Origin of the sequence: Variovorax cryoconiti (assembly GCF_051216395.1) — a bacterium.
Classification (GTDB): Bacteria; Pseudomonadota; Gammaproteobacteria; order Burkholderiales; family Burkholderiaceae_C; genus Variovorax.
On record NZ_JBPJZI010000008.1, the window covers coordinates 113493 to 169415 of the forward strand.

Here is a 55923-nt window from a genome sequence, read left to right on the forward strand (position 1 = left end):
CTGGGCAACGAGGTCAAGGCGGCGATGGCCCAGTGAGGGCCCAGTGACGGCGCAGTCACTCAGTCGAAACGGGTGCGGCCCTGCACCTTGACGGCCGCGTCGACCACCAGGCCTTCGCCCATTCCCGTTGACTCACCGGTGAGCGCGGTGATGTTGACCTGGTGCGTCACCCACACCTCGAAACGGCCCGCCGGGATCGCGGCCAGCGCGGTGCGCAGGGCCGCAGTGCCCTCGGCCGCCGACGCCGCACGGCGGGCGTCGTCGAAGGTCGAGTTGAGCGGTTCCCAGACGAGGTGCTGGCCGAAGGCGAGGTCGGCCGTGTCTTTGCAGCGGCACCAGGCGCTGGAACGCACCGCCTGGGGCGCCAGCCCGCGCTGCTTGAACCAGGCGCCGATGCGCTGTGCCTGCGCCCGTCCCTCGTCGCTCAGGTTGCGCTGCGTGCTGCACTGCGCCAGCTGAAAGCCCGGCGGGTCGCCGATGCCGGCGGTGGTGCTGGCATGTCGCAGCAGCAAGGCGCAGCGGCCGCGGCGGAGCGACTCGACGAGGTCCGCCGCCCGGGCTTGGGCAGCCGGGAAGGACCACAGGGGCAGCAAGGCCAGGCCAGCAATTCGGCGTCTCTGCATCGTGCAACTCCGTGACGGCCCGAGAGGTCCGCAAGACGGACCAGGGCGAAGGGCACAGGCTAGCAAAGCGGCATCGACCCCAAAACGACAAGGGCTGCTGCCCTTGCGGTGCAGCAGCCCTCAGTGGCTGGAAGCGAAGGCGCTCAGCTCAGCGCACCTTGCCGTCCTTCCAGGCCGTCAACAGCTTGTTGTAGTCGATGGTCTCGCCCTTCGGCTTTTCGTTGGCGAGCTTCTTCCAGGGTGCATTCTTGTCGCTCAGCCACTTGTTGGGGTCACCCTTGGCGTTGAGCTTGGGGGCGCAATGGGCCATGCCGGCGCGTTCGAGGCGCGCCATCACGTTGTCCATCTCGTCGGCCAGGTTGTCCATCGCCTTCTGCGGGGTCTTCTCGCCCGTGACGGCCTCGGCCACGTTCTTCCACCAGAGCTGTGCGAGCTTCGGATAGTCGGGCACGTTGGTGCCGGTGGGTGTCCAGGCCACGCGCGCCGGGCTGCGGTAGAACTCGACCAGGCCGCCGAGCTTGGGCGCCAGATCGGTCATGGCCTTGCTCTGGATGTCCGATTCGCGGATGGGCGTCAGGCCCACGATGGTCTTCTTGAGCGAGACACTCTTGGCGGTCACGAACTGGGCGTAGAGCCAGGCGGCGGCCGTCTTGTTGGCGTCGTGGCCGTTGAAGAAGGACCACGAACCCACGTCCTGGTAGCCGTTCTGCATGCCCTGCTTCCAATACGGTCCGTTCGGGCCGGGCGCCATGCGCCACTTGGGCGTGCCGTCCTCGTTCACCACCGGCAGGCCCTTCTTGGTCATGTCGGCGGTGAAGGCCGTGTACCAGAAGATCTGCTGGGCGATCTGTCCTTGTGCCGGCACCGGCCCGCTTTCGCCGAAGGTCATGCCCATCGCTTCCTTGGGCGCGTACTTCTTCATCCAGTCGATGTACTTGGTGAGCGCGTACACGGCGGCGGGTGAATTCGTCGCACCGCCGCGCGACACCGCAGCCCCCACGGGCGTGCACTTGTCGTCCGCCACGCGGATGCCCCATTCATCGATCGGCATGCCGTTCGGATTGCCGATGTCGGCGGTGCCGGCCATCGACAGCCAGGCATCGGTGAAGCGCCAGCCGAGCGACGGGTCCTTCTTGCCGTAGTCCATGTGGCCGTAGATCGGCTTGCCGTCGATGGTCTTGACGTCGACGCTGAAGAACTCGGCGATGTCTTCGTACGCACTCCAGTTGAGCGGCACGCCCAGGTCGTAACCGTACTTGGCCTTGAATTTGTCCTTCAGGTCGGGGCGGGCGAACAGGTCGGCACGGAACCAGTACAGGTTGGCGAACTGCTGGTCGGGCAGCTGGTACAGCTTGCCATCCGGCGCAGTGGTGAACTTGGTGCCGATGAAGTCCTTGAGGTCGAGGCCGGGGTTGGTGAACTCCTTGCCCGTGCCGGCCATGTAGTCGGTCAGGTTCATCATCTTGCCGTAGCGGTAGTGCGTACCGATCAGGTCGGAGTCGGAGATCCAGCCGTCGTAGATCGACTTGCCCGACTGCATCGAGGTCTGCAGCTTCTCGACCACGTCGCCTTCCTGGATCAGGTCGTGCTTGACCTTGATGCCGGTGATTTCCTCGAAAGCCTTGGCGAGCGTCTTCGATTCGTATTCATGCGTGGTGATGGTCTCCGACACCACCGAAATCTCCTTGACGCCCTTCGCCTGCAGTTTCTTGGCGGCGTCGATGAACCACTTCATCTCGGCCGTCTGCTGGTCCTTGTTCAGGGTCGACGGCTGGAATTCGCTGTCGATCCATTTCTTGGCTTCGGCTTCTCCCGCCGACGCACCCTGCGCGGCGGCCATCGCCGCTGCCAGTGCCAATGCCGTGTAGCGCATCTTCATGAGTTGTCTCCTCGGTTGTTGCCCCCCGGTGGTTCGGATCTCGGCTCCGGGGCGGCGGAGAGCCGGATGCCTTCGATCGTTCGCGTTCAACCCTTTCGCATCACCAACGCGAGCAAGCCCATCGACAGCACGAAGCTGATCCAGATCGACGGCTCGGCATCGAGGCCCATCCATTCCTGGAACTTGCCCGCGAGGCCGATGAAGACCAGGTTGAGGTAGGCCGCGGACAGCAGACCGATGAAGAGCCGGTCGCCACGGGTGGTTTCCATCGGCAGCCAGCCGCGCCGCAGCGTGGTGGGCGACTTGTATTCCCACACGGTCATGCCGACGAGCATGAGCGCGATGCAGGTGAAGAACACGGCCACCGGGGTGGTCCAGACCATCCAGTCGAACATGCTTGTCTCCTCAGACGCGGCCCATCGCAAAGCCTTTTGCGATGTAGTGCCGCACGAACCAGATCACGATCGCGCCGGGCACGATGGTCAGCACGCCGGCCGCGGCCAGCGTGGCCCAGTCCATGCCCGAGGCGCTGACCGTGCGCGTCATCGTCGCGACGATCGGCTTCGCATTCACGCTCGTGAGCGTGCGGGCCAGCAGCAGCTCGACCCAGCTGAACATGAAGCAGAAGAAGGCCGCCACGCCGACGCCCGCCTTGATGAGCGGCAGGAAGATCGTGAGGAAGAAGCGCGGGAACGAGTAGCCGTCGATGTAGGCCGTCTCGTCGATCTCGCGCGGAATGCCGCTCATGAAGCCTTCGAGGATCCACACCGCCAGCGGCACGTTGAACAGCAGGTGCGCGAGCGCCACGCCCAGGTGCGTGTCCATCAGCCCGACCGTGCTGTAGAGCTGGAAGAACGGCAGCAGAAACACGGCCGGCGGCGTCATGCGGTTGGTCAGCAGCCAGAAGAACACATGCTTGTCGCCGAGGAAGGAATAGCGCGAGAACGCATAGGCCGCCGGCAGCGCCACGGTCAGCGAGATCACCGTGTTGATGCCCACGTAGATCAGGCTGTTGATGTAGCCCGAGTACCACGACTCGTCGGTGAAGATGCGCGCGTAGTTGGCCCAGGTGAGCTGCTGTGGGAAGAACGAGAAGCTCGAGAGGATCTCTTCGTTCGTCTTGAAGCTCATGTTGATCATCCAGTAGATGGGCAACAAGGCGAAGACGATGTACAGCACCAGGAAGATGCTGCGCTTATGGAATCGTTTGTCGTTCATGTGGGCTGCTCCTGCTTCGGGTGGCGGGCTTCCGGGCGCGTCTGGCCGCGGCGCGTGCGTTCGGGGCGCGCGCGCAGGTCACCGGGTACTCCCCTCCGCGAATGTCCCCCGCCGTCGGCTCCTCCTTGATTTCGCTGCGGGGAGCACCCGATACCCTGCGCACGTGGACGCGCTGGTGCTATGCACCCGGTGATCGCTACCTGCGCGTACGGATCACGTCGATGGCGTGCTCTGCGCAGCGAAATCAAGGAGGAGCCGGCAACCGAAGGCTGACGGCGGAGGACATTCGCGGAGCAGAGTACGTCGTCGGCGTGATCCCGCCCCGAACCCAATAAACGTGTCATTGCTCGACCTCCACTTGCTGCGTGCCGACGCGCTGCATCCAGTTGTAGAGGATGAAGCACAGCAGCAGGATGATGAGGAAATAGATCAGCGAGAAGGCCGCGGCCGGCCCGAGGTCGAACTGGCCGACCGCCTTCTGGGTGAGGTACTGCGACAGGAAGGTCGTCGCATTGCCCGGCCCGCCGCCGGTGAGTACGAAGGGTTCGGTGTAGATCATGAAGCTGTCCATGAAGCGCAGCAGCACCGCGATCATCAACACGCCGCGCATCTTGGGCAGCTGGATGTAGCGGAACACCGCGAACTTGCTGGCGCCGTCGATGCGCGCGGCCTGGTAGTAGGCATCGGGAATCGAGCGCAGACCGGCGTAGCCGAGCAAGGCGACCAGCGGCGTCCAGTGCCAAACGTCCATCACCAGCACCGTGAGCCAGGCATCGGTCGCATTGCCGGTGTAGCTGTAGTCGACACCCATCTTCTGCAGCATGTAGCCGAGCAGGCCGATGTCGGCGCGGCCGTAGATCTGCCAGATGGTGCCGACCACGTTCCACGGAATCAGCAGCGACAGCGCGACGATCACCAGCACGGCCGATGCCTTCCACCCGGTCGCCGGCATCGACAGCGCCAGGCAGATGCCCAGCGGGATCTCCACCAGCAGCACCGACAGCGAGAAACCGAGCTGCCGGTAGAGCGCCGAATGCAGCTCGTCGTCGCGCATCACCGCCGCGAACCATTCGGTGCCGACGAACACGCGGCGTTCGGGCGAAATGATGTCCTGCACCGAATAGTTGACCACCGTCATCAGCGGCACGATGGCCGAGAACGCCACGCAGATCAGCACCGGCAGGATCAGGAACCAGGCCTTTTGGTTGATAGGTTTGTTCGTCGCGTTCATGCGATGAGCTCCTCGTCGCGGTAGTAGCAAGTGTGAGGGTCCAGCACCTTGAGCCACACGATGTCGCCTGCTGCCGGCATGCGCGCGTCGGACGACAGGCGCGCCTTCAGCTTCGTGCCGCCGACATCGGCGCTGAGCATGGCGTGGGTGCCGACATCCTGCACCTGCGTCACGGTCGCGGGAATCGCGCCAGGCGCCTGGGGATCGGCGACGCGGAGGTACTCGGGGCGGATGCCGAGCTTGAGCGCGCCGTCGGGCAGTTCGCGCAAGCCAGCCAGCCGAACACCGGCGACCTCGAGCGACCCGCCCTGGCTCTGCGCGGGGATGAAGTTCATGCCTGGCGAGCCGATGAAATGCCCGACGAAGGTGTGGGCCGGCCGCTCGAACAGTGCCTCGGCGCTGCCCACCTGCACCGCTTTGCCGCGCGTCATGACCACCACCTCTTCGGCGAAGGTCAGCGCCTCGACCTGGTCGTGCGTGACGTAGATCAGCGTGAGCTTGAGTTCGCGGTGGATCTGCTTGAGCTTGCGCCGCAGCTGCCACTTGAGGTGCGGGTCGATCACGGTGAGCGGCTCGTCGAACAGCACCGCCGACACGTCCGAGCGCACCAGGCCGCGGCCCAGCGAGATTTTCTGCTTGGCATCGGCCGCCAGGTTGGCGGCACGCTGGTCGAGCTGCCCGCTCATGTCGAGCATCTCGGCGATCTCGCCCACGCGCTTCCTGATCTGATCGGCCGGCACCTTGCGGTTGCGCAGCGGGAAGGCCAGGTTCTCGGCCACCGTCATGGTGTCGTAGATGACCGGGAACTGGAACACCTGCGCGATGTTGCGTTCTTGCGGCGTGGCGCGCGTCATGTCGCGGCCGTCGAAGGTCACTGTGCCCTGCGACGGCACCAGCAAGCCCGAGATGATGTTGAGCATGGTGGTCTTGCCGCAACCCGAGGGGCCGAGCAGCGCATAGGCGCCGCCGTCGCGGAAGCTCATCTTCAACGGCAGCAGCGCATAGTCGCTGTCTTGCGTGGGGTTGGCGCGGTAGGCATGCGCCAGGTCAAGGTCGATGCGGGCCATATTCAGTTTCCCTTGCGCCAAGCTGGCGCCACGAGCAGCTTCTCGCTGGCGTCGAAGACATAGGCCCGAGCCGCGTTGAAGTGCAGCGTGATGGCGGCGCCCAGCTCGAAGCGATGCACGCCCGTGAGCTGCGCCACCAGTTCGCCGACGGCGGTGTGCACATGCACGAAGGTGTCGGACCCGGATATCTCGGCCAGTTCGACCTTGCCGGGCAAGGCGATGCCGCCCGCCCCGGCCTGCACGTCGAGCGCGCTGGCACGCAGGCCGATGGTGACGGCACCGCCGCTGCCGGCCGGCAACGCCATCGGCAGCAAGGGACCACCGGCCAGTTGCACGCCCTCGGGCGTCGCGGTGCCGGGCAGCAGGTTCATCGGCGGGTCGCTGAAGGCACGCGCGACCCGCAGCGACTGCGGCGCGTGGAAGACTTCGGCCGTCGGCCCGTACTGGAGCAATTCACCGGCATCCAGCACCGCGGTGTAGCCGCCCAGCAGCAAGGCTTCGCCCGGCTCGGTGGTGGCATAGATGACGGTGGAGTCGCCGCTGGCGAACAGCTGCGCGAGCTCTTCGCGCAGCCCTTCGCGCAGCTTGTAGTCGAGGTTGACCAGCGGCTCGTCGAGCAGCATCAAGGGCGCGTTCTTGGCCAGCGCACGCGCCAGCGCTACGCGTTGCTGCTGGCCGCCCGACAGCTCGGCCGGCAGGCGGTCGAGGAACATGCCGATGTGCAGCTTGTCCGCGATCTCACGGACCCGGGCATCGATGCCCTTCTCGCCGCGCAGCTTGAGCGGCGACGCGATGTTGTCCGCCACCGTGAGCGACGGATAGTTGATGAACTGCTGGTACACCATCGCGACGTTGCGCTCGCGCACCGGCCGGCCAGTGACGTCTTCGGCGTCGACCAGGATACGGCCGCTGCTCGGCACGTCGAGGCCCGCCATGATGCGCATCAGGCTGGTCTTGCCGGCTTGCGTCGCGCCCAGCAGCACCGTGACGGCGCCGCTGCGCGGTGTCAGGCTCTGCTCATGGAGCCACGTCTGCGCGCCCACCTTCTTGGTGATGCGCTCGAGGGTCAATTGCATCGGTTTGTCTCTCGTCGTTGTTGTCGTCGAACCATTGCGCGACCGCGGCACGCTCTTCTGGCGTGTAGCGCAGGCCGAGCTTCGAGCGGCGCCACAAGGCGTCGTCCGCCGTGCGAACCCATTCCTGCGCATACAGGTAGCGCAGTTCGGCATCGTGCAGGCCGGGGGCCACTTCGACGCCCAGGTCGGCCAGCGCAGTCGCATCGCCCAGGACCTCGGCGATGCGCGCGCCATAGGCGTGGGCCAGCCGGCGCGCCAGCGGCGCGGGCAGCCAGGCATGGCGCTTCTGCACGGCGGCGACGAAGCGCTCGAAGTCCTCGTCGGGCCGCTTCGGGGCACCGATCCAGCCCGACAGGTCGCCGCCCGCGAGGAAGGCGCCGTCCGTCCAGGCCGGGCGCTTGTCGCCGAGCATGCGGCCGACCTCGTCCGCCGCGTCTTCCGCCAGCTTGCGGAAGGTGGTGATCTTGCCGCCCCACACCGACAGCAGCGGCGCGGCGGTGGTGTTGGCTTCGAGCAGGTAGTCGCGCGTGACGGCCGACGGGTCGCCCGACGCATCGTCCAGCAGCGGGCGCACACCGGAATAGGTCCACACCACATCGGCGGGAACGACCGGCTTGTCGAAATAGCGGCTGGCCTGGGCACAGAGGTAGTCGACCTCTTCGGGCGAGATGCGCGCCGCGCCCGGGTCGTCGGAACCGATCTCGACATCGGTGGTGCCGATCAGCGTGTAGTCGTCCTGGTACGGGATCGCGAAGATGATCCGCTTGTCAGGGTTCTGGAAGATGTAGGCATGGTCGTGTTCGAAGATGCGCTTGACCACGATGTGGCTGCCCTTCACCAGGCGCAGGCTCTTGGTCGCGAGCGCTTCGCCCTTCGCGGCCTTCGCCGTGTTGCGCAGGAAGCTCTCGGCCCATGGGCCGGCCGCGTTGACCACCGCGCGGGCACGAACGGTACGCACGCCGTCCGGGCCATCGAGCGTGGCGGTCCAGGCAGTGGCGTCGCGCTGCACCGCCGTGCAGCGGGTGCGCGTGAGAATCTGCGCGCCGCGCGCACGGGCGTCGACCGCGTTGAGCACCACCAGGCGCGCATCGTCGACCCAGCCGTCGGAATACACGAAGCCGCGCTTGTATTGCGGCTTGAGCGGCTGGCCGGCCTTGTGCTTGCGCAGATCGACCGTTCGCGAGCCGGGCAGCACTTCGCGCTTGGCGAGATGGTCGTACAGGAACAGGCCCATGCGCACCATCCAGGCCGGGCGCATCGATGCATCGTGCGGCATCACGAAGCGCAGCGGCCACATGATGTGCGGCGCGCTCTTGAGCAGCACCTCGCGCTCCTGCAGCGCCTTGCGCACCAGCGAGAACTCGTAGTACTCCAGGTAGCGCAGGCCCCCGTGGATCAGCTTGGTCGACGACGACGAGGTGTGGGCGGCCAGGTCGTCCTTCTCGCACAACACCACCCGGAAACCGCGGCCGGCCAGGTCGCGTGCGATACCGCAGCCGTTGATGCCGCCACCCACGACGAGCACGTCGCATTCGGCGGTTGAAACCGCAGCAGGGGAAGGCAGATCGTTCACGGGAGAAGGCCGCTCGGGGGTGGCAGGGTGTTCACTTGCAGAGAAAGGCGGACGTTCGCCTCGGTTCATTTTGGTTCCTTATGACGCGCATAAGATTGTAGTTTTCCCCTAGACGGTTCGTTTTCGTTCGATTTAAAGTGTTGCGTCCGTCCCACCCCATGCCACGCCTGAACCCCAACCCCCGCCAGCTCCGCCTGCTCGACACGGTGCGGGCGCGCGGCACGGTGATGGTGGAAGAGCTGGCCGAGATGCTCGGCGTCACCCTGCAGACGGTGCGGCGCGACGTCCAGCGGCTGGCGGACGAAGGGCTGCTCACGCGCTTCCACGGTGGCGTGCGGGTGCCCAGTTCGACCACCGAGAACATCGGCTACCCGCAGCGCGCGTCGCTGCACGCCGAAGGCAAGGCGCGCATCGCCCGCGCGGTGGCGGCGCGCGTGCCCAACGACTGCTCGCTGATCCTCAACGTCGGCACCACCACCGAAGCCATCGCGCAGCAACTGATGCACCACACCGGCCTGCGCGTGATCACCAACAACCTCAACGTGGCGACGATCCTCAGCGGCAACCCGGCGTGCGAAGTGATCGTCGCGGGCGGCTCCGTGCGCGCGCGCGACCGGGCGATCGTGGGCGAGGCGACCGTCGATTTCATCCGTCAGTTCAAGGTCGACATCGCGCTGATCGGCGTGTCCAGCATCGAGGCCGACGGCTCACTGCGCGACTTCGATCTGCGGGAGGTCAAGGTGGCGCAGACCATCATCGCGCAGGCACGCGAGGTGTGGCTCGCGGCGGACGCCAGCAAGTTCAACCGGCCGGCCATGATCCAGCTCGGCACGCTGTCGGACATCGACCGGCTGTTCACCGATGCCGAACCGCCCGCCCCCTTTCCCGCCTTGCTCGACAGCGCCCAGGTGCGCTGCGAGATCGCAGGCGACCACTGATTGCGAAGGCGCACCCATGACCCACATCCTCGCCCTCGACCAGGGCACCTCCAGCTCGCGCAGCATCGTGTTCGACCACGCAGGCCGCATCGTCGCCGTCGCGCAGCGCGAGCTGCCGCAGATCTACCCGCAGCCCGGCTGGGTCGAGCACGACCCGATGGAGATCTGGCGCGGCCAGCTCGCCACCGCGCGCGAGGTGCTCGCCAAGGCCAAGCTGCAGCCCACCGACATCCACGCCATCGGCATCACCAACCAGCGCGAGACCACGCTGCTGTGGAACCGCCAGACCGGCCAGCCGGTGCACCATGCCATCGTCTGGCAGGACCGCCGCGCCGAGCCGCTGTGCGCCCGGCTGCGCGATGAGGGCCTGACCGACACCATCCGAGACAAGACCGGCCTGGTGATCGACGCTTACTTCTCCGCCACCAAGCTGCGCTGGCTGCTCGACAACGTGCCCGGCGCGCGCGAACAGGCCGAGCGCGGCGAACTGGCCTTCGGCACGGTCGACAGCTGGCTCATGTGGCAGCTCACCGGCGGCAAGGTGCACGTCACCGACGTGAGCAACGCGTCGCGCACGATGCTCTTCAACGTGCACGACAACGCCTGGGATGCCGAGCTGCTCAAGGCACTCGACATCCCCGCCGCGCTGATGCCCGAGGTGAAGCCGTCGAGTGCGCACTTCTGCGACACCGACGCCGCGCTGCTCGGCCGCTCGCTGCCCGTCGGCGGCGTGGCCGGCGACCAGCAGGCCGCCCTCTTCGGCCAGGCCTGCTTCGGCCCCGGCATGGCCAAGAACACCTACGGCACCGGCTGCTTCCTGCTGATGCACACCGGCGACGCGTTCCAGCCGTCGTCCAACGGCCTGCTCGTCACCAGCGCCGCGCAGACCGGCGCGAAGCCGCAATACGCGATGGAAGGCAGCGTCTTCGTCGGCGGCGCCGTGGTGCAGTGGCTGCGCGACGGCCTGCAGGCCATCAAGGGCAGTGCCGAGGTGCAGGGCCTGGCCGAGAGCGTGCCCGACTCGGGCGGCGTGATGATGGTGCCGGCCTTCACCGGCCTCGGCGCGCCCTACTGGAACGCCGAAGCCCGCGGCACGATCACCGGCCTGACGCGCGGCACGACCGTCGCGCACATCGCGCGCGCCGCATTGGAAAGCATCGCCTACCAGAGCGCCGCCCTGCTCCAGGCGATGAGCCGCGATGCCGTGGCAGCTGGCGGCGCGCCCGTCGCCGAACTGCGCGTGGACGGCGGTGCGTGCGTCAACGACCTGCTGATGCAGTTCCAGGCCGACCTGCTCGGCATCCCGGTGCTGCGGCCCGAAGTCACCGAGACGACGGCGCTGGGCGCGGCCTATCTGGCAGGGCTGTCGACGGGGTTCTTCAAGGACCTCGAACAGCTGTCGACGCTGTGGCGCGTCGAGCGGCGCTTCATGCCGACGATGGGGCGGCCGCAGGCGGGCGAGGCGATGGCGCAGTGGGAGCACGCCGTCCGCCAGGCCACGGCCCTCTGAGGGGCCGCACCGCGCTCAATGCGCAGGCACCAGAAAGTCCTGGCTGATGCGCCCGCCGATCTCATTGACCCGGTCGAGAAACTGCGTCAGATACGCATGCAGCCCGGTCGCCAGGATCTCGTCGACGCGCGCGTACTGTAGGTCGGCCAGCAGCTTGCCGGCGCGGCGTTGGGTTTCGGCGCTCTGGTCGTTCTGCACCTTGGCGAGGTTGGCCACCACCTCAGCCAGGCTGGCATGCAGCGAACGCGGCATGTCGGGGCGCAGGATGAGCAGTTCGGCGACGCGCTCGGGCTTGATGACGTCGCGGTAGACCTTGCGGTACACCTCGAAGGCCGAGACGCTGCGCAGGATCGCGCTCCAGTGATAGAAGTCGTACTCCTGGTCTTCCTCGGTGGCGGCGCCGAAGAATTCGCTGTTGAGCGCATGGAACTTCACGTCGACCAGGCGCGCCGTGTTGTCGGCGCGTTCGAGGAAGGTGCCCAGGCGCGAGAAGTAGAAGGCCTCGTCCTGCAGCATGGTGCCGAGCGTGACGCCGCGCGACAGGTGCGAGCGGAACTTCACCCACTCGAAGAACTGCGCCGGGTCGCGCTCGAACTCGCCGGCACGCAGCATGCGGTTGACGTCGAGCCAGGTGGTGTTCTGCGTCTCCCACGCCTCGGTGGTGAGCGCGCCACGCACGGCGCGAGCGTTCTCGCGCGCGGCCTTCAGGCAGGAGATGATCGACGAGGGGTTCGACTCGTCCTTGACCATGAACTCCATCACCTCGTCGGGGACGATCTGGTCGTGCTTCTCGTTGTACGCCGGCAGCAGTTCGCTGATGGACAAGAGGCCCTGCCAGCCGTACTTGGCGACTTCGGCCGACTGCGGCAGCAGCGAGGTCTGGTAGTTGACGTCGAGCATGCGGGCCGTGTTCTCGGCCCGCTCGGTGTAGCGCGACATCCAGTAGAGGTGGTCGGCGGTGCGTGACAGCATGTGGTGGTTCTCCTCGTGCTTCTCGTGCTTTAGGCCGACTGGGTTTGTGTTTGGGTTTGCGACGGGGCCGCAGCCGGTGCGGCCGCCTTGGGGCGCCGGTCGGCTTCGAGGATCCAGGTGTCCTTGGTGCCACCGCCCTGCGACGAGTTGACGACCAGCGAACCTTCCTTGAGCGCCACACGGGTCAGCCCGCCCGGCACCATCTGCACTTCCTTGGCCGACAGCACGAAGGGCCGCAGGTCGATGTGGCGCGGCGCGATGCCGGCGTCGACGAAGGTCGGCGAGGTCGACAGGCTGAGCGTGGGCTGCGCGATGTAGCCGTCGGGCTTGGCGATCACGGCCTGCTTGAATTCCTCGATCTCCGCCTGCGTGGCGGCAGGGCCGATGAGCATGCCGTAGCCGCCCGCGCCGTGCACTTCCTTCACGACCAGGTCCTTCATGTTGTCGAGCGTGTACTGCAGTTCGTCCTTGTTGCGGCACATGTAGGTCGGCACGTTCTTCAGGATCGGCTTCTCGCCGAGGTAGAACTCGATCATCTTCGGCACGTAGGGGTAGATCGACTTGTCGTCGGCCACGCCGGTGCCCACCGCATTGCTGATGGCGACGTTGCCGGCGCGGTAGGCGCGCATCAGGCCGGCGCAACCCAGCGTGGAGGTCGGGCGGAACACCTCGGGGTCGAGGAAGTCGTCGTCGACGCGGCGGTAGATGACGTCGACCCGCTTCGGCCCGCGCGTGGTGCGCATGTAGACGAAGTCGTCCTTGACGAACAGGTCCTGTCCCTCGACCAGCTCGACGCCCATCTGTTGCGCCAGGAAGGCGTGCTCGAAGTAGGCGCTGTTGTACATGCCGGGCGTGAGCACGACGACCGTCGGCTCGGCGGTGGCCGGCGGCGCGCTGGCGCGCAGGGTCTCGAGCAGCAGGTCGGGGTAGTGGGCGACCGGCGCGATGCGGTTCTGGGCGAACAGGTCCGGGAAGAGCCGCATCATCATCTTGCGGTTTTCCAGCATGTAGCTCACGCCGCTGGGCACCCGCAGGTTGTCCTCGAGCACGTAGTACTCGCCGTTGCCGTCGGCGTCGGGCGCGCGGACGATGTCGATGCCCGAGATGTTCGAGTAGACGTTGTTCGGCACCGTCACGCCCATCATCTCCGGGCGGAACTGCGCGTTGTCGCGGATCTGCTCGATCGGCACGATGCTGGCCTTGATGATTTCCTGGTCGTGGTAGACGTCGTAGATGAAGCGGTTGAGCGCATTCACCCGTTGCACCAGACCCTTTTCCATCAACTCCCACTCGTGCGCGGGAATGATCCGCGGCAGCAGGTCGAAGGGGATCAGGCGCTCGGTGCCCGAACCGTCTTCGTCCTTGGCGCCGTACACCGCGAAGGTGATGCCGACACGGCGGAAGATCATCTCGGCTTCTTCCCGCCGGGATTTCATCAACGCGCCGGGCTGTTTGGACAGCCATTGGTCGTAGCGCTTGTAGTGACCCCGGATCGCAGCGCCCGCGTAGGGCAACTGCTCGTACATCTCATCGAATTTGTGCATGGAACGACCAATCTCCTTCGACATAGCTTAGCAAGTTCAAGGCCAAGCTTCGGGCGATCTTTGCACAAGCGCGACTCCGGCCGCTCAGCCGCCCCGCTCGATGAGGGCGTCCAGCACCACCGCGCCCTGCCCCCGGGCCGCGACCAGCACCGGGTTCACGTCGATCGACGCAATGGCCCCGCCGGCACCCACGATGAGCTGGCCGACGGCCACCGCCACCTCGGCCAGCGCGTCGATGTCCAGCGGCGGATCGCCCCGCACGCCCTCGAGCAGGGGCGCGATGCGCAGTGTGCGCAGCGCCGCCGTCACGTCGGCCGCGGCGAAGGGTGGCACCAGCACCGCCACATCCTGCAGCGCCTCGACATACTTGCCGCCGTCGCCCACCACCACCACCGGGCCGAACACCGGGTCGATGCGCGCGCCGACCATGAACTCGTGCTGCCCGCGGCGCATGGCCGCGACGATCACGCCTTCCTGCGCCGCGCCGAGTTCGGCCAGCTTGGCCCATTGGCGCTCGAACAGCGCGGCGGCGTCGGCCGCCGTGCCGACGTTCAGCGCCACCAGGCCATGCTCCGACTTGTGCGGCACATCGCCCGAGCAGGCCTTGACCACGGCCGGCGCCCCCACGGCCGCCAGCGCCTCGTCTGCCTCCTGCGCGCTGCGGCACAGCCGGTGCGCCACCACCGGCACGCCGGCTGCAGCCAGCACCGCCAGGCTCTGCGCCTCGTTCAGGAACTGCCCGGTACCGGGCGGCAGCTCGGGCGCCGTGGCGGTGGGCCACGGCACGATCGCCTTGCGCATCAGCGCGGTGTGCGACACCAGTTGCGCCAACGTGCCCAACGCATCGTTCTCGTTGGCATAGGTCGGAATGCCCTGCGCCTTGAACGGCGCGGCCACCGAGTCCTGCCAGGCCGCCACCACCACCGGCTTGCCCGTGCTGCGCTCGAAGGCAGCCGTGTCGCGCGCGAAGGCCTCGACGTCATAGCCCGCACCGGCCACCGGGATGTTGATGAAGAACAGGTCGGCGGCCGGGTCCTGCGCCACGGCCGGCAGCACGTCGCCGAACAGGCCGCTGTTCGACAGCAGCGCCGCGGTGATGTCGATCGGGTTCACCGCCGTCGCGAAGCCCGGCAGCCGGCTCGCCACCTCGGCGCGCGTGGCGGGCGCCAGCTCGGCCAGCGGCAGACCGAGTTCCTCCGAGGCGTCGGCGCCCATCACGCAGCTCGCGCCCGAGTTGCTGATGATCACCAGCCGCCGGCCCTCGGGACGCCAGCCCTTCAGGTAGGCCTCGGCGGCGAGCGCTTGCGCATGCGGGTCGCGCACCCGCCAGATGCCATGGTGGCGGAAGAAGGCGTCGACCGCGCGGTCCTCGTTGGCCAGCGAGCCGGTGTGCGAGGACGCGGCCTTCTGACCGCTCTCCGATCGCCCCGCCTTCACCGCGATGATCGGCAGGTCGCGCTCTCGCGCATAAGCCGCGGTACGCGCCAGCAGTTCGGGGTTGGCGATGTTCTCGAGGTACAGCAGCAGCAGCTTCACGTCGGGGTCGTGCGCCACCGCCCAGGCCAGGTCGGAGACGGTGATGTCGGCCTCGTTGCCGGTGGCGTGCACATGGCGCACACCCAGGCCGCGGCCGCGCAGCAGGCCGTAGGCCATGGCGCTCATGCCGCCGCTCTGGCTCACGATGCCGACCGGACCGTCGGCCGGCGGCACCTCCACGAACATGGTCGAAAAGCCCGCGAGCGCACCGGTACCGAAGTTCGCCAGCCCCTGCGTGTTGGGGCCGTAGAGGCGCATGCCGGCGGCGCGCGCCGTGTCGACCATGGCGCGCTGAACGGCGCGGCCCTCCTCGCCCGTCTCGCCGAAGCCCGACGCCACCACCACCACCGACTTCACGCCGCGTGCCGCGCACTGCGCCACGGCCTCGACCGCCTTGTCGCCGCCGACGACGACCATCGCCAAATCGGGCGCCTCGGGCAGCGCTGCGAGCGAGGCATAGCTCTTCAGCCCCTGCACTTCCTCGCGCGATGGATTGATCGGGTAGATGCGCCCGCCGAAGCCGTGCTTCTGCATGTAGTAGATCGGCCGACCACCGATCTTGTGGATGTTTTCCGAGGCGCCGATGACGGCGACGGATTGCGGGTTCAGGGCGGATTCGAGCAGGTCGGACATAGAGGACTTTGCAGAGAAGAAAAGAAGCGCCGCCTCAGCCGCGGCGCGCGTTCAGGAACGATGCGATGCCGTCACCGCAGGCCTCGCTGTAGAGGCTGTCGACGAAGGCATCACGCTCGGCATCGAGCTGGGCCCGGCGCGTACGGCCGCGGGCCGCGTGGACCAGTTGCTTGATGCGCGCCTGTGCGTCGACAGGGCCGGCGGCCAGCCGCTGCGCCCAGGCCATGGCCGTGGGGAAGGCCTCGCCATGCGGCACGACGCGGTTGACCACACCGAGCGCCTGCAGCCTGTCGGCCGTGCACACGCCGCCGTCGAGCAGCAGCTCCAGCGCCATCTGCGGCGGCAGTGCGCGCGCCAGCGAATCGGAACCGCCGCCGTCGGGCGTGAGCGCGAGCTTGACGTACGACATGACGAACTTGGCGTCCTCGGCCGCGACGATCAGGTCGCAGCCGAGGCACACCGAGAAGCCGCCGCCCGCGGCCGCGCCTTCGACCGCCGCGATGACCGGCTGCGGCGCGTCGTGCATCGCCATCACCCAGTCGTGCAACACGTTGAGGTGCGCGGCCTGCGTCTCGCGCGGCAGTGCGCGCTGGGCCGCCAGGCGCTTCAGGTCGCCGCCGCCGCAGAAGTGGTCGCCCTCGCCCGTCAGAACGACGGCGCGCACCGTGCGGTCGTCCGCCACGCGGCGCAATGTGTCGACCGCGGCGCGGTAGAGCGACGGATGCATCGCATTGCGTGCCGCCGGGTTGCTGATGGTCATCACCAGCACCGGGCCGTCCTGCCGGACGATCAGGCGGGCATTGGTTTCAGGGTCGGACGCCCGCATCAGTCGACCTTGATGTCCGCCGTGCGCACCACCTTCGTCCACTTGGCGATCTCGGTGTGCAGCATCTTCCCGAAGGCCTCGGGCGTGGTCGGCGCCGCTTCGGCGCCGGCGTCGTAGAGGCGCTGCTTGACCTGCGGGTCGCCCAGCGCCTTGCCGATGTCGGCGCTCAGGCGCTGCACCAGGTCCTTCGGCGTGCCGGCCGGCGCCAGGAAGGCAGCCCACGAATACGCCTCGTAGCCCGGCAGGCCGGACTCGGCCACGGTCGGCACGTCGGGCAGCAGGGCCGATCGCTGGGCGCTGGCCACGGCGATGGCACGCACCTTGCCGGCCTTGATCTGCGGCAGCGCGGTCGGCGCATCGCTGAACATGAACTGCACCTGGCCGCCGAGCAGGTCGGTCATGGCCGGCGCGCTGCCCTTGTACGGCACGTGCAGCAGCCTGGTGCCGGCCTGCATGTTGAACAGCTCGCCCGCCAGGTGCGTGCCGCCACCGCTGCCGGAGGAACCGAAGCTCAGCTTGCCGGGCGAGCGCTTGTCGAGCGCGATGATGTCGGCCACCGTCTTCACGGGCACGTCCGGATGCGCCACCAGCACCACCGGGAACATCGCGCCGAAGCTCACCGGCACGAAGTCGCGCTCGATGTCGTAGGTCAGCCGCGGCTTGAGGCTCGGCAACACCGAATGGTGGATGCTGCAGACGAACACGTTGTAGCCGTCGGCCGGCAGCTTGGCCGCGATCTCGGCGCCGACGATGCCGCCGGCCCCCGCACGGTTGTCGACGATGGCCTGCTGGCCCCATAGCTCCGACAGCTTCTGCGCCACCGCGCGGCCGGTGGTGTCGACCGGGCCGCCGGCCGGGAACGGCACGACGAACTTCACCGGTCGGTTGGGGTACGCGCTCTGCGCGAAGGCGGGCACGGCCAGCGTGCCGAGTGCGGCTGCGGCGCTGCCGAGCAGGGTTCGGCGGCCGATGATGGGTCCATGGGTCTCTGGGGTCTGCGTCGTCATGTTGTCTCCTCGTTGTGTAGGTCTTGAAATTCAGGCCGCGAACACGGCATGGCCGTGGTCGAGCACCACCTTGTCGCGCGCCGGCACGCGGACGCGAAAACGCACGTCGTTGCCCTGGCGGAACAGCTCGAGCCGCAGCGTCTCGCCCGGAAAGACCGGCGCCGAGAAGCGCGCGTACAGGCTGCGCAACCGCGTCGGGTCGCTGTCGGCACACTGCGCCAGCAGCACATGCGCCGCGATGGCCCAGGTGCACAGGCCATGCAGGATGGGGCGGTCGAAGCCCGCGGCCCGCGCGGTCGCGGGGTCGGAATGCAGCGGGTTGCGGTCGCCGCACAGGCGGTAGAGCAAGGCCTGCTGCGGCAGCGTCGGGATGTCGATGACCGCATCGGGCGCACCCGCGGGCACCGGCACGGGCGGCGGTGGCGCGGCATCACCGGGCACGTCGGCGGTCGCGAAGCCGCCGTTGCCGCGTGCGAAGGTGGTGTGCGTCACGGTCGCAAGCAGCGCGTCGCTGTCGGCGTCGTGCAGCGCCTTGTCGTAGCTGATGGTGGCGCCGCGGCCCGGCCCCTTGTCGACGATGCGGGTCACGCGGTGGCGCGCCCGCACGGCACCGGTCGCCGGCAAGGGCCGGTGCCACACGACCTGCTCTTCGCCGTGCACGATCTGCGCGAAGTCGATGCCGGTGGCCGGGTCCTGCATCCACGAGCCCGGGAAGCCCAGCACCACCGCCATCGTCGGCAGCGCGAGCGGCGCCGCGGGTACGTCGTTGACGAACTGCAGCTGCTTCGCATCGGTCGGATTGCTGCCCAGGCCGAGCGCGAGCGCATAGCGCATCGTGTCGTCGGCGCCGTAGCGCTGCACGAACTCGTCGAAGCGCCACGCCTTCAGTCGATGGAAGTCAATCATGTCAGTGATCCATTGCGCTGCGCTCCGCCCGCAGCCGAGAAACCGGCGCGGCCAGATGCCAGGGCACCCGAGGAACTGGCTTTGCCAGGCCGCTGGGTGCGCCCCCTTGAGGGGGAGGTGGCGACACGCAGTGCGCCGCATCGGAGGTGGTTTTCATCAGTCCACCTTCGCGCCCGAGACCTTCACCACCTTGGCCCACTTGTCGACCTCGGCGGTCAGGAAGCGGCCGAAGTCCTCCGGCGAGTTCCAGCTCGCGGCGAAGCCCTGCGCCTCGAACCTGTCCTTCACGTCCGGCGCAGCCAGCACCTTCTTCAACTCGGCACTCAGGCGCGCCAGCACCTCGGGCGGCGTGCCGGCCGGCGCGAGCAGCCCGTTCCACGCGATGGCTTCGTAGCCCGGCAGGCCAGACTCGGCGACCGTCGGCACCTCGGGGGCGACCGGCGAACGCGCAGCGCTCGTCACGGCCAGCGCTTTCAGCTTGCCGGCCTTCACGTGCGGCATGGCCGACAGCATGGTGTCGAACATCAGCTGCGTCTGGCCACCCATGGTGTCGGTGAGCGCGGGTGCGCTGCCCTTGTACGGGATGTGGTTCATCTTCACGCCGGCCATCGCGGCGAAGAGCTCGGCCGACAGGTGCGTCGACTGCCCGTTGCCCGAGGACGCGAAGTTGAGCTCGCCCGGCCTGGCCTTGGCCAGCGCGATCAGTTCGGCCACGTTCTTCGCCGGCAGCTGCGGGTTGGCGACGATGACCAGCGGCCCGCTGGTCAGCTGCGACACCGGTGCGAAGTCCTTCGACAGCGAGTAGCCGAGGTTCTTGAAGAGTGACGGGTTGATGGCGTGCGCCGTGGTGGCTACCACCAGCGTGTAGCCGTCGGCCGGGCTGCGCGCCACCAGCTCGGCGCCGGGGTTGCCGCCCGCGCCGGGGCGGTTGTCGATGATGAATTGCTGGCCCATCGCGTCGGACAGCTTCTGCGCGACCAGCCGCGCGACGATGTCGGTCGGCCCGCCGGGCGGGTACGGCACCACCAGCTTGACCGGCTTGGTCGGGTAGGCCTGCGCCTGCGCCAAGGCGGGCACGGCGAGGCACAGCGCGGCGCCCGCTGCGGCGAGCAGGTGGCGGCGCGAGAGGAAGCGGAAGCGGATCGCATGCATGTCGTTGTCTCCAGTCGTTGTGTTCTCGTTGACGGATGCCCCGATGCGCCTGGCGCTACCCGGTGGCGGGCGAAAAGCGGACCAGCGTGCGGCCGGCATGCGCGAAGAAGCCGGCCGCCACGCGGTCGCCGATGCGCACACCCGGCTCGGCATGCGCCATCAGGCGCGGGCCCTCATCGAGCTGCGCGAGGACCAGCGTGTACGGCGCGAGCGCGCGGAAGGCATCGGACGGCGCGCGCGACACCACGGTCACCGCATGCAGCGTGGCCGTGCCGCGTGCCGTTTCCCAGGCCAGCGATTGGCTGCCGCAGTGCGCGCAGGCGTAGCGCGCCAGCGTCTGCGCCGTGCCGCAGGCGGTGCAGCGCTGGAAGCGCAGTTCGTGCCGCGCCAGGCCGTCGACGAAGGGCGCTGCGAGCGCGCTGGAAGACGTGACGCTGGGCGCGTCGGTCAACGGTTCGGTCATGGCGAAGGCTCCTGCGACAGGATCAGGCTCACGTGCGAGGACATCACGCCGCCGTCGGCATGCACGAAGGCATGGCGCGGCTTCGCAACTTGCCGCTCGCCGGCCTGGCCGGTCATCTGCCGGAACACCTCAACCGCGTGTGCCATGCCGCCGGCGACGCCGCAGTGGCCGAAGGACAGCAGGCCGCCGTGCGTGTTGAGGGGCAACGGGCCGTAAGGCGCGAAGTCGCCGTTGCGCAGGCGCTGGGCCGCGCCACCACGCGGCGCGAAGCCGATCTCTTCAAGCAGCATGGTCAGCGTGATCGTGAAGGAGTCATAGATGCCCAGGTGGTCGATGTCGGCCACGCGCAGCCCGGCATCGGCAAAGGCGCGTTGCGCGGCGATGGCCGCGCCGCACTGCATCACGTCGGCCATCGCGCTCAGGTGCTGGTGGCGATGCGCCTGGCCGGCGCCGGCCAGGGCGACCCGAGGACCGTCGCCCGGCTCGGCCGAGACCACCAGCGCCATCGCGCCGTCGGAGATCGGGCAGCAGTCCATCAGCTTGAGTGGGGCGGCGATCGGCTTGGAGGCCAGCACGTCGGCCACCGTGATCGGCGCGGTCAGGTGCGCGCCAGGGTGGCGTCGCGCATTGGCGCGCATCAGCACCGCGAACTCGGCGAGGTCGGCTTCGGTCGTGCCGGTCTCGTGCAGGTAGCGCGAGGCCATCAGGCCGTAGTACGCCGGCACGGATGCGCCGTTGGGCACTTCGTAGTCGGGGTCGCCGACCTGCGCCAGCGTCTGGATGGCGCTGTCGCGCGACTGGCCGCTCAGGCGGTTCTCGCCGGCCACCACCAGCACGTGGCGACAGCGGCCGCTGCGCACCAGCTCGCGCGCCAGCATCAGCATCGCGGCGCCGGTCGCACCGCCCAGCTGCAGGCTGTGCGCGTAGGCCGGGTCGAGCGAGAAGCGCTCGCAGAAGAGCGTCGAGAGCATCAGGTGCGGCAGCGTGGTGGCGTAGCCGCACAGCACGCCGTCGATGTCCGCGCGCTGCAGGCCGGCACCTTGCAGCGCCTGCTGCGCGGCCTGCGCCATCAGGTCGAGCGCGCCCTGCCCGTCGTGGCGGCCGAAGGCGGTGCCGCCGACGCCGGTGATCCACGCGGTGGTGAGGCTCGTCGCCATCAATGCACCCGCCCGCGGCGCGTGACGGCCGCGGCGCCGCCGGTGTGGGCGGCGCGGCTCCACAGCACTTCGCAGGTCGCGGCTTCGCGCCGCAGCGCCTGCGCCAGCTCCGCTTCGCGCGACGTGATGCGGTCGTTGAGCGCCGCGATGCTGATAGCCGCCACCGGCCGGCCGTCGGCCCCGAGGATCGGCACCGCGATGCCGCCCATGCGCTCGATCACCACGTCGAGCAGCACGGCGTAGCCGCGCTCGCGTGCTTCGCGGGCATGGTCCTCCAGCAGCTGCGCGGTGATGCGCGGGTAGCGCTGCAGCTGCGGCGCGATCACCGCCAGCGCCGCCTGCCGCTCGGCCTCGGGCATCCAGGCCAGCAGCGCCAGGCTGCCGGCACCCACGCCCAGCGGCCGACGGCTGCCGATGGACAGGTAGTTCGCGCGGATCGGGTAGCGCCCCTCTTCCACGTCGACGCAGAGCGATTCGATGCCGCTCGGGATCGACAGGATCACGCTGTCCTCGAACTGGCCGGTGAGCCGCAGCAGCGCCGGTCGCACCAGCGGGCGCGGGTCGAAGCGGGCCAACGCGGCGGCGCCCAGCACCAGCAGCTCGGCCCCCAGGCTGTAGTGCTTGCTGTGCGGGTCGCGCACGACGAAGCCGTCGTGCATCAGCACCTCGAGCAGGCGCAGCACCGTGGTCTTGTCGAGGCCGGTGGCGATCGCGATGTCGGTCAGGCGTGTGACGCCGGGGTCGGACAGCGCACGCAGGATGCGGCAGGCGCGTTCGACCGACGAGGTAGGCTCCACGGCCCGCTGGGCCAGCATCGAGGCAGGGGTGCGCGTTCTTTCAGGCATGTTGTCTCTTGTTTCGTTCCGCGGAACACCGCGACGGCGTACTGCATTGAACGCGGTGCGACTTTCCCGCGTCAAGCAATCGGTAGAAAGTTGCTGCAGGCGAAACTTTTTGAGGGAAAACCCGGGACGCCGGGACGCTGGTCAGGGAACGCGGTGGTGCCAGTAGCGCTGCCGTGCCTCGCGTTCGCAGCGCACCACTTGCGGCGCGCGGCTCGACCACTGCGCCGCGCCGCAATGCGGGCTGTCGATGAGCGTCGTGCCGCGCGCTTCGTAGGCCTCGCGCACGGGCGTCGCCGGGTGGCCGAAGCGGTTGCGGTAGCCCGCCTGCACCAGCGCCAGCCGCTGCTGGACCGCATCGAGCAGCGGCGGGCTCGACGAGGTCTTGCTCCCGTGGTGCGGCACCAGCAGCACGTCGGCGTGCAGGGCGCCGTCGGCGCTGCGGGCGACCAGTGCGGCCTCCTGCGCGCGTTCGATGTCGCCGGCCAGCAGCGCGGTCGCGCGCCCGTTGCCGATGCGCAGCACGCAGGAGACGGTGTTGGGCTTGGCCGAGGGGTTGTCGTAGTCCGCCGCGACCGGGTGCAGCACCTCGAAGTCGACGCCGTCCCAGGTCCAGCGCTGGCCGGCGATGCAACGTTGCGCCGGCCGCAGCGCCTGCAACGGATGACTTGCCTCGATCGAACTCAGCAGCGCGGCCTGCGGCTGCATGGCGAGCACGGCCGGCGCGCCGCCGGTGTGGTCGCTGTCGCGGTGGCTCAACACGACGGTGTCGAGGCGCTCGCCCATCGCGCGCAGCAGCGGCACCAGCACGCGGTGGCCGGCGTCGCTTTCCAGGCTGTAGCGCGGGCCGGCGTCGTACAGCAGGCTGTGGTTGGCGGTACGCACCAACACCGCATTGCCCTGGCCGACGTCGGCGGCCAGCAATTCGAAGTCGCCCATCGGTGGGCGCGGCGTTTGCCACAGCAGTACAGGCAGCAGCAGGGGCAGCCCCAGCACGCGCATCGACCATGGCAGCCGCATCGCCAACAACACGCCGCCCGCGACGCCGCCGACCGCCGCCCACAGCGGCGGCGCCGCCATCGACACGGTTGCGAACGGCCACGCCGCGAGCCACTGCAGCCACCGCGACAGGCCCTGCACCGCCCAGGCCGCCGCATCCCATGCCCACGGCAGCAACACGCCGAGCATCGCCAGCGGCGTGACGAGCAGCGTGACCCACGGGATGGCCAGCGCATTCGCGATCAGCCCGACCACCGACACCTGCTGGAACAGCAGCAGCGTCAGCGGCGTGAGCGCCAGCGTGACGACGGCCTGCTCGCGCGCCAGGCGGCCGAGGCGGCGTCGCCAGGTGAGCGCCTGCCCGGCCTCGGCCATCGCGTCGGTCGCGAACAGCGCCGCCACCGCGACGAAGCTGAGCCAGAAGCCGGCCTGCATCAACGCCCACGGGTCGACCGTGACCACCACCGCGCAGGCCAGCAGCCACACGCAGGGCCACGGCCAGCGCCGCCCGGCGATGCGCAGCAGCGCAACGGTCGCGAGCATCCACACCGTTCGCTGCGAGGGCACACCCCAGCCGCTGAAAAGCGCGTACAGCGCGGCCAGCGCGACGCCACCGGCCAATGCGGCCTGCTGGGCGGGCCAGCACAGCATCAGGCGTGTGCTGCGCCGCCACAGCGCGCCGACGAGCAAGGCCGCGAGCCACGCGAACATGGTCACATGCAGACCGGATATCGCCATCAAATGGGCCACGCCTGTCGCGCGGTAGACGTCCCAGTCGGCACGGTCGATGGCGCCCTGGTCGCCGGTCACCAGCGCGGCGATCACCCCCGCGAGGCGCCGGTCGGTCACCCGCTCGAAGACCGCGTCGCGCACGGCTTCGCGGGCGCGCTCGACCGGGCGTTGCCAGGTGGTGGCGAGGCGTTCGGGCGGCGCATCGCGGGCGCCGGTGCGCACATAGCCGGTCGCCTGCACGCCCTGCTCCCACAGCTGCAGCTCCTGGTCGAAGCCGTGCGGGTTGAGGTTGCCGTGCGGGGCCTTGAGGCGCACGGTCAGCCGCCAGCGCTCGCCGGCGTGCAGCGCGTCAGGGCGCCGAAGCGGTTGCGGCGCGACCGCCGCTTCTTCGGCGCCCCGGCCCCACAGGCCGGTGCCCTCGGCGTACCAGCCCAGCGCGATGCGGCGCGGCACGCGCGGCGGGAGTGGCTCGCCGGCCGACCCGCCAGCCCACTGCGCCGACTCGACATCGAGCCGGAAGCGCGTGCCGCTGTCGTCGTGTTGCGGCATCTGGGCGATCACGCCAATGACCTGAAGGTCGCGGCCCTCGAGCGACGGGGCCAGTGCGTCGCCGGCATAGCGGGCCGCGCGCCACCCCGTGAGGCTGGCACTGGCGAGCGCCGCGACCACCAGCAACGCGGCCAGAGCGCCTCGACCGTGACGGCGCGTGCGCCCCATGGCGTACAGCACCAGGCTTGCCGCAGCCGCCAACACCCCATAGCGCCAAGCCGGCCACAAGGCCGCCTGCTGCAGTTGCAGGGCCGCGCCCACGATCGCCCCGGCCAGGGCCGCGAAGGGCGCCCAGCCGCGCAGGTCGTGCTGCACCCTCACGAAATCGCTCCCTGATCCATGCGACCGGCCCTCCCTCTACACGCTTTCCGTGGCGCGTTAATTGCTTTGCCGGTGGGCTAGTATGCGTCTCACCCGAGACCCGTCGCCGCTCCGAGAAAAACCGATGTCCATTCACGCCGCACTCCACCACGTCACCCACTACAAGTACGACCGTCCGGTGCAGCTCGGCCCGCAGGTGGTCCGCCTGCGTCCGGCGCCGCACTGCCGCAGCAACGTCATCTCCTATTCGCTGCGCATCGAGCCCGAGCAGCATTTCATCAACTGGCAGCAGGACCCGTTCGCCAACTACCAGGCCCGCCTGGTGTTTCCCGAGAAGACGCGCGAATTCAAGGTCACGGTCGACCTCGTGGTCGAGATGGCGGTCTACAACCCCTTCGACTTCTTCCTCGAGCCGCAGGCCGAGAACTTCCCCTTCAAGTACACGGCCGAGCAGGCCGACGAGCTCGCGCCCTACCTGGTGGTGGAGCCGCCCACGCCGCTGGTGCAGGCCTACCTCGACAAGATCGACCGCAAGGAACAGCGCACCATCGACTTCCTGGTCGGCATCAACCAGCAGGTGCAGTCGGACGTCAACTACCTGATCCGCATGGAGCCCGGCGTGCAGACGCCGGAAGAAACGCTCACCAACGGCAGCGGCTCCTGCCGCGACTCGGGCTGGCTGCTGGTGCAGCTGCTGCGCCACATGGGCCTGGCCGCGCGCTTCGTCTCGGGCTACCTGATCCAGCTGACGCCCGACGTGAAGGCGCTGGACGGCCCGAGCGGCACGACGGTCGACTTCACCGACCTGCACGCCTGGTGCGAGGTCTACCTGCCCGGCGCCGGCTGGGTCGGCCTGGACGCCACTTCGGGCCTGCTGGCCGGCGAAGGCCACATCCCGCTCGCTTGCACGCCCACGCCGTCGAGCGCCGCACCGATCGAAGGCGTGGTCGACGACGCCGAAGTCGAGTTCGGCCACGAGATGGTGGTCACCCGCATCCATGAATCGCCGCGCGTCACCAAGCCCTACACCGACGAACAGTGGACCGAAGTGCTGGCCCTGGGCGACGCCGTCGACAAGCGCCTGGCCGCCGGCGACGTGCGCCTGACGATGGGCGGCGAGCCGACCTACGTGGCCACCAGCGACCGCGACGCCGCCGAATGGAACACCGATGCGCTCGGCCCGACCAAGCGCGGCTACGCCACCGAGCTGGTGCAGAAGCTGCGCGCCGAATACGGCAACGGCGGCTTCCTGCACTTCGGCCAGGGCAAGTGGTACCCGGGCGAGCAACTGCCGCGCTGGGCGCTGTCGATCTTCTGGCGCGCCGACGGCCAGACCATCTGGCACAACCCCGAGCTCTTCGCCGACGAGCGGGTGCCCACGCACTACACCAGCGAAGACGCGCGCCGCTTCACCACCGTGCTGGCGCACCGCCTCGGCCTGACCGAGCGCTACATCCAGTCCGGCTACGAAGACACCTACTACTACCTCTGGCGCGAACGCCGCCTGCCGGTCAACGTCGACCCCTTCGATTCCAAGCTCGACGACGAGATGGAACGCGTGCGCCTGCGCCGCGTCTTCACGCAGAAGCTCGATGCCGTCATCGGCTACATGCTGCCGATCGAACCCGGCAACGCCGATGCCGACGCGCCGGCGCTGGCCGGCCCGGGCTGGAAGACCGGCCCCTGGTTCCTGCGCGACGACCGCATGTACCTGATCCCCGGCGACTCGCCCATGGGCTACCGCCTGCCGCTCGATTCGCAGCCGTGGGCCAGCAAGGGCGACTACCCCTACCTGGTCGACCGCGACCCGACCGCGCCGCTGGCCGACCTGCCGAACTACGTCGACTACCGCGCGCGCTACGCCGGCCTGCCGACCGGCCCGAAGGACGACCTGGGCGCCGTGCCCTATGCCTTCGGTGCGCCGCCGCAGACGCCAGCCGCACTGCGCATGCAGGGCCCGGGTACGGCCACTGCAACCAGCGCCGCGGCAGGCCCGGGCGCCGCTTCGGCGGACAGCACCGACCCCACCACGCCGCGCCAGCCGTGCCGCGGCGAGTCGGCCCACTGGATCACCCGCACCGCGCTGTGCGTCGAGGTGCGCGACCCGCGCCGCGCCAACGGGCCGGCGGCCGAGAAGGTCGGCGATTCATCGGGCGTGCTCTACGTCTTCATGCCGCCGCTGCGCCGCCTGGAAGACTATCTCGACCTGGTCGCCGCCATCGAGGCCACGGCGCAGCAGCTCGGCCTGCAGATCGTGATGGAAGGCTACCCGCCGCCGCGCGACCCGCGCCTGAAGATGCTGGCCGTCACGCCCGACCCGGGCGTGATCGAGGTCAACATCCACCCGGCCAACAACTGGAAGGAACTGGTGGCGCACACCGAGTTCCTGTACGACGCCGCGTTCGAAACGCGCCTGTCGGCCGAGAAGTTCATGACCGACGGCCGCCACACCGGCACCGGTGGCGGCAACCACTTCGTGATGGGCGGCGCCACCCCGGGCGACAGCCCCTTCCTGCGCCGGCCCGAGCTGCTGGCCAGCCTGCTGCTGTACTGGCACAACCACCCGTCGCTCAGCTACCTGTTCTCGGGCATGTTCATCGGCCCGACCAGCCAGGCGCCGCGCGTCGACGAGGCCCGCAACGACCAGGTCTACGAGCTGGAAATCGCGCTCCAGGAAATCGCCAAGAACCGCGAGATCTACGGCCAGAACATGCCCGCCTGGCTGGTCGACCGCACGCTGCGCAACATCCTGGTGGACGTCACCGGCAACACGCACCGCAGCGAGTTCTGCATCGACAAGCTGTATTCGCCCGACTCTTCCACCGGCCGCCTCGGCTTGCTGGAACTGCGCGCCTTCGAGATGCCGCCGCATGCGCGCATGAGCATCGCGCAGCAACTGCTGCTGCGCGCCTTCATCGCGCGCTTCTGGGACGAGCCGTACAAGGCGCCGGCGACCCGCTGGGGCACCGAGCTGCACGACCGCTTCCTGCTGCCGACCTTCGTGAAGATGGACTTCGAGGACGTCATCAGCGAGATGCGTCAGGCCGGCTTCCCCTTCGACCCGAACTGGTTCGCGCCGCACCTCGAGTTCCGCTTCCCGCTGGTCGGCCAGGTGCAGGCCATGGGCGTCGAACTGTCGCTGCGCAACGCGCTCGAGCCGTGGCACGTGATGGGCGAGGAAGGCTCGGCCGGCGGCACGGTGCGCTACGTCGACTCGTCGCTCGAACGCATCGAGGTGCGCGTGACCGGCCTGAACGAAAGCCGCCATGTCATCACGGTCAACGGCAAGGTGCTGCCGCTGCAGCCCACCGGCACCGTCGGCGAATTCGTCGCCGGCGTGCGGTACAAGGCCTGGAACCCGCCGTCGGCGCTGCATCCGAGCATCGGCGCGCACGCGCCGCTGACCTTCGACATCGTCGACACCTGGATGAAGCGCTCGCTGGGCGGCTGCCAGTACTTCGTCGCCCACCCGGGCGGCCGCAACTACGACACCTTCCCGGTCAACGCCTACGAGGCCGAGAGCCGTCGCATGGCGCGCTTCACCCGCATGGGCCACACGCCGGGCCTGATGAAGGTGCCGCCGGCGACGATCGAACTGGCCGGCAGCCGCGAATTCCCGTTCACGCTCGACCTGCGACGATGAGGCGGCCCACGCGGCCGTATGGCGCAGGCGCCGGCGTTTTATCCTGCGGCGGCCGTCGTGCGCGCATGACCACGGTGTGACAATCGGCACACCGTGGAACCGTTGAACGACTCCCTTTTCGGCGCGCAGTCGCTCGAATCTCCCGCCGCGCTGGCTTCAGCGCTGGCGCCTGCCGCTGCGCCTGGCCATTTCGACGAACTGCGGGGGGTCGCCACCCCTGCGGTTGCGCCGCGCCAGCAGCCCGCGCCGGCCGGTACGCCCCTGCACGACGCCGCGCTGCCGCCCCCCGCAGCCCCCGAGTTGCCCGCCCCGACGACTGACGCCGCAGCGCTGACGCCGCCGTGGGCGCGGTTCTTCGAACATCTGGGCAGCGGCGGCTTCACCGACCTGCCGCGGCGCGCCATCAGCCTGGAGCGGCAGATCCGCGACAACGGCGTCACCTACAACGTCTATGCCGATGCCGACGGCCCGCAACGGCCCTGGTCGCTCGACCTGTTCCCCCTGATCATCTCGCCCGACAGCTGGACGCAGATCGAGGCCGGCGTGCAGCAGCGGGTGCGGGTGCTCGACCGGGTGATGGCCGATGTGTACGGCCCGCAGCAACTGCTGGCTGAAGGCCTGCTGCCCGATGCGCTGGTGCGCGGCCATCCCGGCTACCTGCGCCCGATGCACGGCGTGAAGCCCCCTGGCGACACCTGGCTGCACATCGCCGCCTTCGACCTGGCGCGCGGCCCCGACGGCAACTGGTGGGTGGTGTCGCAGCGCACGCAGGCGCCGTCGGGCCTGGGTTACCTGCTGGAAAACCGGCTGGCGGTGTCGCGCCAGTTCCCGCAGGCCTTCGAGGAGCTGCAGGTGCAGCGCCTGGCGGCCACCTACAGCGCCCTGATGGAAGGCCTGCAGCGCATGTGCCCGGCCGGTTCGCCGCCGCACATCGCCCTTCTCACCCCCGGCCCCTACAACGAAACCTACTTCGAGCACGCCTACCTGGCGCGCTACCTCGGCATCACGCTGGTCGAGGGCAACGACCTCACGGTGCGCGACCAGCGCGTCTACCTCAAGACGCTGCAGGGCCTGCGCCCGGTGCACGGGCTCATCAAGCGCCTGGACGACCAGTTCCTCGACCCGCTCGAGCTGCGTCCCGATTCCACGCTGGGCGTGCCTGGCCTGCTGCAGGCGATTCGCGCCGGCAACCTGCTGGTCGCCAACATGCCGGGCTCGGCCTTCCTCGAATCGCCGGCGCTGCTGGGCTTCCTGCCCGCGCTGGCGCGGCGCCTCATCGGCGAGAAGCTGCAACTGCCCGCGCTGCCGACCTGGTGGTGCGGCGAGCGTGCGGCGCTCGAATCGGCGCTGCCGCAGCTGGGCGACTGCGCCATCAAGGCGACCTACCCCGGCTACGACTCGCACACCGGTTTCAACGCCGTGCTGGGCAGCCGCATGAGCCGGCGCGAGCTCGACGAATGGGCCGGCCGCATCGTGCGCCAGGGCGACGAGCACACGGTGCAAAGCTACCTGCCGCTGTCGCAGATGCCGACCTGGGCGCCGAACTTCGGCCGTGGGCACATCGCGCCGCGCGCCGTGATGCTGCGCGTGTTCGCGGTGAGCGACGGCGCGCAGTCCTGGCGCGTGCTGCCCGGCGGGCTGGCCCGGCTGGCCGGTGCCGACGCGCAGATCGCCTCGATGCAGCGTGGCGGCAGCAGTGCCGACGTCTGGGTGCAGACGCGTGGCGAGGTCGACCGCACCACGCGGCTGCAGCCGCATGCCACGCCGGCCTCGCTGGCGCGGCACCGGGCGCCGGTCACCAGCCGTGCGGCCGAGAACATGTTCTGGCTCGGCCGCTACACCGAGCGCGCCGAGAACGCCGTGCGCCTGGCGCGCCTGGTGCTCGACCGCCTGGGCGGCGAGGAGCCCTCGTCGCGCCCGCTGCTCGAGTGGCTGCATGGGCTGTCCACGCGCAACACGCTGATCGCGCCCGAGGTGCCGATCGGCACCAAGGCGCGCCGTGTGTTCGAGCGCGCGCTGATCGCCGACCTCGGCAACGCCGAGACCGGCGGCAGCGTCGGCTACAACCTGCGCTGCGTGCGGCAGGCCGCCGCCGCCGTACGCGAGCGCCTGTCGCAGGACCACTGGAACCAGATCGTGCGCGCCGAGGAAGAATTCCTGCGCCGCACCGCCGAGCAGGAAGGCGAAGAGCGCGAAGGCAGCTTCGCGGCCGGTGCCGCACTGCACTCGCTCGAAGCCGCCAGCGCCGCGCTGTCGGCCATGACCGGCGCCCAGACCGACCGCATGACGCGCGACGACGCCTGGCGCCTGCTCTCCATCGGCCGCCACATCGAGCGCCTGGCCTTCCTGTCGAGCGCGCTGGCCGCGGGCTTCCAGGGCGGCGCGGTACACGAGGTCAACGGCTTCGAGGCGATGGTCGCGCTGTTCGACAGCACCATCACCTTCCATGCGCGCTACCAGCAGCGCCGCGACGTCGCCACGCTGGTCGACCTGCTGGTGCTCGACGGCGACAACCCGCGCTCCCTGGCCTGGGTCACGCAGACCCTGCGCGGGCGCATCGCCCGGCTCGCGGGCAGCGCCCCGGGCAAGCTCACGGCGCTGTCGTACGAACTGCCCGACCCGGCCATGTGGACGCTGGAAAACCTCTGCGAGGTCGACGCCGAGGGCCAATACCCGGCCCTGGTCCAGCTCTTCGAATTCTGCGAGACCGCGGCCTACCACGTGTCCGACGCCATCGGCATCCGCTACTTCACGCTCACCTCCGAATCGCTGCGTTCGGTAGGCGTCTGACCATGCTGCTGCACGTCACCCACGAAACACGCTACGACTACGCGCCGCCGGTCGAGACGGCGCAGCACCTGGCGCACCTCAAGCCGCGCGAAACGCCGTCGCAGCGGCTGGTGAGCCATGCGCTGTCGATCACGCCCGCGCCGGCGCAGCAGAACGAATCGCCCGACCTGTACGGCAACACCCGTGCCTTCTTCGCGCTCGAGTCGACGCACGAGGAACTCGTGGTCACGGCCGAGAGCGTGGTCGAGACCTCCACGCCCGTGCTGGCCGCCAGCATCGCGCGCGACCTGCCCTGGGAAGAGGTGCGCGAGCGCTTCCGCTACCGCAAGGGATCGCGCTTCGACGCGGCATCCGACTTCGTCTTTCCGTCGCGCTACGTGCCGCGCCACGACGACTTCGCCACCTATGCGCGGCCCAGCTTCGCGCCCGGCCGGCCGACCTTCGACGTCGCCACCGACCTCATGCAACGCATGTACCGCGACTTCGACTACGACGCCGGCAGCACCGAGATCAGCACGCCGGCCGTGGAAGCCCTGGCGCAGCGCAAGGGCGTGTGCCAGGACTTCGCGCACATCCTCATCGCCTGCTTCCGCACCATGGGCCTGCCGGCACGCTACGTGAGCGGCTACCTGCTGACGCAGCCGCCCCCCGGCCAGCCACGGCTGGTGGGCGCCGATGCCTCGCATGCGTGGGTGTCGGTCTACCTGCCCGGCGCCGACGGCCCCGGCGACTGGGCCGACTTCGACCCGACCAACGGCCGCCAGCCCGGCGAGGACTACGTGACCCTGGCCATCGGGCGCGACTACGCCGACGTGTCGCCGATGCGCGGCGTGCTGCATGGTGGCGCGCGCCACACGCTGGACGTCGGCGTCACGGTGCGGCCGCTCGAGGAACTGCGGGCCGAGGCCGCCGCCGCGGCGCGCTCTGTCGGCGGTTCGCAATCGCAATCGCAATCGCAAAGCCAATCGCAATCCTGATCGCGCACCGGGTCAGCGCGGGTCCGTTAACCTCGGACACTTTTCATCCGGAGCGATTTCCATGAGCGTTTACGACAAACTCACCCAACTCGGCATCGAACTGCCACCCGTCTCGGTGCCCGCTGCGGCCTATGTGCCCTTCGCCAAGACCGGCAACCTGGTCTTCCTCTCGGGCCATGTGGCGAAGAAGGATGGCAAACCCTGGGTCGGCAAGCTCGGCGAGAACATCACGACCGAAGAAGGCAAGCTGGCCGCCCGCGCCGTCGCCGTCGACCTGCTCGGCACGCTGCACGCGGCCACCGGCGACCTGAACAAGATCACCCGCATCGTCAAGGTGATGAGCCTGGTCAACTCGACCCTCTCCTTCACTGAACAACACCTGGTGACCAACGGCGCGAGCGAACTGCTGGCCGAAGTGTTCGGCGCAGAAAAGGGTGCGCATGCGCGCAGCGCCTTCGGCGTGGCGCAGATCCCGATGGGGTGCTGTGTCGAGATCGAACTGATCGCCGAAGTGGCCTAAGCAGCGGTCTAAGCCAACGCCGCCATCGTGTGCAGCAGCGCCTGCGCACGCGGCACCAGCGTGTCGAGGCAGCAGTACTCGTGGTCGGTGTGCGCCTTGGCGCCGACCGGGCCGACGCCGCACAGCGTCGGGATGCCGAGCGAGGCGGTGAAGCCGGCGTCGGAGCAACCGCCGGTGAACTCGCCCTCCACCGTGAAGCCGATCTGCGCGGCGCTTGCCTGGTAGCGCGTCAGGAGCTCTTCACTCCACTTCGGCTCGAGCGGCAGGAACTCCGAGGTCTGCGTGACCGTGGCCACCGTCCCTGGAACACCCGGCGCGGCCACGATTTCCCGAATGCGCTGGAACAGCGTTTCGCGCTGTTCCAGCGTGCAGAAGCGCACGTCGAGCTTGCCCTGCGCCGACGGCGCCACGGTGTTGCTCGACATGCCGCCGCTGATGAGGCCGACGTTGGCGGTGATGCCCGCGTCGTAGTCGGTCAGCGCATGCAGCGCCTGGATCTTGCGCGCCAGGGTCTCGATGGCGCTCGCGCCGTCGGCGTGGTTCATCCCGGCATGCGCGGCGCGGCCGGTGACGTCGATGACGAAGTTGGCGCCGCCCTTGCGCGCGGTCACGAGGTTGCCGCTGACCCGCCCCGGCTCGGCGTTGAAGGCGGCCCGCGCACCGCGTGCATGGGCCTCGATGGCGATGCGGCCGCGCTGCGAACCGATCTCCTCGTCGGCGGTGAACAACCCCAGCACCGGGAACGGCAACGGCGCCATGCGGCGCAGCGCCATCAGCACGAAGCACTGCAGCACGAGGCCGGACTTCATGTCCGACACGCCGGGACCGTAGCCGCGATCGCCGTCGACACGCCACGGGCGCTGCAGCACCGTGCCCGTCGGGAACACCGTGTCGCGGTGACCCATCAGCACCACGGGTGCCTGCGACGCGTCAATGCCCGGCAGGCGCGCGAGCAGCACGTCGCCGTCGGCCGGGTCGGCGTGGTGCGTCGCCTCGATGTCGTCGGCGTGCAGCCAGCCGCGCATGGCCTCGGCCACGCGGTCGGTGCCGGCCTTGTCGTGGCTGTTGGAGTCGATGTCGACCAGGTCGGCCAGGGCGGTCTGCATCGCGCCGCGCTGGTCGGCGAGCCAGGCAACGGCGGCTTCGAGCGTACGCGCGCTCATCGACGGTCCTTGAAGACGCCCGGCCCTTCTTCGGCCAGGTCCCAGAACAGGCCCGCCATGATGTGCAGCGACTCGCGCGTCACGTCGGCCAGGATGTGTTCGTTGGGCGCATGCTGCGAGCAGGCCGGGTAGGAATGCGGCACCCACAGTGTGGGCAGCCCCAGCGTTTCGGAGAACACCTCGTTGGGCAGCGAGCCGCCCAGGTTGGGCAGCAGCGCGGGCCGCCGGCCGGTGCTGCGTTCGATGGAGGCGAGGCCCCAGCGCACCCAGGCATCGTCGGGGTCCAGGCGCGTGGCGGCCATGCGCACGTCGGTCTTGCGCAGTTCGACGTCGTCGAAGCCATGCGCATCCAGGTGCGCGCGGATGTGGTCGAGGAAGTGCGTGTGGTCGCTGCCGACCACGTAGCGCATGTGGCAATGGGCGCGCGCCTCCGACGGGATGGCATGCACCGGCATGGCGGGATTGCCGGTGGTGAAGGCCAGCACCTCGAAGCTGTTCCAGCCGAGCACCCGCTCGGCCGCCGACAGGCCGGGCTCGCCCCAGTCCGGATCGATCTCGGGGTCGTCCACGTCGCCGCCGACCGCGATGTCCTTCAGCGCGGCACGCACGCTCTCGGGCAACTCCCTGGGCAAGAGGCCGGGCACGAGGATGCGGCCCTTGGCATCGACCAGGCTCGCGATCGCATGTGCCAGGCGGATGCCGGGATTGCGCAGCAGGCCGCCCCAGTTGCCCGAATGGTGGCCGCCGTCGCGCAGCTTCAGGTGCAGGTCGAAGTTGAAGACGCCGCGCGAGCCGAGGAACATGGTGGCGCGCGAGGCCGACACGCGCGGGCCATCGGACGCGATGAACAGGTCGGCCGCGAGCAGTTCGCTGTTCGCCGCGCAGACCTCGTTGAGGCCCGGCGAACCGTCCTCTTCGCCCATCTCCAGGATGATCTTCACGTTGTAGCCGAGCGTGCCGCCGCGCACCGCGAGCACCTGCTCCAGCGCCGTGAGGTTGATGGTGTGCTGGCCCTTGTTGTCGGCGGTACCGCGGCCGTACCAGCGGTTGCCTTCGACGACGATCTCCCAGGGGTTCAGCCCGGCGCGCCACTGCGCGTCGTAGCCGCGCACCACGTCGCCGTGGCCGTAGGTCAGCAGCGTGAAGGCCGCATCGGCCTCGATGCGCTCGGCCAGCAGGAAGGGGCTCTTGCCCGCGATCGGGTTGTCGACCACGCGGCAGCTGAAGCCCAGCGCCTCGAGTTGCGGCGCGATCTCGTCGTCCAGGTAGGACCGCAAGATGGGCCCGCTGGCAGCGTCCTGGCTTTCGGTGCGGAAGGCGACCCGGCGCGCCAGCGTCTGCTGGAAGCGCCCGTCGTCGAAGCGGGCCAGCGTCTGGGCAATGGCTTGTTGTCGGCTCATGGCAATGTCTCGGAAGAAGGGATGGAGGAACGGAAGATCATGCGACGGCGAGCGGCAGCTCGCGTTCGATGTCGGGAATGCCCAGGCCCGGCTCGGGCGTGAGCGCCGACGCCAGCAGCATGCGGGTGTAGGCGTGTTCGGGCCGCGCGAAGATCTGCTCGCGGGTGCCGATCTCGACGATCTGGCCGCGGTGCATCACCGCCACGCGGTCGACCAGGTGCTCGACCACGCCGAGGTCATGGCTGATGAAGAGATAGGTCAGGCCGAACTCGGCCTTCAGGTCGAGCAGCAGGTTCAGGATCTGCGCCTGCACCGACACGTCGAGCGCCGAGGTCGGCTCGTCGCAGATCAGGATCTCGGGCCGCAGCACCAGCGCACGCGCAATCGCCACGCGCTGGCGTTGTCCGCCGGAGAGCTGGTTGGGGTACTGGCTGTGCGTGCGCTCGGGCATGCCAACCAGGTCGAGCATCTCCTTGACGCGCTTCTTCTGCTCGGCATGCGTGCCGACCTGGTGCAGCCGCAGCGGCACGCCGACAATGTCGGCCACGGTGCGGCGCGGGTTCAGCGACGAATACGGGTCCTGGAAGATCGGCTGCACCGAGCGCGCCAGCGCCTTGCGACGGGTCGGATCGATCTCGCGCCCGTTGATCAGCACGTTGCCCGAGGTCGGTGCGAGCAAGCCCAGCAGCATCTTGGCGAGCGTGCTCTTGCCGCAACCGGATTCGCCGACCAGGCCCAGCGTCTCGCCCTTGCGGATGCGCAGCGACACGTCGTCGACCGCCTTGATCTGGCCGGGCGTGCGGAACAGGCCGCGCTTGAGTTGGTAGACGCGGGTCAGCGCGCAGAGCTCCAGCGCGATGTCGTCGCCGGACGAGGTCGACGTGGGGTTGATCACTGCGTTCATGCCGCCTCCGCCAGCTCGGCCTGCGCGTGCACGCAACGCACCGCATGCCGTGCGTTCAAAGCCACGTACGGGGGCGTCTCCGCGCACGCCGGCTGCACCAGCGAACACCGGTTGGCGAAGGCGCAGCCGCGCACATCGCCCACCAGGCTCGGCACCACGCCGGGAATCGCCTGCAGGTGGCTGCCGGGCAGCGTCTTGCCGCGCACCGGAATGCAGTTGAGCAGGCCGCGCGTGTACGGGTGCGTCGGCTGCGCGAACAGCTCGCCGACCGGCGCCGTCTCGATCACCTCGCCCGCGTACATCACGGCCACGCGGTCGGCGATGCGCGCCACCACGCCGAGGTCGTGGGTGATGAAGACCACGGCCGTGCCGAACTCCTTCTGCAGCTCGCGGATCAGCCGCAGGATCTGCGCCTGGATGGTCACGTCGAGCGCGGTCGTGGGCTCGTCCGCAATGATCAGGTCGGGGCCGCACATCAGCGCCATGGCGATCATCACGCGCTGGCGCAGCCCGCCCGAGAGCTGGTGCGGGTACTGGCGCATGCGGTCGGCGGCCTGCGGCACACCGGCGCGTTCGAGCAGGTGCACCGCGCGTTCATGCGCTTCGGTGGCGCTCACCTTGCGGTGGGCGCGCAAGGCTTCGCACAGCTGGTCACCCAGCGTGTACGAGGGGTTGAGCGAGGTCATCGGTTCCTGGAAGATCATCGCCATGCGCGCCCCGCGCAGCGCAGCCATACCCTTCTCCGGCAGCGTCTGCAGATCGACGCCGTCGAAGCGGATGTGGTCGGCGGTGCGCACCGCCTTGCGCGGCAGCAGGCCCATCAACGCCAGCGAGGTCATCGACTTGCCGCAGCCGGATTCCCCAACCAGGCACAGCATCTCGCCGCGGTTCACGTGGAAGTCGATGCCGCGCACGGCGTGCAGCAGGCCGCGTTCGGTCGGCAGGTCGACGCGCAGGTTCTTCACGTCCAGCAAGGGAGTGTTCATGGCCTTGCCTTTCAGTTGCGGCCGTCGGGCGCGGTCAGGTCGCGGATGCCGTCGCCCACGAGGTTGATGGCCAGCACCAACAGCGCCAGCACCACGCCGGGGATCAGGATCACCCAGGGCTGGAAGAACATGTAGGCCTTGCCTTCGGCCACCATCAGCCCCCACGACGGCGTGGGCGGCTGCACGCCGAGGCCGAGGAAAGACAGCGTGGATTCGAGCAGGATGGCATGCGCCATCTCCAGCGTCGCCACCACCGTGAGCGCACTCATCAGGTTGGGCAGCAGCTCGCGCAGCAGGATGTACGGTGTGGACGCGCCCAGCGCCTTGGCCGCAGCGATGAACTCGGCGTCGCGCAACTGCTGCGTGGCCGAACGCGTGACGATGGCGAAGCGGTCCCACAGCAGCAGGCCGAGCAGCAGGATCACCACCTGCAGCGAGCCGCCGACGAGGGATGCCATGGCCAGCGCCACCAGCACCACCGGCATGGCCAGGCGCGTGGTGATGATGTAGCTGATGACCGCATCGACCCGGCCGCCGTAGTAGCCGGCCAGCACGCCGAGCGTGGTGCCGATCACACCGGCGATCACGGCCGTGACGAGGCCGATGATCAGCGACACCCGTGCGCCGAACAGCAGCCGGCTGAGGTAGTCGCGGCCCAGCTTGTCGGTGCCGAGCAGGTGGTCCCACGAGCCCTTGTCGTGCCAGATCGGCGGGATGAGGCGGCGTGTGACGTCCTGCGCGTATGGGTCGTGCGGTGCGAGCCAGGGTGCGAACAATGCAGCGAGCGCGATCAGGCCGAGGATGATCGCGCCGAGGGTGAGGCCGTGCTGGCCGAGCACGCGGCGCAGCAGGCGTCGCCAGGCGGGCGCGGGCGGCAGCGTCAGCGTGGGTGTCGCCATCGCGGGAGATGAGAGTGCGGATGCGTTCATGTCATCTCCTCAGCGTGTCCGCATGCGCGGATCGAGCGCGGCATTCAAGACATCGGCCACGAAGGTCAGACCGATGTAGAACACCGCGATGATCAGCACCACCGCCTGCACCACCGGGTAGTCGTTGCGCGAGATGGAGTCCCACGCCAGCTGCCCCAGGCCCTGCATCGAATACACCGATTCGATGACCACCGAGCCGCCGAGCATGAAGCCCAGCTCCACCGCGGCCAGCGCCACCACCGGGATGATCGCGTTGCGCAGCGCATGCTTGAAGACCACGCGCGCCGGACTCAGTCCCTTGGCGCGCGCGGTGCGGATGTAGTCGGAGCCGAGCACGTCGAGCATGCCGGCACGCGTGAGCCGCATCATGGCCGGCATGGCGTAGTAGCCCAGCGCCACGGCGGGCAGCACGAAGTGTTGCCAACTCGTGTTGCCCGACACCGGCAGCCACTTGAGCCCGACCGAGAACACGATGATCAGCGTCAGCGCGAACCAGAAGGTCGGCATCGCCTGCCCCACCACCGCCACCATCAGCGACAGCCGGTCGATCCAGGTGTCGCGGTAGATGGCGGCCAGCACCCCCAGCGGGATCGCCACCACCACCGCGAGCAGCAGCGCGACGCCGCCGAGCTTGAGCGTGATCGGCAGGCGCTCGCCGATGAGTTCGACCACCGTGTTCTGGAAGTAGAACGAGCGGCCGAAGTCCAGCCGCGCAGCCGCACCGAGCCAGTCGAAGAACTGCGCCGTGATCGGCCGGTCGAGGCCGTACTGCACGCGGATCTTCTCCACGTCGGCCGCGGTCGACTCGGGCCCGGCGATGGCTGTGGCCAGGTCGCCCGACAGGTGAAGCAGCATGAAGCTGATGACGGCCACGGTCAGCATGACCGAGAGCGCCACCAGCAGCCGGCGGAAGATGTAGATCAGCATGGCAGAGGCCCTCGCTACGCGGGCGCCTTACTTCCAGCTGGCCGCGAAGAAGCGCGGCAGCTCGTCGGGCTGGGCATCGAACTTCAGGTCCGACGTGAACGCGTAGTTGGTCGAGTACGAGAACAGCGGCGCCCACATGGCCTGCTCCGAGATGCGCTGCAGCGCCTGCGCGTACTTGGCCGTGCGCTCGGCCTTGTCGACGGTGGCGTCAGCCGTCTGCAGCAGCGCGATGGTCTGCGGGTCCTTGGCCGTGTCGTCGGGGCCGCCCTTGAAGAAGTTGCCAGCGAAGGCCGAGGCGTCGTTGATCGAGAACGAACCCCAGGCCTGGAAGGTCAGCGGCGCCCGGCCCGAACGGACCTCGTTGCGCAGCGCCGGGTACTGCACGAAATGCAGTCGTGCGCGGATGCCGATCTTGCGCAGGTCGCCGATCATGGCTTCCGCATAGTCGCGCTCGCGGTAGGCCCAGAGGTCGGTGTCGAAGCCGTTGGGAAAGCCCGCTTCGGCCAGCAGCGCCTTCGCCTTGGCCGGGTCGTAGGCGTACTTCACCACCTTGGTGGTCTCGCAGCCGTACTGCGTGCGAAAGCAGGTTGCATACACCGGCTGGCTGCCGCCACGCACCAGGCTGTCGGCCAGGCCCTTGCGGTTGATCGCCATGTTCACCGCCTGGCGCACCCGCACGTCCTTGAAGGGCGTCGACTCGGGCGTGGTGCCGTTGTTGTTCATGCTGATGAAGCCGACGCGCATGGTCTCGCCGCTGAGCACAGAGAGGTTGGGCGCGGCCTTGAGCGACTCGGCCTGGTCGGCGGGCACGCGCCAGATCCAGTCGACCGCGCCGGTCATGAGCTGGGCCATGCGCGCCTCGGGGTCGCGGATGACGACGAACTTCACGTTGCCGATCTTCGGCTGGCCGATCGGGCTGTCCTTGAAGTAGGCGGTGTTCTTGACCATCGTGACGCCCTGGCCCGGCGTGACGGCCGTGATCTTGTACGGGCCGGTGCCGATCGGCGCCTTGCTGTAGCCCTCGAGCCCGACCTTCTTGACGTACGCCGCGGGGTAGATCGGCGTCGGGCCCGACAGGTATTCGAGCGCGGCCGGGAACGGCGTCTTGAGGTGGATGCGCACCTGGTAGTCGCCCAGCTTCTCGACGTTCTTGATCCAGTCGGTGTTCTGCCGCGTGGCGATCTTCGCGTCGGGGCCGGTGACTTCGTTGAAGGTGTAGACCACGTCGTCGGCGCCGAACTTGTCGCCGTTCTGGAAGGTCACGCCCTGGCGCAGCGTGACGTTGAGCGCGGTGGGCGAATCCCACTTCCAGGCGGTGGCGAGCTGCGGTTTGAACTCTCCCGTCTTGGTGTCGCGGTAGACCAGCGTGTCCCAGGCCATGGCGGCCAGGATCACGCCTTCGCGCATGCTGTTGTGGTACGGGCTCACGTTCTCGACCTCGCTGTCGGACGCGTAGGTGAGCGTGTCGTTCGCCTTGCCGGCGTGCGCGGTCGCGCCGGCCGTCAGTGCGATCGACAGAAGTGCGCGCCGCACCAGCGTGGTGGATAGATGCCCCATGACAAGCTCCTTCAATACGTTGAACGAAAAGTTGAACCGGACCGTTCGAACAATTGCAAGAATGGCGCCTCGACAGCGTTTCAGGCCTTACAGAATTTCGACGTGAGCGATGCTTAAAAGGCAAGGCTCGCTGTTCGTTCAAACGGCGTCAGCGCGCTCGCACCTCTTCCCTCATGGCCACCTCGCAACTCATCGCCCGTCAACTGCAAGACACCGCCCTGCGCTACTTCCTCGAAGTCGTGCGTTGCGGTTCCATCAGCGAGGCCTCGTCGCGGCTCAACGTCGCCAGCTCGGCCATCAGCCGGCACATCGCGCAATTGGAGGCACTGCTGGAGGTGAGCCTGTTCGACCGCCATGCGCGCGGCATGGTGCCGAGCGCGGCTGGCGAACTGCTCGCGGTGCACGCCATCCGGTCGGCGCACGATGCGGAGCGGATCGTCGGCGATGTGCAAGCCTTGCAAGGCATGCAGCGGGGCCGCGTGCGACTCGTGGCCACGGAGGGCTTCTCGATGGAGTTCCTGCCGCGCGTGATCAGCGACTTCGTGGTTCAGCACCCTGGCCTCCAGTTCCACCTGGGCGTGCATCCGCCGGCCGACTGCACGCGGCGCATCCTGCTCGGCGATGCCGACATCGGCTTCGTCATGAGCCGCGGCGCGGAGAAGGACATCAAGGTCGAACACCTGCAGCCCTCACCCGTGCTGGCAGTGATGCAACCGACGCATCCGCTGGTGCGCTTCAAGCAGATCAGTCTTCGCCAACTGGTCCCCTACCCGCTCGCCTTGCCGGAGCCGGACACGACGGTGCGTCAGCTGTTCGACATCGCCTGCCATCGGCAACGGCTGCCGATCGAGCCGGTGCTCACCAGCAGCTACATCGCCAGCCTGCTGGGCTTCCTGCGCCACGCGCCCCTGGGCATCACGATCTGTGGCGAGATCTCGGTGCGCGAACCGATCGAGCGCGGCGAACTGGTGGCCATGCCGCTGAAAGACCGTGGCCTGGACCTGCGCAACATCGAGGTACAGACGCTCGTGGGCCGCACGCTGTCACGCACGGCGCAGGCCTTTCTGGATTACCTCCGGACGCAGCTCGCGGCGTAGCGTCGACAGGCCTCAAATGGCGGACAGCTTCGCCCACTCGATGTCGGTCTCGACATCGAGTCGCAGCGCGGTCGCGCGCAGCGCATCGACGTCCGACCCGCTCAGGCTGAGATAGCGCCGCCCCGCGGGTGCGAAGGCGCGCAGCATTTCGGGCCCGTCGCGTGGCCCGCGCGTGATGGCGAGGATCGGGCCCTGCGTCGGCGCCATCAGTCGCTCGAAGCGGCTGCCGACCGCGGTGCCGTCGCCTTCCCGCCAGCGCCGCTCGCAGGCGATGCCGTCCTGCGCCATGCCCGCCCAGTCGTCGATGCGCCAGAGATCGACGCCGATGCCGTAGGAGCGCGCCAGTTCGGCCGCAACGGCCAAGGCCTCGTCGACGACCTCGGGACCGCAGACCCACTGCATGCGCCGACCCGACGCGATGGGGGCGTGCTGCAGCAGGTTCATTCGCACGTTCTCAGCCGTTGCGGAAGATGAAGCTGTAGGCGCTCAACGCCGGCACGCCGCCGAGGTGGGCATACAGCACCTTCGAGCCCGGCGGGAACTCGCCGAGGCGCACCTTTTCGATCATCCCGTGCATCGACTTGCCCTCGTACACCGGGTCGGTCAGCATGGCTTCGAAGCGTGCGCTCAGGCGGATCGCCTCGAGCGTTCCCTCGCTGGGCAGGCCGTACTCCGGGCCACCGAAACGGGTATCGAGCACCACGTCCTTCTCGGTGATGTCACGGCCGAGTTCGACCAGTTCGGCCGTGTTCTTCGCGATGCGAAGCACCTGGTCATAGGTCTTCTCCGGCTTGGCCGAGGCATCGATGCCGATCACACGGTCGGCACGGCCGTCGGCCGCGAAGCCGACCACCATGCCGGCCTGCGTGCTGCCGGTGACGGCACAGACCACGATGTAGTCGAACTTGAAGCCGAGCTCGGCCTCCTGCTGTCGCACCTCTTCGGCGAAGGCCACGAAGCCCAGGCCACCCTTCGGATGTTCCGAGCAGCCTGCGGGAATAGGGAAGGGCTTGCCGCCGGCCTGGCGCACGCTGTCCATCGCGTCTTCCCAGCTCTTGCGGATGCCGATGTCGAAGCCCGCGGCGTCCAGGCGCACGTCGGCGCCCATGATGCGGGACATCTCGATGTTGCCGACCCGGTCGTACACCGCGTCGGAATAGTTCACCCAGTTCTCCTGCACCAGCACGCACTTGAGGCCCAGGTGCGCCGCCACCGCCGCGACCTGGCGCGTCTGGTTCGACTGGATGCCGCCGATGGACACCAGCGTGTCGTAGCCGCCTTCGAGCGCCTCGGGGATGAGGTACTCGAGCTTGCGCGTCTTGTTGCCGCCGAAGGCCAGGCCGCTGTTGCAGTCCTCGCGCTTGGCATAGAGATCGACCTTGCCGCCGAGGTGCGCGCTGAGCCGCTTGAGCGGCTGGATAGGCGTCGGGCCGAAGGTCAGGGGGTAGCGCGGAAATTTCTGCAGATTCATGGCATGGGGTCCTCGGTGCGTTCAACAGCAAATGTGTGAATCGATCTTAGGAAATAGGCCGCGCCACAGGGTTGCAAAATGAGCGGACTTCACCGAACGGATCTGCCGTCAGAATCCACTTCTCGTTTTTTAATTCCGAGGTTTCGACGATGCGCGCAATAAAACGCCAAACCCAAAGCGCCAGCACCGCAGCGTCCCTGAAAGACACGCTGGACCGCACCGACCGGGCCATCCTGCGTGCGCTGCAGCGCGATGCGTCGGTCTCCAACGTCGCGCTGGCGGCCAAGGTCAACCTGAGTGCGCCGGCCTGCCTGCGCCGCGTCGAGCGCCTCAAGGCGATGGGCATGATCCGCGGCATCGTGGCGCTGCTGGAGCCGCGTGCGCTCGACGCCGGCATGCTGGTGATGATCGGCGTGGTGCTCGACCGCTCCACGCCCGAGTCCTTCGCCGACTTCGAGAAGGCCGTGCAGAAGGTCACGGGCTGCCTCGAATGCCACGTGGTGACCGGCGAGTTCGACTACTTCATGATGCTGCGCACGCGCGACCACGAGAGCTTCAACCGGTTGCATGCCGAGCAGTTGCTCTACCTGCCGGGCGTGCGGCAGGTGCGCAGTTTCATGGTGCTCAAGGAGGTGCTGTCGACCACGCAGCTGACGGTGTAGCGCGTGCCATGGCCGGCATCGGCCCACGTCGATCGGCCGTACGCCAGCAGCCGTAGCTCTGCGGCCATAGGCCTTCCGTGGTCTGGTCGGCGCCGCGTGCTTCGCTGACCATCGGCGCCCGGCCCCGCATCGTTTCATCCTGTCTCGTGGGGCCACGCCACCTGGTAGCCCTCATGTCCACTCACCCATTCTCCAAAGCACTGTCCCTTCTCGCGCTCGGCGCCGCACTCGCCGGATGCGGCCCGTCGAACAAGCCACCGACCTCGCTGTTCTGGGACATCCCACCGCCCATCGCCAGCACCGAGGCCGTGCTGGTGGCAAGCGCCGCCTACATCGGCGACGTGTTCGCCGAAGCGGAGCAGCAGCTCAAGAACACAACCGCCTCGGACACCGCACCGAGCTTCTGATGCCGGCGGCGCGATGCTATGTCGCGAGCAAGGAGGAGGACGATGAACCTCGCACCACCAGCTCGCCGGGCAACAGCCGCTGGCGCGCTGCGCCTTCGAGCCCGCGCAGGCGCTCGATCAGGCAGCCGGCCGCAGCGCGACCGATCGCGTCGGTCGGCTGTGCCAGCGTCGTGAGGCCCGGGCCGATCAACGGCGCCCATTCGGGATCGTCGAAGCCGACGAAGCCCAGTTCGCGACCGAAGTGCCAGCCCAGTTGCGTCATCGCCGCCGCCACGCGCAAGGTCACCACCGCATTGCCCGAGATCACCGCCGCCTGGCGCCGCCCGCGCTTGGCCCGCTGATGCAGCGCCCGCAGCGCCGCTTCCAGGCCCGCGGTGTCGCCCTCCTCGCTCTCGAAGACCTCGCCCTTGACCTGGGGCGCGTGGGCCGCGACGCAGTCGTTGAAAGCGCCCGTGCGCTCGCGTCGGGTGCTCACACCCTTCTGCGGTTCGGTGATGTAGAGCAGTTCACGCCAGCCGCCGTCGAGCAGATGCTCGCAGACCTGCGCCATCGCACCCGGGTTGTCGAGCGACACGAAGTCCGCGTGCATGCCGGCATGGCGCCGGTCGACCAGCACTGCGGGCTTGCCATGCAGCGCCACCGCGTCGACCGCGCCCGCGCCGCGGCCCAGCGTGTTGAGGATGAAGCCGTCGACCTGGTAGCCCGCCAGCGCATCGATGGCTTCGCGCTCGCGCCCGCTCTCATTGCCCAGGTTGAACAGCATCACGAGGTAGCCGGCGTCCTGGCAGGCCTTCTCGGCACCGCGCAGCACGGCCACCGAATAGGGGTTGGTGATGTCCGCGACGATGAGGCCGATGAGGCGCGACTTGCCGCGGCTCAGCGCCTGCGCCATGGGGCTCGGCGAATAGCCCAGCGTGGCGATGGCCGCTTCGACGCGCGCGGCGATGTCGGGGCTCAGCAGGCGCTCGCGATGGTTGAAGAAGCGCGACACCGTCGCCTTCGACACGCCCGCCGCCGCCGCCACATCGGCGATGGTGGCCCGCTGGCCGGCGGGCTTGGGGCGCGGCGCGCGGGTGCTCACACGGCCGCCGTGTCGTAGACGGCCGTCGGCCTTTCGCCGGCCAGCGCCTGCAGCAGGTTGGTGGTGGCCAGCTCGGCCATCGCATGGCGCGTCTCGTGCGTGGCGGAGCCGATGTGCGGCAGCGGCGTGACGCGCGGATGCGTGCGCAGGGCCGAGTCCATCGGCAGCGGTTCCTTGGCGAATACGTCGAGGCCGGCGGCCCGCAGGTGGCCGCTGTCGAGCGCGGCGAGCAGCGCGGGTTCGTTCACCGTGGCACCGCGGCCGCCGTTGATGAAGACGGCGCCGGGCTTCATCGCGGCGAAGCGTTGAGCATCGATCATCCCGCGCGTGGCGTCGGACAAGGGCAGCATCGCGACCACGAAGTCGGCCCGTGCCAGCAGCTCGTTCAACGGCGTGTGCGTCGCGCGCCCGTGCAGCTCGGGCGCCTGTACGGCCAGGTCAACCGGCCGGCGCGCGTGGTACAGCACCGGCATGCCGAAGCCCAGCGACGCACGCCGCGCGATGGCCTGGCCGATGCGGCCGAAGCCCAACAGGCCGATCGTCTTGCCGTGCACGTCGAAGCCGAACAGGTCTTCGCCGATGTTCTTGGTCCACTGCCCTTCGCGTACGAGGTTGGCGAGTTCGACGACGCGGCGGCTGGTCGCCATCAGCAGCGCGAACACGGTGTCGGCCACTGTCTCGTCGAGCACGCCGGGCGTGTGGCACAGCACGATGCCTCGTGCGTTCAGCTCGGTCAACGCGTAGTTGTCGACGCCGACCGACACGCTGGAGATCACTTCCAGCTGCGGCGCGCGGTCGAGCAGCGCGGCGTCGACCGGGTAGCTGGAGCCAATGAGTCCGTGCGCCGTCGGCAGTGCGGCCTGGAAGGCGGCGAGGTCGCGCTTGGGGTCGGCCACCACGACATGGTGCGCGGCCTGCAGACGCGCCAGCTGGTCGGGCGGCAGTTCGCGAAACACGACGATGTTCTTTCTGCTCGATGCGTTCACAGCCCGGCCTCCTCCAGTTGCGCCCGCGTCGGCAGGCCTTCGGTGTCGCCCAGCACCTGCACGGCACGGGCGCCGATCCAGCTGCCGCGCCGTACCGCGTCGGGCACGCTGCGGCCTTCGAGCAGCGCACTGACCACGCCGGCCGCGAAGCCGTCACCGGCGCCCACGGTGTCGATGACTTCCTTCACGGGGAAGCCTTCCACACGACCGGTGCCGGCCGTGTCGCTGTCGTAGTACGCGCCCTCGGCGCCGAGCTTGACGACGACCAGCCTCGCGCCGAGTTGGCGATAGAACGCCGCGACGCCTTCGGGCGTGCTTTCGCCCGTGAGCAGCAGGCCCTCTTCCATGCCCGGCAGCACCCAGTCGGCACGCGACGCGAGGTCGTTGATGGCGGTGCGCATGGCATCGGTCGACGCCCACAGCGTCGGGCGCAGGTTGGGGTCGAAGGAGATGGTGCGGCCGGCGGCGCGCATCGCGTCCATGGTCTTGATCGCAGCCGGCAGCGTGGTGGCGGAGATGGCCGGGAACACGCCGGTGGCGTGCAGGTGGCGCGCCGAGGTGAGCCAGGCCACGTCGACATCGTCGGGCGTCATCTGGCTCGCGGCTGAGCCCTTGCGGTGGTATTCGACCGGTGGGTCGCTGCCGTCGGTGACGCGGCCCTTGAACTGGAAGCCGGTCTTCTGCGTCGCGTCGCAGATGACGTGCGAGCAGTCGATGCCCTCGGCCTTCATCGTCGCGAGCAGGCAGCGGCCCATCGAGTCGGTGCCCAGCCGGCTGGCCCAGCCGACCTTGAGGCCGAGGCGCGACAGGCCGATGGCCACGTTGGTCTCGGCGCCAGCGGTGCGCTTGTGGAAGGACTGCGCATCCTCCAGCGGGCCGGGCCGGTCGGCCACCAGCAGCAGCATGGCTTCGCCGAACAGGGCGACATCGAAGGCGGTGTCGGTCATGGCTGGGCGCGCGTGTTTCGGATGATGTCGATCTGTTGCTTCGTGACAGCCAGCAGGTCGTCACCGATCAACGGGTATTCGATGGCGTGCGGCACGTTGGCCGGCAAGGCGCGCAGCACGGCGCGCCACGGTGCGGCAGACTCCGTCAGCGGCACGGCCACCCACTTCGCGGGCAGCCGCTGCACGCCCTTGCAATGCACATAGCGCACGCGGGGGCCCAGCGCCTTGGCCGCGTCGAGCGGGCATTCGCCGACCCAGTGCCAGTTGCCCATGTCGAAGGTCATGCCCAGGTTCACGCCGGCCCGGTCGGCCACGTCAAAGAAGGTCTGCAGCGCGGGCAAGGTGCCGGCGGCGACGGTCTGGTCGTTCTCGATCAGCAGCTCGATGCGCGTCTCGGCCAGCGCGACCTTCAGGCCCCACAGCGAGCCGTGCGAAGAGGCACGGAAGTCACCGATCGCCATCTTCAGCCGCTTGGCGCCGAGCGTCGTCGCTGCCGCGATGCCGCGCTGCAAGGCCGCGTTGTCGAGCCAGCCGCCTTCGGCCCACAGGCCCTCGGGGCTGCTGTAGACCGCGGCGTGGCCGGCGAGCGCAGGCAGTTCGGCCACCGGGTCGCGCAGCAGCTCGCCGCGCACCTCGACGGAATCGGCACCGGCCGCTCGCGCGAGTTGCGAACACCACAGCTGGCCGTGCCGGCCCACCTCGGCCGCGCCGAAGGACGACAGCGAGATCAGTACGGGAATCGAAGCCATCAGTGCGCCTGGTGCGACGACAGGATCTGGCCGAGGAACTGCCGGGTCTTCTCGTTCTGCGGATTGCCGAAGAACTCGGTCGGCGGCGCCTGCTCGACGATCTTGCCGTCGGCCATGAAGATCACGCGGTCGGCCACGCTGCGGGCGAAGCCCATCTCGTGCGTCACGCACAGCATGGTCATACCGTCTTCGGCCAGCGAGATCATGGTGTCGAGCACTTCCTTGACCATCTCGGGGTCGAGCGCCGACGTGGGCTCGTCGAACAGCATGATCTTCGGCGTCATGCACAGCGCACGCGCAATGGCCACGCGCTGCTGCTGCCCGCCGGAGAGCTGGCTCGGGTACTTCTTCGCCTGCTCGGGAATGCGCACGCGCGTGAGGTACTTCATCGCCACCTCTTCGGCCTGCGCCTTGTTCATGCCCCGCGAGCGCATCGGCGCCAGCGTGCAGTTCTCGAGGATGGTGAGGTGCGGGAACAGGTTGAACTGCTGGAACACCATGCCGACTTCGGCACGCACCGCGTCGACGTTCTTGCCGCCCGCGGTGAGGTCGATGCCGTCGACCACGATGCGGCCCTTCTGCACCGTCTCGAGCCGGTTGATGCAGCGGATGAGCGTCGACTTGCCCGAGCCCGACGGCCCGCAGATCACGATGCGCTCGCCCGCGCGCACCGCGAGGTCGATGCCAGTCAGCACCTGGAATTCACCGTACCACTTGTTCACCGCTTCCAGGCGGATGATGGGTTCGGCGCCGTTCGTCGTCATTGCGTCGGTCATGGAAGTTCCGTCAGATGGTGCTTACTGCAGCTTGGGCAGGTCGGCGCCCAGCCACTTCTGGTAGAGCTTGTTGAGTTCGCCGTTGGCGGTGTTCTTCGCCACGAAGTCGTTCACCGCCTTGGTCAGCTCGTCCTGGCCGGGGCGCATCGCGATACCCATGGCCTGCTGCACCAGGTTGAACTTGTTCTCGAAAGTGTTGGCCGGCACGCGCTTGGCGATCTGCGCGGCGACGGTGAGCGAGCAGCCGATGGCGTCCACCTGGCCCGACATCAGCGCCTGCATGGCCGATGCGTCGTCGTCGAAGCGGCGGATCTCGGTGCCTTCCGGGGCGGCCTTGGTCACCGCGACGTCCTGCGTCGACGCACGGGCCACGCCGATGCGCTGGCCCTTCAGGTCGGCAGGGCCCTTGATGCTGGCGCTGGTCTTGCCGTACAGCACGATGGTCGCGGCGGCGTAAGGCGTGGAGAACTGCACCTGCTTGGCGCGCTCGGGCGTGACGGCCAGCGATGCGACCAGCAGGTCGACCTTGTTGGTCAAGAGGAAGGGAATGCGGTTCGGGCCGGTGACCGGCACGATGTTGGCCTTGACGCCCCACTCCTTGGCCAGCAGCTTGGCCACGTCGGCGTCGTAGCCGTCGGGTTCGTTCTTGGCGTTGGTCGTGCCGTAGGGCGGGAAGTCAACCAGCATGCCGATGGTGATCTCGCCCTTCTTCTTGATGTCGGCGACCGACTGCGCTGCGGCGAAGGGGGCGAACACGGTGAGCGCAGCGCCCAGGCCGAGGGCGGCCAGGGCTGCGGTGGTGCTGCGGCGGGTGGTGTTGAACGAGGTCATGTCGAAGTCTCCTTGGTTGGAATCGAAACAGAAAGGGTCAGAGATTGAAACAAACGTGGTCCATGCCAGGGCACCCGCGGAACTGGCTTTGCCAGGCCGCTGGGTGCGCCCCCTTGAGGGGGAGGCGCCGCAGGCGCATCGGGGTTGGGCCTCATTCCTAGCGAGCCATCGCAAGGTTGCGCTTGCGTTCCATGCGCGCGGCCAGCAATGACAGCGGCCAGCAGATCGCGAAGTAGATGGCGGCCACCGTCGTGAAGACGTACAGCGGCTGGAAGGTCGCGTTGTTGATGATCTGGCCGGCGCGCGTGATCTCGGTGAAGCCGATGATGGCCGCGAGCGAGGTGCCCTTGATGATCTGCACCACGTAGCCGACCGTCGGCGCGAGCGCGATCCTGAAGGCCTGCGGCAGCACCACGTCACGCATGCGTGCGCCGTACTTGAGATTGAGCGCATGCGCCGCCTCGATCTGCCCGCGCGGGATCGCCTCGATGCAGCCGCGCCAGATCTCGCCCAGGAAGGCCGCGCTGTTGAGGATGAGCGCCGCGCCTGCGGCGATCCACGGGTTGATGTCCAGCCCCAGCACCGGCGCGCCGAAGAAGATCAGGAACAGTTGCAGCAGCAGCGGCGTGCCCTGGAAGATCTGGATGAAGCCGATCGCCAGGCCACGCGCGGTCTTGCTTTCCGACGTGCGGGCCAGCGCGATGACCAGGCCGAGGATCGCGCCGCCGATGAAGGCGATGAGCGACAGCGCCAGGGTCCACTTGGCGGCTTCGAGGATGAAGAGGAATTCGGGGTAGCCGAAGGTACGCATCGATGTTCTCCCGGCTTACCGGCGGTCCGGGTAGTTGAGCGTGCGCTGGTAGATCAGCTTGAACAGACCCGAGAAGGCCATCGCCAGCAGCAGGTAGATGCCAGCGACCACGATGTAGATCTCGAAGCTGCGGAAGGTCTGCGACTGCAGGTTGGCCGCGACCGAGGTCAGGTCATCGGCCGAGATGACCGACACCACCGCCGAGCTCAGCATCAGCAGGATGAACTGGCTGGTCAGCGCCGGGTAGATCGCCTTGAGCGCCGGCTTGATGATGATGAAGCGGAAGATCTCCCACGGCTTCAAGTTGAGCGCCCTGCCCGCCTCGATCTGCCCGCGCGGGATCGACTCGATGCCGGCCCGGATGATCTCCGTGGCATACGCGCCGAGGTTCACCACCATGGCCGTCAGCGCCGCCGTGTAGGGCGACCAGCGCAGGCCGATGGCCGGCAGCGCGAAGAAAAAGAAGAACAGCTGCACCAGGAACGGGGTGTTGCGGATCACCTCGATGTACGCGTTGACGAGGAAGCGAAGCCAACCCGGACCGGAGGTCTTGCCCCAGGCGCAGAAGACGGCCACGATGAGGCCGAGCGCGGTGGCGATGAGCGACAGCTGGATGGTGATCCAGGTGCCCTTGAGCAGCAGCGGCCAGGCCGCGAAGACCGCGTCGAACTGGAATTGGTAATTCACGGGGCAAGCCCTGCGGACAGGTATCGGTGCATGGGCTGGCAGTGTATGAAACCGGTTTCAGAGTGGCATCGGGGTTTTCCCTTGTATGCAAGATGGGGCTGTTCGGCGCCGCGCCGGGCCACTCAGGGCGCGCTGCCCATGATGCGGTTCCCCATGTCGATGCCCGCCGCACTCATCGCGCGCCCCGCTGCCAGCTGCTTCGCCTCCCAGCGCGCCAGCCGGTCCACCGGCTCGCGCGCGTCCACCTGCAGCGCCTGCGCCAGCGACAGCGCATTGGCCGCCGCCTTGGCCGTGCTGCCGGCCGTGTGCGGGCGCGGCACGAAGGCCGCATCGCCGATCAGCACCGTCGCGCCGAAGCGCATGCGCGGCACGCCGAGGTCGACGATCGCCTGGACGAAAGGCGCCTCCGTGGCAAGGACCAGGGCTTGAAGGCTCGGCGCCAGCAGGGCCTGTGCCTCGCGCCGCAGTGCGGCCACATCGCCCTCCTTGGCGAGTCCGGGCGGCAGGGCCAGCGCATGCGTGCTGCCGTCGCGTGCCGTGAGCAGGCGCGCGAGGCCTTCGCGATCGAGCCGCCGGTACCAGACCCAGTTGCGGCGCCTCTGGCCCTCGGCCAGCGAACCGTCCTCGCCCGGCACCAGGTACTCGAGCAGCAGATGATCGGACCCCTGCTGGAAGACGAAGGCGTTGCCGAGCCGCGCGGCCACCGAGGCCGGCACCTTCGATTCGGGCACGAGGCCGCGCCATGCGACATAGCCCGCGTAGCGCGGGTCGTGGCCCGGCAGCAGCTGTCCGCGCACCGTCGAGCGCGACCCGTCGGCGCCCACCAGAAGGTCGGCACTCTCCACCCGGCCGCTTTCGAACAGCGCCATCACGCTGCCCGCCGTCTCGCGAAAACTCACGAGCCGCTCGCCGGCGTGCACAGTGCCGGGCGGCAAGGCTGCGTGCATCGCGCCGTGGAGCCGGTTCCACGAGGTCTGCGTCTGCGGCATGTACGTCCGGTGCAGCACGCGGTCGCCCGCATCCAGGTAGATGCGGTCACCGGATCGGACGCCCAGCGTCTCGCCCTGCGCGACGCCGGCGAAGCGGAACGCCGCCAGCACGTCGGGCTGCAGCACGATGCCGCCGCCGCGGCTGTCCAGCGCACTCGGCGAGCGTTCGAAGACATCGACCGACCAGCCGGCCGCACGCAGCGTGGTGGCCGCAAGCAGCCCGCCGAGCGAGCCGCCGACGACGATGGCGCGGGGTGAAGACGAGCGGGTCATGACGCGCTCGACAGGGTGAGGGGTTGGCGAAGCGATGTCATCGAAGACTCCTTGGGCACGGCCACCCGGGGCCGCGACCTTGCCAATGTGCGAGGCGGGCGTTTCAATGCGATGTGTCGGCGCACCTGCTGCGCTTACAGATGCAACACGCCTGCAGCGCCGCTGTCAGGCAGCCCCACGATGCTCGACACACCATGACCGCCGACACCCCCACGCCCACCACCGACGATCGCGAGCCCTCGTTGCGCAACGCCACGCTGTCCGACGTGACGGCCCGCCGCCTGCCACGCGCCGAGAGCGTCACCGCCGTGATCCGGCACCACGTGCGGCCCGACGCGGCCGCCGCCTACGAGCAATGGCTCCAGCGCATCGTGCCGATCGCCGAGCGCTTCCCCGGACACCGGGGCGTGCACGTCATCCATCCGCCGGCGGGCTCCACGCTCTACACCGTCACGATCCGCTTCGACTCGCTGCTGCACGCCGAGGACTGGTTCCAGTCGGCCGCGCGGCATGCGCTGCTCGACGAGGTGCTGCCGATGCTCGCCAGCGACGAAGAGGTGAAGACGGTGACCGGCCTGGAGTTCTGGTTCCAGCCGGCGCCGGGCCAGAAGCCGGCACGGCGCTACAAGCAGTTCCTGCTCACGCTCTGCGTCATCTTTCCGCTCACGCTGTTCGTGCCTCGTGGCGTGCAGTGGCTCGCGCGCTGGGTGCCGGCGCTGCACGACACCTACCTCTCGCACTTCGCCACGTCGGCCATCGTCGTGGCGCTGATGACCTATGTGCTGATGCCCCGCATCACACGGCGCGTGGCCGGCTGGCTCTATCGCTGACAGAGTACCGGGCGCTCGCTTCGGCAGCGGCCGCGCCCTGTACGTCGGGCATCGCGCCCACGTAGCGCCCGCGTGGACGGATCACCTGGGCCACGCCCAGTTGCTCCAGGCTGTGCGCCAGCAGGCCGACGCTGCGCGCGGTGGCGAACAGGCCGAAGGCCGCATCGGCGGGCAAGCGATGGTGCGCCACCAAAGCCGCCAGCGCCACGTCGATGTTGGGCTGCAAGCCGGTCAGCGCCGTCACCTTCTCGATGAAGCGCGCGATGACCTTGGGCGGCTCGAACAGCGCCAGCAGCGCGGCCGCGCGCGGATCGCCGTCGGGGTAGAGGTGATGGCCGAAACCTGCCAGGGGCGAACCGGTCGACAGGTAGTGCGCCACCACCTTGTCGTCACCCAGGCGCTCCACTTCGCTGAACAAGGCCTGCACGCGGCCCGAGGCATCGCCATGCAAGGGGCCCGAGAGCGTGGTCAACCCCGCCAGAAGGCACGCCGGCAACGAGGCGCCGGTCGACGCCGCGATGCGTGCGACGAAGGCCGAACTCGTCAGCTCGTGATCGGCCAGCAGCACCATCGCCGTCCGCAGCAATTGGGCCACCTCGGGCGACTGCTTCCAGCCTTGTGCAAAGCGCAGGTGCAAGGGCTGACGGCCCGGCTGGGCGCCGAAGGCCGTGGCCAACTGGCCGACCAGGCCCTGGGCCTCGTGGTGCAGCACCCGCGTGAGGCGCCCGCGGGTCGAGTGCCCGTCGGCCGACAGCCTGGCCAGCGCCGTGAAAGCCGCACTGCGGCCGGACTGGCCCGCGCGCGCCGAGGTGGTTGACGCTGCGGATGAAAAGTCGACCGGCTGCGTGGCGCCCCACAGCAGCTGGGCGGCCTCTTCCAGCGTCGCCGTGCGGGCCAGGCTCACGGCGTCCTGGCCACGGTAGTACGGGCGCCCGCGATAGAACGAACACAGGGCCGTGGGGATGCTCGGCTCCGAGCCGAAGAGCGTGTTGGCCGCCAGGGTCTCGTGCTTGCGGCCCGCCTTCTTGCGCTTGGTGAGGCCGGCGACGTCGTCGGCACGGTACAGGCTGCGCCGCGTGTCGGCCGGGTCGGGCATGACCTCCAGCTTGCCGCGACTCACATAGGCATACACCGTCTGGGGCCGCACCGCGAGAAGGCGGCACACCTCGTCCATCGAAATCCAGGAAGCCATGGGTCGGATGCAAAGAGTTATATATTGATTTTATACGTCAATATTGACCACCTCATCAATCCATTCCTAACATGCACCCATCCTGGAGACAGCCCGCCCGCACCCGAGGGCCACCCCTCGCACATCGACATGAAGCCCCACGTCCTGCAACTCAACCCGATCCTGATCCCGGCGATCAACGACACGCTCGCGTCGCTCTACACGGTCCACAAGTATTTCGAGATGGCCGATCGCGACGCCTGGCTGCGCGAATACGGCGCGTCCATCGACGCGGTCATCACCGGCGGCCACACCGGCATCGCGCAGGCGATGCTGGCGCAACTGCCGGCGCTCAAGGTCGTGGCCGTCAACGGCGTCGGCACCGACGCCGTCGACCTGGCGTACTGCCGCGAACGCGGCCTGCCCGTGACCGCCACGCTGGGCGCGCTGACCGACGATGTGGCCGACCTGGCCATCGGCCTGCTGATCGCGGCCTGCCGCAACCTGTGCGCCGGCGACCGCTTCGTGCGCGACGGCCAGTGGCCGCTTCATCCGCAGCCCAACGCCATCCCGCTGGCGCGCCGCTTCAGCGGGATGCGCGTGGGCATCGTCGGCATGGGCCGCGTGGGCCGCGCCGTCGCGACACGGGCCGCCGCCTTCGGCTGCCCGATCCGCTACACCGACCTGCGCCGGATGGACGACGTTCCGCACGCCTTCGTGCCGACGCTGATCGATCTGGCGCGCGAATCCGACGCGCTGGTGCTGTGCGCCGCCGCCGACAAGGCCGAAGGCATCGTCGACGCGGGCGTGCTCGAGGCGCTCGGCCCGCGCGGCTTCCTGGTCAATGTGGCCCGCGGACGCCTGGTCAACGAGGCCGATCTAACCGACGCCCTCGCCGCCCGGCGCATCGCCGGTGCGGGGCTCGACGTGTTCGTCGACGAGCCCCATGTGCCGTCGGCGCTGCGCCAGTCCGAATACGCGACGCTCCAGGCGCACCGCGCCAGCGCCACCTGGGAGACCCGCACCGCGATGGGCCGGATGGTGCTCGAGAGCATCGCCCAGGCGCTGGCCGGCGAACGCCCGGCGCTGAGCCTGACGACCTGACCCGACGACCGCCACATGACGGACTTCGTCTTTCCTCCGCGCGCACCGACCACCCTGGCCGTGGCCGGCAGCGCGGCGCGCTTTCCCGTGGGGCGTGTGTTCTGCATCGGCCGCAACTACCGCTGGCAGTCCGACGAAGCGCCGCCGCAGGAGATGCCGGCCTGGTTCATGAAACCCGCGAACGCCGTGGTGCCTGCGCAGGGCTTGCTGCCCTACCCGCCGGGCACCAGCGACTTCTGCCACGAGATCGAACTGGTCGTGGCCATCGGCCATGGCGGTCAGGACATCGACCCGGCACAGGTGGCGTCGCATCACGTCTGGGGCTACGCCGCGGGACTGGATCTCACGCGGCGCGACCTGCAGCAGCAAGCCAAGCGCGCCGGCGGCCCCTGGGAGCCGGCGAAGGCCTTCGACCATTCGGCGCCCTGCACGCCCCTGATGCCGGCGGCAACGTGCGGCCACCCGCGGCACGGCGCCGTGTGGCTCGCGGTGAACGGCGTC

At 68.9% G+C, this 55923-nt stretch carries 51 protein-coding genes (2 of these 51 running past the window's edge); 13 read left to right on the top strand and 38 right to left on the bottom strand.

Translation table 11 applies throughout. From position 1 onward, the window contains the following. Positions 1–36, top strand: the 3' end of a protein-coding gene (gene mltB / locus ACSFA2_RS18960) for a lytic murein transglycosylase B (protein WP_435456869.1). 1050 nt of this gene lie to the left of the window's left edge; 36 of the gene's 1086 nt are visible here — the last part of the coding sequence; its start codon lies beyond the left edge, outside the window; the stop codon is at positions 34–36. Positions 37–59: 23 nt separating this feature from the next. On the opposite strand, the gene ACSFA2_RS18965 is transcribed toward mltB, so the two are convergent. The 8 genes from ACSFA2_RS18965 to glpD form a co-directional block, all read right to left on the bottom strand. Next, on the bottom strand, positions 60–623 hold the full coding sequence (locus ACSFA2_RS18965) for a histidine phosphatase family protein (RefSeq protein WP_435456870.1): 564 nt from the start codon (positions 621–623) through the stop codon (positions 60–62). A gap of 148 nt (positions 624–771) precedes the next feature. Beyond that, positions 772–2502 carry an ABC transporter substrate-binding protein gene (locus tag ACSFA2_RS18970; protein WP_435456871.1) on the bottom strand — a complete coding sequence of 577 codons (1731 nt, stop codon included), beginning with the start codon at positions 2500–2502 and terminating at the stop codon, positions 772–774. Between the two features lie 86 nt (positions 2503–2588). After that, a complete protein-coding gene (locus tag ACSFA2_RS18975; RefSeq protein ID WP_435456872.1) occupies positions 2589–2897 on the bottom strand; it encodes a DUF2160 domain-containing protein in 309 nt (102 codons plus the stop codon). A gap of 10 nt (positions 2898–2907) precedes the next feature. After that, positions 2908–3720 carry a carbohydrate ABC transporter permease gene (locus tag ACSFA2_RS18980; protein ID WP_435456873.1) on the bottom strand — a complete coding sequence of 271 codons (813 nt, stop codon included), beginning with the start codon at positions 3718–3720 and terminating at the stop codon, positions 2908–2910. A gap of 340 nt (positions 3721–4060) precedes the next feature. Next, complete coding sequence (locus tag ACSFA2_RS18985) at positions 4061–4951, bottom strand: carbohydrate ABC transporter permease (protein WP_435456874.1); 891 nt, start codon at positions 4949–4951, stop codon at positions 4061–4063. Further along, the gene (locus tag ACSFA2_RS18990) at positions 4948–6018 is read right to left on the bottom strand and encodes an ABC transporter ATP-binding protein (protein ID WP_435456875.1); all 1071 of its coding nucleotides are present in this window, start codon (positions 6016–6018) and stop codon (positions 4948–4950) included. The genes ACSFA2_RS18985 and ACSFA2_RS18990 overlap by 4 nt, the downstream gene beginning before the upstream one ends. Before the next feature lie 2 nt (positions 6019–6020). Next, positions 6021–7094, bottom strand: a complete 1074-nt coding sequence (locus tag ACSFA2_RS18995) for an ABC transporter ATP-binding protein (RefSeq protein WP_435456876.1) — start codon at positions 7092–7094, stop codon at positions 6021–6023. Then, complete coding sequence (gene glpD, locus ACSFA2_RS19000) at positions 7036–8736, bottom strand: glycerol-3-phosphate dehydrogenase (protein WP_435456877.1); 1701 nt, start codon at positions 8734–8736, stop codon at positions 7036–7038. The genes ACSFA2_RS18995 and glpD overlap by 59 nt, the downstream gene beginning before the upstream one ends. 98 nt (positions 8737–8834) lie before the next feature. On the opposite strand from glpD, the gene ACSFA2_RS19005 reads away from it, so the two are divergent. Together ACSFA2_RS19005 and glpK are read left to right on the top strand one after the other, a co-directional pair. Continuing rightward, positions 8835–9605 (top strand): DeoR/GlpR family DNA-binding transcription regulator, encoded by a 771-nt coding sequence (locus ACSFA2_RS19005; RefSeq protein ID WP_435457007.1) that lies wholly within the window; start codon positions 8835–8837, stop codon positions 9603–9605. Positions 9606–9621: 16 nt separating this feature from the next. Next, positions 9622–11115 (top strand): glycerol kinase GlpK, encoded by a 1494-nt coding sequence (glpK, locus tag ACSFA2_RS19010; RefSeq protein WP_435456878.1) that lies wholly within the window; start codon positions 9622–9624, stop codon positions 11113–11115. A gap of 15 nt (positions 11116–11130) precedes the next feature. On the opposite strand, the gene ACSFA2_RS19015 is transcribed toward glpK, so the two are convergent. The 11 genes from ACSFA2_RS19015 to ACSFA2_RS19065 all read right to left on the bottom strand — a co-directional run bounded on the left by ACSFA2_RS19015 (position 11131) and on the right by ACSFA2_RS19065 (position 24754). Then, the gene (locus ACSFA2_RS19015; RefSeq protein WP_435456879.1) at positions 11131–12087 is read right to left on the bottom strand and encodes an alpha-E domain-containing protein; all 957 of its coding nucleotides are present in this window, start codon (positions 12085–12087) and stop codon (positions 11131–11133) included. 29 nt (positions 12088–12116) lie between these two features. Next, positions 12117–13631 carry a circularly permuted type 2 ATP-grasp protein gene (locus ACSFA2_RS19020; RefSeq protein ID WP_435456880.1) on the bottom strand — a complete coding sequence of 505 codons (1515 nt, stop codon included), beginning with the start codon at positions 13629–13631 and terminating at the stop codon, positions 12117–12119. A gap of 84 nt (positions 13632–13715) precedes the next feature. After that, positions 13716–15800: an acetate--CoA ligase family protein gene (locus ACSFA2_RS19025; protein WP_435456881.1), complete on the bottom strand. Its 2085-nt coding sequence runs from the start codon at positions 15798–15800 to the stop codon at positions 13716–13718. Positions 15801–15834: 34 nt separating this feature from the next. Next, positions 15835–16626: an oxepin-CoA hydrolase, alternative type gene (locus ACSFA2_RS19030; protein ID WP_435456882.1), complete on the bottom strand. Its 792-nt coding sequence runs from the start codon at positions 16624–16626 to the stop codon at positions 15835–15837. Then, entirely contained in the window at positions 16626–17633 is a 1008-nt protein-coding gene (locus ACSFA2_RS19035) for a Bug family tripartite tricarboxylate transporter substrate binding protein (protein WP_435456883.1), read from the bottom strand. Before ACSFA2_RS19035 ends, ACSFA2_RS19030 begins: the two co-directional genes overlap by 1 nt. A gap of 30 nt (positions 17634–17663) precedes the next feature. After that, positions 17664–18539 carry a MaoC family dehydratase gene (locus tag ACSFA2_RS19040; protein WP_435456884.1) on the bottom strand — a complete coding sequence of 292 codons (876 nt, stop codon included), beginning with the start codon at positions 18537–18539 and terminating at the stop codon, positions 17664–17666. Positions 18540–18695: 156 nt separating this feature from the next. Next, entirely contained in the window at positions 18696–19691 is a 996-nt protein-coding gene (locus ACSFA2_RS19045; RefSeq protein WP_435456885.1) for a tripartite tricarboxylate transporter substrate binding protein, read from the bottom strand. A gap of 55 nt (positions 19692–19746) precedes the next feature. Next, entirely contained in the window at positions 19747–20154 is a 408-nt protein-coding gene (locus ACSFA2_RS19050; protein WP_435456886.1) for a Zn-ribbon domain-containing OB-fold protein, read from the bottom strand. Next, the gene (locus ACSFA2_RS19055; RefSeq protein ID WP_435456887.1) at positions 20151–21311 is read right to left on the bottom strand and encodes a thiolase family protein; all 1161 of its coding nucleotides are present in this window, start codon (positions 21309–21311) and stop codon (positions 20151–20153) included. Before ACSFA2_RS19055 ends, ACSFA2_RS19050 begins: the two co-directional genes overlap by 4 nt. Continuing rightward, positions 21311–22156 carry an IclR family transcriptional regulator gene (locus tag ACSFA2_RS19060; RefSeq protein ID WP_435456888.1) on the bottom strand — a complete coding sequence of 282 codons (846 nt, stop codon included), beginning with the start codon at positions 22154–22156 and terminating at the stop codon, positions 21311–21313. Before ACSFA2_RS19060 ends, ACSFA2_RS19055 begins: the two co-directional genes overlap by 1 nt. Before the next feature lie 141 nt (positions 22157–22297). Then, a complete protein-coding gene (locus ACSFA2_RS19065; protein ID WP_435456889.1) occupies positions 22298–24754 on the bottom strand; it encodes a DNA internalization-related competence protein ComEC/Rec2 in 2457 nt (818 codons plus the stop codon). Between the two features lie 124 nt (positions 24755–24878). Here ACSFA2_RS19065 and ACSFA2_RS19070 point away from each other — a divergent pair, with 124 nt between their 5' ends. The 4 genes from ACSFA2_RS19070 to ACSFA2_RS19085 all read left to right on the top strand — a co-directional run bounded on the left by ACSFA2_RS19070 (position 24879) and on the right by ACSFA2_RS19085 (position 32684). After that, positions 24879–28397 carry a transglutaminase family protein gene (locus tag ACSFA2_RS19070; RefSeq protein WP_435456890.1) on the top strand — a complete coding sequence of 1173 codons (3519 nt, stop codon included), beginning with the start codon at positions 24879–24881 and terminating at the stop codon, positions 28395–28397. Positions 28398–28490: 93 nt separating this feature from the next. Beyond that, a complete protein-coding gene (locus ACSFA2_RS19075; protein WP_435456891.1) occupies positions 28491–31187 on the top strand; it encodes a circularly permuted type 2 ATP-grasp protein in 2697 nt (898 codons plus the stop codon). A 2-nt stretch (positions 31188–31189) separates the two neighbouring features. Then, the gene (locus ACSFA2_RS19080) at positions 31190–32164 is read left to right on the top strand and encodes a transglutaminase family protein (RefSeq protein WP_435456892.1); all 975 of its coding nucleotides are present in this window, start codon (positions 31190–31192) and stop codon (positions 32162–32164) included. Positions 32165–32225: 61 nt separating this feature from the next. Continuing rightward, a complete protein-coding gene (locus tag ACSFA2_RS19085; protein WP_435456893.1) occupies positions 32226–32684 on the top strand; it encodes a RidA family protein in 459 nt (152 codons plus the stop codon). Positions 32685–32692: 8 nt separating this feature from the next. On the opposite strand, the gene ACSFA2_RS19090 is transcribed toward ACSFA2_RS19085, so the two are convergent. Genes ACSFA2_RS19090 through ACSFA2_RS19120 form a run of 7 tightly spaced genes read right to left on the bottom strand, consistent with a single transcriptional unit; the run spans position 32693 to position 40550 of the window. Continuing rightward, the gene (locus ACSFA2_RS19090; protein ID WP_435456894.1) at positions 32693–33847 is read right to left on the bottom strand and encodes a M20 family metallopeptidase; all 1155 of its coding nucleotides are present in this window, start codon (positions 33845–33847) and stop codon (positions 32693–32695) included. Continuing rightward, positions 33844–35247, bottom strand: coding sequence for a M20 family metallopeptidase (locus tag ACSFA2_RS19095; RefSeq protein ID WP_435456895.1), 1404 nt, complete (start codon positions 35245–35247; stop codon positions 33844–33846). Before ACSFA2_RS19095 ends, ACSFA2_RS19090 begins: the two co-directional genes overlap by 4 nt. 37 nt (positions 35248–35284) lie before the next feature. Beyond that, positions 35285–36151 (bottom strand): ATP-binding cassette domain-containing protein, encoded by an 867-nt coding sequence (locus tag ACSFA2_RS19100; protein ID WP_435456896.1) that lies wholly within the window; start codon positions 36149–36151, stop codon positions 35285–35287. Continuing rightward, the gene (locus ACSFA2_RS19105) at positions 36148–37137 is read right to left on the bottom strand and encodes an ABC transporter ATP-binding protein (protein WP_435456897.1); all 990 of its coding nucleotides are present in this window, start codon (positions 37135–37137) and stop codon (positions 36148–36150) included. Before ACSFA2_RS19105 ends, ACSFA2_RS19100 begins: the two co-directional genes overlap by 4 nt. A gap of 11 nt (positions 37138–37148) precedes the next feature. Next, positions 37149–38066, bottom strand: a complete 918-nt coding sequence (locus tag ACSFA2_RS19110; protein WP_435456898.1) for an ABC transporter permease — start codon at positions 38064–38066, stop codon at positions 37149–37151. 9 nt (positions 38067–38075) lie between these two features. Then, positions 38076–38993 (bottom strand): ABC transporter permease, encoded by a 918-nt coding sequence (locus ACSFA2_RS19115; protein WP_435456899.1) that lies wholly within the window; start codon positions 38991–38993, stop codon positions 38076–38078. Positions 38994–39020: 27 nt separating this feature from the next. Then, positions 39021–40550, bottom strand: a complete 1530-nt coding sequence (locus ACSFA2_RS19120) for an ABC transporter substrate-binding protein (protein ID WP_435456900.1) — start codon at positions 40548–40550, stop codon at positions 39021–39023. 173 nt (positions 40551–40723) lie between these two features. On the opposite strand from ACSFA2_RS19120, the gene ACSFA2_RS19125 reads away from it, so the two are divergent. Next, complete coding sequence (locus ACSFA2_RS19125) at positions 40724–41647, top strand: LysR family transcriptional regulator (protein WP_435456901.1); 924 nt, start codon at positions 40724–40726, stop codon at positions 41645–41647. 12 nt (positions 41648–41659) lie between these two features. Here ACSFA2_RS19125 and ACSFA2_RS19130 read toward each other — a convergent pair whose 3' ends face one another. Both ACSFA2_RS19130 and ACSFA2_RS19135 read right to left on the bottom strand, forming a co-directional pair. Continuing rightward, positions 41660–42091 carry a hypothetical protein gene (locus tag ACSFA2_RS19130; RefSeq protein WP_435456902.1) on the bottom strand — a complete coding sequence of 144 codons (432 nt, stop codon included), beginning with the start codon at positions 42089–42091 and terminating at the stop codon, positions 41660–41662. Positions 42092–42101: 10 nt separating this feature from the next. Beyond that, the gene (locus ACSFA2_RS19135; protein WP_435456903.1) at positions 42102–43118 is read right to left on the bottom strand and encodes a 1-aminocyclopropane-1-carboxylate deaminase; all 1017 of its coding nucleotides are present in this window, start codon (positions 43116–43118) and stop codon (positions 42102–42104) included. A 149-nt stretch (positions 43119–43267) separates the two neighbouring features. Here ACSFA2_RS19135 and ACSFA2_RS19140 point away from each other — a divergent pair, with 149 nt between their 5' ends. Together ACSFA2_RS19140 and ACSFA2_RS19145 are read left to right on the top strand one after the other, a co-directional pair. Next, positions 43268–43780 carry an Lrp/AsnC family transcriptional regulator gene (locus ACSFA2_RS19140; RefSeq protein WP_435456904.1) on the top strand — a complete coding sequence of 171 codons (513 nt, stop codon included), beginning with the start codon at positions 43268–43270 and terminating at the stop codon, positions 43778–43780. A 173-nt stretch (positions 43781–43953) separates the two neighbouring features. Further along, a complete protein-coding gene (locus ACSFA2_RS19145) occupies positions 43954–44187 on the top strand; it encodes a hypothetical protein (protein WP_435456905.1) in 234 nt (77 codons plus the stop codon). Positions 44188–44203: 16 nt separating this feature from the next. Here ACSFA2_RS19145 and ACSFA2_RS19150 read toward each other — a convergent pair whose 3' ends face one another. The 9 genes from ACSFA2_RS19150 to ACSFA2_RS19190 all read right to left on the bottom strand — a co-directional run bounded on the left by ACSFA2_RS19150 (position 44204) and on the right by ACSFA2_RS19190 (position 52317). Further along, complete coding sequence (locus ACSFA2_RS19150; protein ID WP_435456906.1) at positions 44204–45268, bottom strand: LacI family DNA-binding transcriptional regulator; 1065 nt, start codon at positions 45266–45268, stop codon at positions 44204–44206. Then, a complete protein-coding gene (locus ACSFA2_RS19155) occupies positions 45265–46254 on the bottom strand; it encodes a 2-hydroxyacid dehydrogenase (protein WP_435456907.1) in 990 nt (329 codons plus the stop codon). Before ACSFA2_RS19155 ends, ACSFA2_RS19150 begins: the two co-directional genes overlap by 4 nt. Further along, positions 46251–47201: a sugar kinase gene (locus ACSFA2_RS19160; protein ID WP_435456908.1), complete on the bottom strand. Its 951-nt coding sequence runs from the start codon at positions 47199–47201 to the stop codon at positions 46251–46253. The genes ACSFA2_RS19155 and ACSFA2_RS19160 overlap by 4 nt, the downstream gene beginning before the upstream one ends. Further along, positions 47198–47950, bottom strand: a complete 753-nt coding sequence (locus ACSFA2_RS19165) for a sugar phosphate isomerase/epimerase family protein (RefSeq protein ID WP_435456909.1) — start codon at positions 47948–47950, stop codon at positions 47198–47200. The genes ACSFA2_RS19160 and ACSFA2_RS19165 overlap by 4 nt, the downstream gene beginning before the upstream one ends. Then, positions 47950–48714 (bottom strand): amino acid ABC transporter ATP-binding protein, encoded by a 765-nt coding sequence (locus ACSFA2_RS19170; RefSeq protein WP_435457008.1) that lies wholly within the window; start codon positions 48712–48714, stop codon positions 47950–47952. The genes ACSFA2_RS19165 and ACSFA2_RS19170 overlap by 1 nt, the downstream gene beginning before the upstream one ends. A gap of 33 nt (positions 48715–48747) precedes the next feature. After that, positions 48748–49557, bottom strand: a complete 810-nt coding sequence (locus ACSFA2_RS19175; protein ID WP_435456910.1) for a transporter substrate-binding domain-containing protein — start codon at positions 49555–49557, stop codon at positions 48748–48750. 157 nt (positions 49558–49714) lie between these two features. After that, a complete protein-coding gene (locus tag ACSFA2_RS19180; protein WP_435456911.1) occupies positions 49715–50368 on the bottom strand; it encodes an amino acid ABC transporter permease in 654 nt (217 codons plus the stop codon). 15 nt (positions 50369–50383) lie between these two features. Continuing rightward, positions 50384–51055 carry an amino acid ABC transporter permease gene (locus tag ACSFA2_RS19185; protein ID WP_435456912.1) on the bottom strand — a complete coding sequence of 224 codons (672 nt, stop codon included), beginning with the start codon at positions 51053–51055 and terminating at the stop codon, positions 50384–50386. A gap of 122 nt (positions 51056–51177) precedes the next feature. Then, positions 51178–52317, bottom strand: a complete 1140-nt coding sequence (locus tag ACSFA2_RS19190; RefSeq protein ID WP_435456913.1) for an FAD binding domain-containing protein — start codon at positions 52315–52317, stop codon at positions 51178–51180. Between the two features lie 194 nt (positions 52318–52511). On the opposite strand from ACSFA2_RS19190, the gene ACSFA2_RS19195 reads away from it, so the two are divergent. After that, a complete protein-coding gene (locus ACSFA2_RS19195; protein WP_435456914.1) occupies positions 52512–53147 on the top strand; it encodes an antibiotic biosynthesis monooxygenase in 636 nt (211 codons plus the stop codon). Here the strand turns inward: ACSFA2_RS19195 and ACSFA2_RS19200 are convergent. Further along, entirely contained in the window at positions 53113–54339 is a 1227-nt protein-coding gene (locus tag ACSFA2_RS19200; RefSeq protein WP_435456915.1) for a citrate/2-methylcitrate synthase, read from the bottom strand. The genes ACSFA2_RS19195 and ACSFA2_RS19200 overlap by 35 nt on opposite strands. A 129-nt stretch (positions 54340–54468) precedes the next feature. Here ACSFA2_RS19200 and ACSFA2_RS19205 point away from each other — a divergent pair, with 129 nt between their 5' ends. Together ACSFA2_RS19205 and ACSFA2_RS19210 are read left to right on the top strand one after the other, a co-directional pair. After that, positions 54469–55422, top strand: coding sequence for a 2-hydroxyacid dehydrogenase (locus ACSFA2_RS19205; protein WP_435456916.1), 954 nt, complete (start codon positions 54469–54471; stop codon positions 55420–55422). A gap of 15 nt (positions 55423–55437) precedes the next feature. Continuing rightward, positions 55438–55923, top strand: partial view of a fumarylacetoacetate hydrolase family protein gene (locus tag ACSFA2_RS19210; RefSeq protein ID WP_435456917.1) — the 5' portion only. 261 nt of this gene lie beyond the right edge of the window; only the first 486 of its 747 coding nucleotides appear in the window; it begins with the start codon at positions 55438–55440; the stop codon falls past the right edge of the window.

Bases quoted from the DNA above. Each gene is read 5' to 3' on its own strand.
- ACSFA2_RS19130 (WP_435456902.1), bottom strand. From the start codon at position 42,091: ATGAACCTGCTGCAGCACGCCCCCATCGCGTCGGGTCGGCGCATGCAG.
- ACSFA2_RS19110 (WP_435456898.1), bottom strand. From the start codon at position 38,066: ATGAACGCATCCGCACTCTCATCTCCCGCGATGGCGACACCCACGCTG.
- ACSFA2_RS19035 (WP_435456883.1), bottom strand. From the start codon at position 17,633: ATGACGACGCAGACCCCAGAGACCCATGGACCCATCATCGGCCGCCGA.
- ACSFA2_RS19085 (WP_435456893.1), top strand. From the start codon at position 32,226: ATGAGCGTTTACGACAAACTCACCCAACTCGGCATCGAACTGCCACCC.
- ACSFA2_RS19055 (WP_435456887.1), bottom strand. From the start codon at position 21,311: ATGGCGACGAGCCTCACCACCGCGTGGATCACCGGCGTCGGCGGCACC.
- ACSFA2_RS18995 (WP_435456876.1), bottom strand. From the start codon at position 7,094: ATGCAATTGACCCTCGAGCGCATCACCAAGAAGGTGGGCGCGCAGACG.
- ACSFA2_RS19175 (WP_435456910.1), bottom strand. From the start codon at position 49,557: ATGACCTCGTTCAACACCACCCGCCGCAGCACCACCGCAGCCCTGGCC.
- ACSFA2_RS19190 (WP_435456913.1), bottom strand. From the start codon at position 52,317: ATGACCCGCTCGTCTTCACCCCGCGCCATCGTCGTCGGCGGCTCGCTC.
- ACSFA2_RS18965 (WP_435456870.1), bottom strand. From the start codon at position 623: ATGCAGAGACGCCGAATTGCTGGCCTGGCCTTGCTGCCCCTGTGGTCC.
- ACSFA2_RS19090 (WP_435456894.1), bottom strand. From the start codon at position 33,847: ATGAGCGCGCGTACGCTCGAAGCCGCCGTTGCCTGGCTCGCCGACCAG.
- ACSFA2_RS19100 (WP_435456896.1), bottom strand. From the start codon at position 36,151: ATGAACGCAGTGATCAACCCCACGTCGACCTCGTCCGGCGACGACATC.
- ACSFA2_RS19105 (WP_435456897.1), bottom strand. From the start codon at position 37,137: ATGAACACTCCCTTGCTGGACGTGAAGAACCTGCGCGTCGACCTGCCG.
- ACSFA2_RS19200 (WP_435456915.1), bottom strand. From the start codon at position 54,339: ATGGCTTCCTGGATTTCGATGGACGAGGTGTGCCGCCTTCTCGCGGTG.
- ACSFA2_RS19030 (WP_435456882.1), bottom strand. From the start codon at position 16,626: ATGCGGGCGTCCGACCCTGAAACCAATGCCCGCCTGATCGTCCGGCAG.
- ACSFA2_RS19170 (WP_435457008.1), bottom strand. From the start codon at position 48,714: ATGACGACGAACGGCGCCGAACCCATCATCCGCCTGGAAGCGGTGAAC.
- ACSFA2_RS19080 (WP_435456892.1), top strand. From the start codon at position 31,190: ATGCTGCTGCACGTCACCCACGAAACACGCTACGACTACGCGCCGCCG.
- ACSFA2_RS19160 (WP_435456908.1), bottom strand. From the start codon at position 47,201: ATGACCGACACCGCCTTCGATGTCGCCCTGTTCGGCGAAGCCATGCTG.
- ACSFA2_RS19180 (WP_435456911.1), bottom strand. From the start codon at position 50,368: ATGCGTACCTTCGGCTACCCCGAATTCCTCTTCATCCTCGAAGCCGCC.
- ACSFA2_RS18980 (WP_435456873.1), bottom strand. From the start codon at position 3,720: ATGAACGACAAACGATTCCATAAGCGCAGCATCTTCCTGGTGCTGTAC.
- ACSFA2_RS19135 (WP_435456903.1), bottom strand. From the start codon at position 43,118: ATGAATCTGCAGAAATTTCCGCGCTACCCCCTGACCTTCGGCCCGACG.
- ACSFA2_RS19145 (WP_435456905.1), top strand. From the start codon at position 43,954: ATGTCCACTCACCCATTCTCCAAAGCACTGTCCCTTCTCGCGCTCGGC.
- ACSFA2_RS19025 (WP_435456881.1), bottom strand. From the start codon at position 15,800: ATGTCCGACCTGCTCGAATCCGCCCTGAACCCGCAATCCGTCGCCGTC.
- ACSFA2_RS19060 (WP_435456888.1), bottom strand. From the start codon at position 22,156: ATGCCTGAAAGAACGCGCACCCCTGCCTCGATGCTGGCCCAGCGGGCC.
- ACSFA2_RS18990 (WP_435456875.1), bottom strand. From the start codon at position 6,018: ATGGCCCGCATCGACCTTGACCTGGCGCATGCCTACCGCGCCAACCCC.
- ACSFA2_RS18975 (WP_435456872.1), bottom strand. From the start codon at position 2,897: ATGTTCGACTGGATGGTCTGGACCACCCCGGTGGCCGTGTTCTTCACC.
- ACSFA2_RS19070 (WP_435456890.1), top strand. From the start codon at position 24,879: ATGTCCATTCACGCCGCACTCCACCACGTCACCCACTACAAGTACGAC.
- glpK (WP_435456878.1), top strand. From the start codon at position 9,622: ATGACCCACATCCTCGCCCTCGACCAGGGCACCTCCAGCTCGCGCAGC.
- ACSFA2_RS19125 (WP_435456901.1), top strand. From the start codon at position 40,724: ATGGCCACCTCGCAACTCATCGCCCGTCAACTGCAAGACACCGCCCTG.
- ACSFA2_RS19115 (WP_435456899.1), bottom strand. From the start codon at position 38,993: ATGCTGATCTACATCTTCCGCCGGCTGCTGGTGGCGCTCTCGGTCATG.
- ACSFA2_RS19120 (WP_435456900.1), bottom strand. From the start codon at position 40,550: ATGGGGCATCTATCCACCACGCTGGTGCGGCGCGCACTTCTGTCGATC.
- ACSFA2_RS19195 (WP_435456914.1), top strand. From the start codon at position 52,512: ATGACCGCCGACACCCCCACGCCCACCACCGACGATCGCGAGCCCTCG.
- ACSFA2_RS19095 (WP_435456895.1), bottom strand. From the start codon at position 35,247: ATGAGCCGACAACAAGCCATTGCCCAGACGCTGGCCCGCTTCGACGAC.
- ACSFA2_RS19205 (WP_435456916.1), top strand. From the start codon at position 54,469: ATGAAGCCCCACGTCCTGCAACTCAACCCGATCCTGATCCCGGCGATC.
- ACSFA2_RS19140 (WP_435456904.1), top strand. From the start codon at position 43,268: ATGCGCGCAATAAAACGCCAAACCCAAAGCGCCAGCACCGCAGCGTCC.
- ACSFA2_RS19040 (WP_435456884.1), bottom strand. From the start codon at position 18,539: ATGATTGACTTCCATCGACTGAAGGCGTGGCGCTTCGACGAGTTCGTG.
- ACSFA2_RS19020 (WP_435456880.1), bottom strand. From the start codon at position 13,631: ATGCACAAATTCGATGAGATGTACGAGCAGTTGCCCTACGCGGGCGCT.
- ACSFA2_RS19165 (WP_435456909.1), bottom strand. From the start codon at position 47,950: ATGGCTTCGATTCCCGTACTGATCTCGCTGTCGTCCTTCGGCGCGGCC.
- ACSFA2_RS18985 (WP_435456874.1), bottom strand. From the start codon at position 4,951: ATGAACGCGACGAACAAACCTATCAACCAAAAGGCCTGGTTCCTGATC.
- ACSFA2_RS18970 (WP_435456871.1), bottom strand. From the start codon at position 2,502: ATGAAGATGCGCTACACGGCATTGGCACTGGCAGCGGCGATGGCCGCC.
- ACSFA2_RS19015 (WP_435456879.1), bottom strand. From the start codon at position 12,087: ATGCTGTCACGCACCGCCGACCACCTCTACTGGATGTCGCGCTACACC.
- ACSFA2_RS19050 (WP_435456886.1), bottom strand. From the start codon at position 20,154: ATGACCGAACCGTTGACCGACGCGCCCAGCGTCACGTCTTCCAGCGCG.
- ACSFA2_RS19045 (WP_435456885.1), bottom strand. From the start codon at position 19,691: ATGCATGCGATCCGCTTCCGCTTCCTCTCGCGCCGCCACCTGCTCGCC.
- glpD (WP_435456877.1), bottom strand. From the start codon at position 8,736: ATGAACCGAGGCGAACGTCCGCCTTTCTCTGCAAGTGAACACCCTGCC.